The following is a 53,515-nucleotide window of genomic DNA, read 5'->3' on the forward strand; positions in this document are numbered from 1 at the left end:
GCTGCGGCGGCACCATCATCGTGCCGATGACGACGAGCATCAGCGCGTTACGGCCCCGGAAGCGCAGCTTGGCGAAGGCGAACCCGGCGATCGTCGACAGCACGACGATGGTGAGCGCCGAGATCCCGGCCACGATGGTGGTGTTGAGGAAGGCCTCGCCGAGGTTGGCGTCCTTCCAGGCGATCTCCAGGTTGTTCATCAGGTTCGAGCCGAACCAGAACGGCGGTGGCGTCTCGGCCAGCCGCTGGTTGTCGCGGGACGCGGCGATCGCCGTCCACACCAGCGGGAACAGCGACCCGATGGTGAACAGGGCGAGGATCACGTAGGCGACGGGCCCGGCGTGCAGGGTCCCGCCGGCGCGGGCGGCCTTGGGCCGCCGGGGGCGCTTGACCTCCCCGGCCGGGGGCTTGGTCAGTGTCGTCGTCACGGCCGGTCTCCTTAACTACTGGCGCGCAGCCGGCGCGAGATGACGTAGTTGACGATCCCGATCACGATGAGGATCAGGAACATCGTCCAGGCGATGGCGGAGGCGCGGCCCAGGTGCTGGTTGACCCAGCCCTGCTCGTACAGGTACAGGCCGAGCGTCTGGAACTGGTGCTGGGATCCGCCCGACGCGCCCTTGTTCGCGTCGAACAGCAGCGGCTCACCGAACACCTGCGAGGCGCCGATGGTCGACACGACGACGGTGAACAGGATCGTCGGCCGCAGCGACGGCAGCGTCACATGGATGAACTGCTGCCAGCGGTTGGCCCCGTCCAGCGCCGCCGACTCGTAGAGGTCCTGCGGTATCGCCTGCATCGCGGCCAGGTAGATCAGCGCGTTGTAGCCGGTCCAGCGCCAGATGACGATCGTCGAGACGGCGATCTGGGAGGGCCACCTCTCGTTCTGCCAGTCGACGTGGTCGATGCCGACGGCGCCGAGCGCCCAGTTGATCATGCCGTAGTCGCGGCCGAAGAGCAGCACGAAGACCAGCGACGCGGCGGCGATCGAGGTGGCGTACGGAGCGAGCATCACGACCCGGTAGAAGGTCGAGGCGCGCAGCTTGTAGTTGAGGATGTGGGCCAGGCCCATCGCCATCAGCAGCTGCGGAACGGTGGAGATGATGCCGATGGTCAGGGTGTTGCGGGCCGCGTTCCAGAAGAAGTCGTCGTCGAAGATCCGGGTGTAGTTGCGCAGGCCCACCCAGTTCATGTCGGTGGGTGCGGTCAGCTCCACCTGGTGCAGCGAGGCCCACCCCGTGTAGACCAGCGGAAACAGCCCGAAGGCGAGGAACAGCAGGAAGAACGGCGAGACGAAGGCGTACGGGCTCCAGCGCATGTCCCGCTGCCAGCGGCGGGACAGCCGGGCCCGGCGCCGCCGCTCCCGCTCCGAGACCGACGCGCCGGCCGACGGGCGGGCCGGGGCCGCGCCCCCCTCCTTCGTGGGGGGCGCGGCGGCGGTGTCGTGCCCAGTGGTCATACGGGTCACTGGTCCAGGTTGTTGTCGATGGTCTTCACGGCCGTCTCCCAGGCCTCCTTGGCCGACTTGCCCTGGGCGACCAGGATCACGCCGTTGTCGGTCAGACCCTGCTGGATGATCTGGTCCTTCGGACCGATCACCTGGACCGGGGCGCTCTTGGCGGCGTCGGCGAAGATCTCGCCGATCGGGGCGTCACCGGTCATCTCGTTCTTGGCGCTCTTGACCTCGTCCATGTCGTACGCGGCCGGCGTGCTCGGGAAGTTGCCCTGCACCTTGAACAGCTTGGCCTGCTGCTCGGGCGCGGTCAGCCAGGCGGCGAGCTTCGCCGCCGCCTCCGCGTTCTTGCCGGACTTGGGCACGGACAGGAAGGAGCCGCCCCAGTTGCCGGACTTGGGCGCCGCGGCCACGTCCCACTTGCCGGCCGCGTCCGGCTTCGACTTGCCCTTGATGTAGCCGAGCATCCACGGCGGGCAGGACATCGCGGCGAACTTGCTGTTGGCGATGGTCGTGTCCCAGGCCGGCTGGAACTGCGTCTGGTTGCCGACCAGTCCGTCCTCCGCGGCGGCCGCGGTCAGGTCGAACGCGGACTTGACGGCCGGGTTGGTCTTGTAGATGACCTCGCCGGAGGAGTCGTAGAAGCGCTCGGTCTCACTGCTGAGGATCGCCTGGATCAGACCGCCGGGGGAGTCCATGAAGGTGGTGCCGGAGGGCGCCTTCTTCTGGTAGTCGCGGCCGGCGTCGACGAACTTCGCCCAGTCGCCCGCCCACAGCTTGCCCACTTCCTCACGGTCGGTGGGCAGTCCGGCCTTCTCGAACAGGTCCTTGCGGTAGCAGATGGCCATCGGGCCGACGTCGGTGCCGAGACCGATCGTCTGGCCGTCGGCGGTGGCCGCCTGCTTCCACTTCCACTCCAGGTAGTCGCTCTCCTTGCCGTACTTCGACAGGTCGAGCAGCTTGTTGCCCTGGGTCTTGGCCACCTCGGCGATGTTGCCGACCTCGACGGCCTGGATGTCCATCAGGCCGCTGTTGGTGGTGAGGTGGTTGACGAGCGCGGGGTAGTAGTTCTCGTTGCGCTCGGTGACGTTCTCCTTGATGGTGATGTCCGGGTTGAGCTTCATGTACTCGTCGTAGAGACCGGCTTCCTTGAAGCCCATCGTCCCGAACAGGCCGAGGGTGATCGTGGTCTTGCCCTCGCCGCCCGACGAGCCGGAGCCGCCCTCGTCGCCGCCGTCGTCGGCACAGCCGGCCAGCAGCCCGGCGCCCAGCGTCGCGATGGCCGCGAGGACCACCGACTTACGTGCTCGCATTGCGTCCTCCTGTTGCCCTGACGTGCCGACCCCCCGGCCAACTGCATGGTTGGTCCCGTAAGTTGTACTCGCTGCGGCTCGGGCGGGGAACGTGCGGGTTGTGTAGGTGTCAGGTACTGTGGGAGCGCTCCCACCAGTGATGAGTTGAAGAGTCGTCGCTTCCCGCGGGGGTGTCAAGGGAGCGGACAGCGCAAGATGCGTTCAGTTATCGGGCTGTTAACTGGAACCTGAGGGTCCGGTCCGGCGGGCGTGGGCGACGGGTTCCGGCCCGTCCGGGGCGCCCGCGGCGACGGTCACCCCAGCACGCGGGGCTGTTAGATTCCAGGCCAGCGTGATGAACGGCGGCGGAAGGCGGAGCCCATGGCAAGCCACGGAGCGCGGGGCCGGAGCGGTGGCCGGCCCACCCTGGAGGAGGTCGCCGCGCGCGCCGGAGTGGGCCGGGGCACGGTCTCCCGAGTGATCAACGGCTCGCCCCGGGTCAGCGACGCGACCCGCGCGGCGGTCCAGGCGGCGGTCGCCGAACTCGGCTACGTCCCGAACACCGCGGCCCGCGCCCTGGCCGCGAACCGCACCGACGCGATCGCCCTCGTCGTCCCCGAGCCGGAGACCCGGTTCTTCGCCGAACCGTACTTCTCCGACATGCTGCGCGGTGTCGGCGCCGAGCTGTCCGACACCGAGATGCAGCTGCTGCTGATCTTCGCGGGCAGCGACCGGGAACGCCGCCGCCTGGCCCAGTACCTCGCGGCGCACCGGGTGGACGGCGTCCTGCTGGTCTCGGTGCACGCGGACGACCCGCTGCCGGACCTGCTGTCCCAGCTGGAGATCCCGGCGGTGATCAGCGGCCCGCGGTCCGCCGAGGAGACCCTCACGTCGGTGGACTCGGACAACTACGGCGGCGCCCGGTCCGCCGTGGAGCACCTGATCGCCCAGGGCCGCCGGCAGATAGCGCACATCACCGGCCGCCTCGACGTCTACGGCGCCCAGCGGCGCGTCGACGGCTACCGCGACGCGCTGCGCGACGCCGGGCACCCGGCCGACGAACGGTTGATCGAGGCGGGAGACTTCACCGAGGAGGGCGGCCGGCGCGCCATGACCGAGCTGCTCGGCCGCGCCCCCGGCCTCGACGCGGTCTTCGCGGCCTCCGACGTGACCGCGGCCGGCGCCCGCCACGCCCTGCGCCAGGCCGGCCGCCGTATCCCGGAGGACGTGGCCCTGGTCGGCTACGACGACTCGGCGATCGCCCGCCACATGGACCCGCCGCTCACCAGCGTCCGCCAGCCCATAGAGGAGATGGGCCGCCGGATGATCGACCTGCTGCTCACCGAGATCGCCGACCGGCGCCCCGTGGTGTCCCGGGGGCCGCAGCGGCGCCAGATGGTGCTCGCGACCGAGCTGGTGGCGCGCGCCTCGTCGTAGCGGCCGGCTTGCGCCGGGTGAGTCAGGGGGCGCCGCTCGGACGGCCCGGTCGGGACGCGTGCCGCCGGGGCCGCGCATAGGATCCGCGCGTGGCACATACCTTCGAGGAACTTCTGGCGAAACAGCGGGCCGCGGACGAGGCGCACGCGAGGGTCCTGGAGCTTCGGGACTCCTACGGCGCGCCGACCCGGGAGGGTGGCTGGAACGCGCCTCAGCGCGAGACGTACGAGACGGCGTGGCGGGCCTGGCGCGACCTCGACCGCGATCTGGGTCAGACGGTGACCGAGTACGCGAAGGAGAAGGGGACAACGCGCGCGGAGGTCGAGGCCGAGCTGCGGAAGGTCCTGCCGGACCCGGAGTCGCATCGGGACACGACGGAGGGCTGATCCCTCATCAGGGATCAGCCCTCCGTCGGAAAGGGTGAGTGACGGGACTCGAACCCGCGGCATCCTGGACCACAACCAGGTGCTCTACCAGCTGAGCTACACCCACCATGACCGGCGGTTCTACTGTCGTTTCCCCGACCGGCCGAGAAAAAGTGTACAGGGTCCGAAGGGGTGCTCGCGCACGGCTTTCGCGGCGCCCCTCACGCGGGCTTCGTCAGGCGGGCTGAGCAGGCAGGACGTGCTTGGCGGCGATCGTCCTCGCGGTGTCCGAGTCGGGGCCCGGCTGCGGCACGAAGACGGCCTCGCGGTAGTAGCGCAGTTCCGCGATGGACTCGCGGATGTCGGCCAGGGCGCGGTGGTTGCCGTTCTTCTCGGGGCTGTTGAAGTACGCCCGCGGGTACCACCGGCGGGCCAGCTCCTTGATGCTGGAGACGTCGACGATGCGGTAGTGGAGGTAGTCCTCCAGCGTGGGCATGTCGCGCAGCAGGAAGCCGCGGTCGGTGCCGACCGAGTTGCCGCACAGCGGGGCCTTGCCGGGCTCCTTGACGTGCTCACGTACGTAGGTGAGGACCTGGTCCTCGGCGTCCGCGAGGGTCGTGCCGCCCGGGAGCTCCGTGAGCAGGCCGGACGCGGTGTGCATCTGACGGACCACCTCCGGCATCGTCTCCAGCGCCCGGTCCGGCGGGCGGATGACGATGTCCACCCCCTCGCCGAGTACGTTCAGCTCGGAGTCGGTGACGAGGGCGGCCACCTCGATGAGAGCGTCGTCGGACAGCGAGAGACCGGTCATCTCGCAGTCGATCCACACCATGCGATCGTTCATGCGTCCACCCTACGGCCGAGACGCGCGTGTGAGGTCTGCCGTGTAGCCGCCGAGACCGTACCGGGGCCCACAGGGGGCGGTTTGCACCCTGTGGGCCCCGTCACACCGTTGCCGCCGTTACGACCCGCTTCGCTGCCCCGGCAGACTGGCCCGGGCGTACGTCTCCCGGGCGTGGTCCCCCGGCAGGGACGCGGAGCCGCCCGCGCCGGCCGCCGCCGTGCGGCGGGCCTGGATCGGCACCGGGCCCTCCGGGTGCAGCTGGGTGGACGGCGGGCCTGCCTGCTGCGGCGGGCCGGTCATCGGCGCGGACGTGCTCGACGGACCGTCGCTGTCCGAGGGGCGCTCGGACTGCGGGCGGCGTGCTCGGTACGCCGCCCGGTAGGCGGCCGGGGACGAGCCCAGCTGGCGGCGGAAGTGGCCGCGCAGCGCGACCGGCGAGCGGAAGCCGCAGCGGCCCGCCACCTCGTCCACCGAGTAGTCCGACGTCTCCAGCAGGCGCTGCGCCTGGAGCACCCGCTGGGTGATCAGCCACTGCAGGGGCGCGCTGCCCGTCAGTGAACGGAAGCGGCGGTCGAACGTGCGACGGCTCATGTACGCGCGTGCCGCCAGCGTCTCCACGTCGAACTGCTCGTGGAGGTGCTCCAGCGCCCAGGCGACGACCTCGGCCAGCGGGTCGGCGCCGATCTCCTCGGGTAAAGACCGATCGAGGTAGCGCTCCTGCCCGCCCGTCCGGCGCGGTGGGACCACCAGCCGGCGGGCCAGCGCACCGGCCGCCTCGTTGCCGTGGTCCGTCCGCACGATGTGCAGACAGAGATCAATTCCGGCCGCCGTGCCCGCGGACGTCAGCACGTCGCCGTCGTCGACGAACAGCTCACGTGGGTCCACATGGACCGACGGGTAGCGCTTCGCCAGTGTCGGCGCGTACATCCAGTGCGTGGTGGCCGGGCGGCCGTCCAGCAGGCCCGCCGCCGCGAGGACGAACGCCCCCGTGCACAGGCCCACGATCCGGGCGCCCTCCTCGTGCGCCCGCCGCAGGGCGTCGAGCGCCTCCTCCGGCGGTGGCGAGGTGATCGACCGCCAGGCGGGCACGACCACCGTGCCCGCGCGGGAGATCGCTTCCAGGCCATGCGGCGCGGTGAGTTCAAGGCCCCCTGTGGTCCGCAGAGGGCCTTCCTCGCCCGCGCACACCAGTAGTCGGTAACGCGGGACGCCGGCGTCCTGGCGGTCGATCCCGAACACCGACAGCGGTATGGAACTCTCGAAGATGGGGCCGCCGCTGAACAGCAGCACCGCGACGATCTCCTTGCGGCGGCGCCCGGACAGTTTCCGGGCCGCGGTATCCGGCGCGGCAGTGGAGTCGTGGCTCATACTGCTAAGCCCCCCTCGGTGGTCGCGGCTCCTCGGTTGTGTCGCTCCTGCACGTTTCCCCTCGGTCCTGCACGAGTCCCCCGCCGTAGACAGTCAAGATCGAATCTACTGTGTCGCGTTGTGCCGGCGTGGCCAGTTCATCACCCGGCGCATTGTCGACTTGGCAACTTGGCGTGAAGCATTCGATCACGAAGCGTTGCACTAGCGGGCCGCGCAGGGAAGTGCGCCTTGTCGCAGTGGCCAATCCACATAGGGTGCGTGCGCCCCCTGGGACCCTTTCCGTGCAGGTCGAACGGGGGTTGGGGGGTGTCGAGGGGTGCTGATGCACACTCCTCAGAAGTTGGCTGAAAAGATACGGGCGCGTGCGCGGAAACCGGTCAGGCGACCGGTGTATGCCCGCCAGGGCGTCGCCCACCCCTGTGTGCCCCCGAACCGCTGCGCTGATGCCGGCCCCGGTGCGGCGCCCCCTCCGCCGCCCGCAGCCGGGCGGCGCCGCGCTCGGACCCGCGCAGCAGGGCCCTGCAGACCGCCGTGACGGCGGCGAGGCCGACGGCGGTGCCGGTGGCGCCCGCGAGGGAGCTGCCGCACCACAGGAGGACCACCGGTACGAGCAGGCAGCTGAAGACGGCCCACCGCACCAGGTCGGTCACCGCGTCCGGTCCGGACGCGGTCCCGGGGCGCGTCTCGGGGGTCGGGCGGGGTGCGGACATCACTACTCCCTGTGGTGGCGGGCTCACGCGGATCAACGCCCGGCGCACCGGTCGGTCACTGCTATACAGGGTCGCGTCGGCGACGTAGGTGAATCCTGAGCGAACCGCCTGTACGAGGCAGCAACCATTGCGTCACGGGCACCCCCTCGTGCATGCTCCCTGGAACCCGCCGCGGACGTGAGCGGGATCTGGGCGAAGGAGGCGTGCCGCCGTACCCTTGGGGGTATGGGGTTGGGAAGATTATTCCCGGACACAGCTCCGCCGCACAGTGTCGTCCCACCCATAAAGGATCACAACGCCGAGACAGCCATGGCCGGTCACGAATTCTTCGAACCCGCGGACCGCAAGCGGCCGGTCGCCGACCCGACGGCGGCCGATCCCCTGGCGGCGGAAGAGTCACGCCATGCGTGCGATCCCGCTTTCAAGCACGGCGTGGTCGTCGGCTTCGACGGCTCCACCTCCTCCGAGCGTGCCCTCGCGTACGCGATCGGGATGGCGCTGCGCTCCGGCTCAGGACTGATCATCGTCCATGTGGCCAACCGGCTGCCCACCACGGTGTGGGCCGGCTGCGAGCCACCCGTCTTCGTCGACGTGCCGGACCACCGCACCGAGGTGCTCGGCCTGGAGCTGGCCTGCGCCGACTATCTCGCAGAGGTGCCCTGGATCCTCGTCGAGCGTGGCGGGGACATCTGCCACGAACTCGAGGAGGTCGGGCGGGAGTACGAGGCGGACGCCATCGTCGTCGGCTCCACGCACGGCATCGTGGGGCGCATCTTCGGTTCCGTCGCTGGGCGGTTGGCCAAGCGCGCCAGGCGTCCTGTCGTTGTCATTCCGTAACTCCCCGTCGGCCCAGGTGAGATGCCCCGTGGGCAGGGCCGCCCCCCTTTGTGCGCAACCCGAATCTACTCGCGCGTAGATGTGTTTGTGCCCTTGTGAAGGGCATATATCGGTCACCGTACAACTGCACATGCATGAAGGGAGCCCGCCGTGGACAACGTAGTCTCTGCGGGAAGCACCACCACGATCGTCGGCCGACTCGCACTCGGTGTCACGCTGCTGGCCGTCGGCCTCGGTTACACCGGGCTGATCGACGGAGTGACGGCGGCGGACGCCGTGACACTGGCTCACTACGTAGGCGGCGTGGCGCTGTTCGTCGCCGGACTGTTCGCGTTCCGGGAAGGTGACACCGGGACGGGCACCGCGTTCGCCGCGCTCGGCGCGCTCTGGTTCACCTGGGCCGTCTCGCCCGACGTCTCCGACAACGCCGCAGGGCTGTTCCTGCTGCTGTTCGCCCTCGTCGTCCTCACCCTCACGCTCGCCGGTGGCGACACGCTCGGGCAGGCCATGTACGGACTGTTCTTCGTCGCGCTGCTGCTGCTCGCCATCGGGCAGTTCGCGGACAGCGGGGCGCTGGGCAAGGCGGGCGGCTGGTTCGCCGTCGCCTCCGGGGCGGTCGCCTGGTACGCGGCGACCGCGGCGCTGGCGCACTGGCCGACGGCACTTCCGCGACGCGCCGCGGGCCGGGGGGTGACGGCTGCCGGTTAGCGGTGCAGGCCGGGGAGTTGGGCGGCTTCCCGGCACACGAGACGGACCCCCAGTGTTCGGTGGCGACACATGGGGGTCCGTCCTCTTGTCCGGCCTCGGATCAGGGAACTACTCGACCGTCACCGACTTGGCGAGGTTGCGGGGCTTGTCGATGTCCCGGCCGAGGGCAAGTGCCGTGTGGTAGGCGAGGAGTTGAAGCGGGATGCCCATCAGGATCGGGTCGAGCTCGTCCTCGTTCTTCGGGACCACGATCGTCTGGTCGGCCTTCTCCTGCTCGCGGTGGGCGACCGCCAGGATCTTGCCGCTGCGCGCCTTGATCTCCTCCAACGCGGCGCGGTTCTTCTCCAGCAGGTCGTCGTCGGGGACGATCGCCACCGTCGGGAGCGCGGGCTCGATCAGGGCGAGCGGGCCGTGCTTCAGCTCGGAGGCGGGGTAGGCCTCGGCGTGGATGTACGAGACCTCCTTGAGCTTGAGGGAGGCCTCGCGGGCGACCGGGTAGCCGCGGACCCGGCCGATGAAGAGCATCGAGCGGGCGTCGGCGTACCCCTTGGCCAGCTCCTCGATCTCCCCCTCCTGCTCCATCATCTCGGCGATCTGCGCGGGCAGCTTGCGCAGGCCCTCGATGATCCGCTTGCCGTCGCGCACGGAGAGGTCGCGGGTGCGGCCGAGGTGCAGGGCGAGCAGGGCGAAGGCCACGCAGGTATTGGTGAAGCACTTCGTGGAGACCACGCAGACCTCGGGGCCGGCGTGCACGTAGATGCCGCCGTCGGCCTCGCGGGCGATCGCCGAGCCGACGACGTTCACGATGCCCAGCACCCGGGCGCCCTTGCGCTTCAGCTCCTGGACGGCCGCCAGCACGTCGTAGGTCTCACCGGACTGGGAGACGGCGATGTAGAGGGTGTCGGGGTCGACGACCGCGTTGCGGTAGCGGAACTCGGAGGCGGGCTCGGCGTCCGCGGGGATGCGGGCGAGCTCCTCGATCATCTGGGCGCCGATCATGCCGGCGTGGTACGAGGTGCCGCAGCCGAGGATCTTCACGCGGCGGATCCGCCGGGCCTCGCGGGCGTCGAGGTTCAGGCCGCCGAGGTGCACGGTGGAGAAGCGGTCGTCGATCCGGCCGCGCAGGACGCGGTCCACGGCCTCGGCCTGCTCGTGGATCTCCTTGTGCATGTAGGTGTCGTGGCCGCCCATGTCGTAGGAGGCGGCCTCCCACTCCACGGTGGTGGGCTCGGCCGTCGTGCGGGTGCCCTCGGTGGTGTAGGTGCGGAAGTCGTCGGCCTTGAGGGTGGCCATCTCGCCGTCGTCGAGGGTCACTATCTGCCGGGTGTGGGTGACCAGCGCGGCGATGTCCGAGGCGACGAACATCTCCTTCTCGCCGATGCCGAGGACGACGGGGGAGCCGTTGCGGGCGACGACGATGCGGTCCGGGAAGTCGGCGTGCAGGACGGCGATGCCGTAGGTGCCCTCGATGAGCCGGAGGATCTCGCGGACCTTGTCCTCCAGCTTCTCGGCGTGCGAGCGGGCGATCAGGTGGACGAGGACCTCGGTGTCGGTCTCGGAGAGGAACTCGACGCCGTCCGCCTCCAGTTTGCGGCGCAGGTCGGAGGCGTTGTCGATGATGCCGTTGTGGACGACGGCGACCTTGCCCTCGGCGTCCAGGTGCGGGTGGGCGTTGACGTCGGACGGGGCGCCGTGGGTGGCCCAGCGGGTGTGGGCGATGCCGGTGGTGCCCTTGAAGCGCGCCGGGACCTTGGCCTCCAGGTCACGCACCCGGCCCTTGGCCTTGACCATCTTCAGGCCGGCGGCCTTGGGGGAGGTGACGACGATGCCGGCCGAGTCGTAGCCGCGGTACTCCAGGCGCTGGAGGCCTTCCAGGAGCAGGGGGGCGACGTCGCGCTTCCCGATGTATCCGACGATTCCGCACATAGAGATGTATTCCCTCAGCCGTAGACGATGCGGCGCAGCTGCCGGAGGGTGAGCTCCGGCGGTGCCACCGCCCGGTATTTCAGGTCCGCCGCGATCTGTTCGAAGATCGTCGCGTTGACCAGACCCTGGGCCTGGAGCTCGCGGTGGCGGCGACGGACGAACTCCTCGGTCGTCTCGTCGAAGTAGGCGAGCACGTCCTGGATCACGCGCAGCGCCTCACCCCGGTTGAGGGGCGTGGAGCGCGTCAGATGATCAACGAGTTCGTCGTGCACCCGGTAGATCCTGGGGTACCGGCGAAGCTTTCGCAACAATCTTGCCCGATTTCGGGCAGGGCGGCGGTGTCGTGTCCTCGGCCGACCGGCCGGGCAGGGTCACATCCGCTTCAGGATCGCCTGCTTGGCCAGGGCGAACTCCTCGTCGGTCAGCACGCCGGTGCGGTGCAGTTCGCCGAGCTCGCGCAGGCGTCGCAGCAGCGCGTCGTGGTCGTCCTCGCGGATGCCCGCGGCGGGCTCCGGCTCCTGCGCGGCGGCGTTCAGGGCGGCGGCCGGGGCCGGGGCGGCCGGGTGCGGGAGCCGGGCCTGGACGGCAGCGGCGATCAGGGCCATCAGCGGGTCCTTCTTGAAGCCCCACAGCTCGACCGAGTTGGGGTCGTACTTGGGCGGCGCCTTGGTCGGGGCGTTCTTCACCGTGAAGCGCAGGTAGCCGTTCTCCAGGCCGGCCGCCGGGTGCCACTCCACGGCCGCGATGTCGGTGACGGCGAGCGTGCGGGTGCCCGCGGCTGCCTTGGCGTCCTCCGTCTTCCAGTTCCACTCCAGACGGACCTGCTCGCCGTCGAAGCTCGCGGTGCCGTCCCCGGCGGCGGCCGACAACGGCACGGACGGGCCCGGCAGCAGGTACTCGGAGACCGGGTCCGAGGGCACCTGGTCCAGCAGCAGCGCGTGGCGCACCTCGTCCACCAGGTACTCGGCGACGCCGTAGCGGTCGGACTCGACGGTCAGCTGATAGGGGTCGTGGGGTTCGCCGAGCCGGCCGGCGGTGGCGTGCAGCAGCGGGTCGGCGCCGTCCCGCAGTCGCAGCCTCAGCCGCCCCGCCCTGCGGCCCTGCTCGAAGGAGATGCCCGCCAACGCCCCCAGCGGCACGACCAGTTCACCCAGTGCCTTGCGCAGCAGACCGACGTTCTTGTCCCGTCCGGGAGTCAGGCGCAGGGCGTCGCCGTCGAAGACCCACGTGCCGTCCTTCTGGATGATTTCCGCCATGCGAGGGATTGTTTCACCGGTCTCGCGAGAGAGTGGTCCATACCTGTTGGAGCTCCAGGAAGGGACGTTTGTGAGACAGCACCGCAAACTGCACCATCGAGCGCCTCGCCTTCTGGCTTCCCTGCTGCTCGTCACCGCGGTCGGCGCCTCCCTCACCGCGGCGGCGCCGGCGCCCGGTACCGGTGCCGGTTCCGGCGCCCGGGCCGCGCTCGGCGACGTGATACCCGCCCCGGCCTCCGTCGACCCGGGCGGATCGCCGTACCGCATCACCGAGCGCACCCGCATCCGCGTCGACGACTCCCGTGAGGCCCGCGGGGTCGGCGGCTATCTCGCGGACGTGCTGCGCCCCTCGACCGGCTACCGCCTCCCCGTCACCACCCACGGCGACGGAGGCATCCGGCTGCGGCTCGCCAAGGGCCCCTACGGCGACGAGGGCTACCGCCTGGACTCCGGCCGCGGCGGCGTCACCATCACCGCCGCCCGCCCCGCCGGCCTCTTCCACGGCGTCCAGACCCTGCGCCAGCTCCTGCCGGCCGCCGTCGAGCGGGACTCCGTGCAGCCCGGCCCCTGGGTCGTGGCGGGCGGCACCATCAAGGACACCCCGCGCTACGGCTGGCGCGGCGCGATGCTGGACGTGTCCCGGCACTTCTTCGGCGTCGATGAGGTCAAGCGGTACATCGACCAGCTGGCTCTCTACAAGTTCAACAAGCTGCATCTGCACCTCAGCGACGACCAGGGCTGGCGGATCGCCGTCGACTCCTGGCCGCGGCTGGCGACGTACGGCGGCTCGACCGAGGTCGGCGGCGGTCCCGGTGGCTACTACACCAAGGCCGACTACAAGGAGATCGTGCGTTACGCGGGCTCCCGGCACCTGGAGGTCGTCCCCGAGATCGACATGCCCGGCCACACCAACGCGGCCCTCGCCTCGTACGCCGAGCTGAACTGCGACGGCGTGGCGCCCCCGCTCTACACCGGCACCCAGGTCGGCTTCAGCTCGCTGTGCGTGCCGAAGGAGATCACGTACGACTTCGTGGACGACGTGGTGCGGGAGATCGCGGCGCTCACCCCGGGCCGCCATCTCCACATCGGCGGCGACGAGGCGCACTCCACGAGCCACGAGGACTACGTGAAGTTCATGGACCGGGTGCAGCCGGTGGTCGCCAAGTACGGCAAGACGGTCGTCGGCTGGCACCAGCTGACCGGCGCGACCCCGGCCAAGGGCGCCATCGCGCAGTACTGGGGCCTGGACGGCACCGGCGCCGCGGAGAAGGAGCAGGTCGCGGCCGCCGCGCGGAACGGCACGGGGCTCGTCCTGTCCCCGGCCGACCGGGTCTACCTCGACATGAAGTACGACGCCCAGACCCCGCTCGGGCTGTCCTGGGCCGGATACGTCGAGGTGCGGCGGTCCTACGACTGGGACCCGGGCGCCTATCTGCCCGGAGCGCCCGCGTCGGCGGTCAAGGGCGTCGAGGCGCCGCTGTGGTCGGAGACCCTGGAGAACTCCCGCCACATCGAGTACATGGCCTTCCCGAGGCTGCCGGGCGTCGCCGAGCTCGGCTGGTCGCCCCGTGCCACTCACGGCTGGGACGGCTACAAGCAGCGGCTCGCGGCCCAGGCGCCGCGGTGGGAGGCGCTCGGGATCGGGTACTACCGGGCGCCGCAGGTCCCTTGGCCGGCTGAGTAGGTGACGGCGGGCACCCCGCAGGACCGTACTCCGGGGTGCCCGCCTGTCCTTGGGGGTCAGAACCCGGCGATCGGGTTCCTCAGGTCTCCGACCAGCTGGAGCGCGCCCGCCGGGTCGGCCAGGTCCACCATCTGCTTGTTGTTGCGCAGCTGGAGCCGGTTCAGGCAGGACAGCGCGAAACGAGGGGCGAACATGTCGTACTGCCGGAACTTGCCGGCGAGTTCGGGCATCGACTCCTGGTACTCACGGGTGACCTCCGCCACCGTGCGCCAGAAGCCGTCCTCCTCCAGGACCCCCTCGTCGGCGAGGTTCGCGGCGAGGAAGCGGAAGAAGCAGTCGAAGACGTCCGTGAAGATCGACAGGAGTTTCTTGTCCTCGGGGACGTCGACGCGCAGCCGCTCCACCGCCGGCGGCAGCACCGCGTCCGGGTCCATGACGGCGATCTCCTCGGCGATGTCCTTGTAGATCGCGCGCTCGACGGCGCCGTCCTTCAGGACCAGGATGACGTTCTCGCCGTGCGGCATGTACACCAGGTCGTAGGCGTAGAAGCTGTGCAGCAGCGGCGTGAAGTAGGCGCGCAGGTAGCCGCGCAGCCACTCCTGCGGGGTGCGGCCCGACTGCTCGATCAGCGCGGCCGCGAAACCCCGGCCCTCGTGGTCGACGTGCAGCAGCGAGGCCATGGTGGCGAGCGACTCGCCCTGCCGGAGCGAGGCCACCGGGCTCTCCCGCCACAGCGCGGCCAGCATCTTGCGGTACGGCGAGTAGCGGTCCGTCGCCTTCTCGTACTCCAGGTGCCGGTAGCCGACCGCCGCGCGCTCCCGGATGATCGACAGGCCCGTCGACTTCAGTACCGGGTCGCCCTCGATCAGCTGGGCGAGCCAGTCGTTGATCGCCGGGGTGGCCTCCATGTAGGCGGCCGAGAGCCCGCGCATGAAGCCCATGTTGAGGACGGACAGGGCCGTCTTCACGTAGTGCTTCTCGGGCTGGGTGGCGTTGAAGAAGGTACGGATGGACTGCTGTGCCAGGTACTCGTCGTCGCCCTCGCCGAGGCAGACGAGGTGCCGCTGAGCCACCTCGGCGGCGAAGGTGACGGAGAGCTTGTTCCACCACTGCCAGGGGTGGACGGGGATGAGGAGGTAGTCGGCGGGGTCGAGGCCCTGGTCCGTGAGCTGCCGGCCGAACCGCTCGACCGTCTCCGCGCCCAGCTCCTCCCTCAAGAACGACTCGTACTCGATGCCGACGCCGGCCGTGAAGGCGGCGCGCGAGCGGTGCGCGGCCAGCCACACCAGCCGGACCGGGCTCGCGGTCTCGGGGGCGTACGAGAGGTACTCGTGGATCCCGAAGCCGAGCCGGCCGTTGTTGGCGACGAAGCAGGGGTGGCCCTCGGTCATGCCGGTCTCGATGGCCTGGAAACCGCCGGTCACCAGCTCGCCGACCGGGATCTGCGGTTTGGTGAGCTTGTAGCACGTGCCGGAGAGGGTCGAGGAGACCTCCTCCAGGTAGACCGGGAGGATCTCGTCGCTCAGGCCGAGCGCCTGCCGGAACTCGATGAAGAAGTCCAGCGCGGCCGGGGCCGACTCGGCGCCGTCGCGGTGCCGGGCGATGGAGTCGGCGTCGATCTGCCAGTGGTCCAGGGCCCGGACCACTGCCGTGAAGGTGTACCGCGTCAGGCCGTCGTCGCTGCGGACGACATAGCCGCCGTCACCGGTGGACTCCGGCGACAGGAGCCGCTCGTGGGCGAACTCGGCGAGGGCCTTGCGGACCAGGAGGCGGTTGGCCCGCGCCCAGCGGTGGGGGGAAAGGTGCGCCACGGCGTCGGACAGGGTCATACGGCTACTCCTCGGGCGGCCACGAACTGCTCGCGCGTGCAGAAGCTGAGCAGCGCGCGCTTCTCCGGCTTGTCGATCTCTCGTACGGGCACAAAACCGACGGCCTCGTTCAGCGCGTGCACCGCTTCGTTGCTCACATCGGGCTCGACCACGACTCGCCGGGTGCCCGGGTCGGCGAACAGCTCCTCCATCACGGCGGTGATGACGGCCCTCGTGAAGCCGTGCACCGGCCGGTCCGTGGGGGCGACCAGGAAGTGCATGCCGACATCGCCGGGCTCGGGGTCGTACAGGCCGACCAGCTCGACGTGACGGGGGTCGTACCGCTCCATCAGGAAGGCCGGCGCGCCGTCGTGCAGGCCGAGATGGGCGTGGTGGTGCTCGTGCGCCGCTATGCGCATGTACTCGCGCTCGACGTCCTGCAGTTTCGCGTCCTGCATCATCCAGAAGGCCGCCTTGGGGTGGGTGACCCAGCTGTGCAGCAGCTCGGCGTCCTTCAGGGGGTCGAGGGGGCGGACGGTGAACTTGCCGAGGCTCATACGGCGAACTCCTGGAACGCGATGGACTTCTCGACGGGGTAGTACTCGCTGCCGAGCAGCTCGCGGATGATGTACGAGTTCCGGTACGCGCCCATGCCCAGGTCGGGCGAGGTGATGCTGTGGGTGTGGACGCCGGCGTTCTGGAGGAAGATCCCTCTGCCGGTGACGTCGACGGCGTAGTTGCGGGCGACGTCGAAGTTGCCCTGGGAGTCGTAGCGCAGGCGGTCGCGGACCGGCTTCAGGAACTCCGGCTCGGCGTACTTGTAGCCGGTGGCGAGCACCAGGCCCTGCGTGTCGAGCTGGAAGTCCCGCTCCTGTTCCTCCTGGCGGAAGCCCAGCGTGTACGTGCCGTTCTCGTACCGGGCGCCGGTGAGCGCGGAGTTGGTGAGCAGCCGGGTGCGGATCGGCCCGCCGAGGTTCTTCCGGTAGAGCAGGTCGAAGATCTCGTTGATGAGATCGCCGTCGATGCCTTTGAACAGGCCCTTCTGTTCGGTGGTGAGGCGGTAGCGGGTCGCCTCGGGCAGCTCGCGGTAGTAGTCGATGTACTCCGGGGAGGTCATCTCCAGGGTGAGCTTGGTGTACTCCAGCGGGAAGAACCGCGGGGAGCGCGTCACCCAGTTCAGCTGGTAGCCGTGCACGTCGATCTCGCCGAGCAGGTCGTAGTAGATCTCGGCGGCGGACTGGCCGCTGCCGACCAGCGTGATCGACTCCTTGCGCTGGAGCTCCGCCTTGTTCTGGACGTAGCGGGAGTTGTGCAGGAAGTCACCGCCGAGACCCTGGCAGGCGTCCGGGATGTGGGGCGGGGTGCCGGTGCCGAGGACCAGGTGACGGGCGCGGAAGACCTCGCCGGCCGTGGTGCGCACGACGTACAGCTCGTCCTCGTACGTCACCTCGGTGACCGTCGTGCTGAAGCGGACGCTGCTCAGCTGGCTCGCGGCCCAGCGGCAGTAGTCGTCGTACTCGACCCGCAGCGGGTAGAAGTTCTCGCGGATGTAGAACGAGTACAGCCGTCCCCTGTCCTTGAGGTAGTTCAGGAAGGAGTACGGGGAGGTCGGGTCGGCCAGCGTCACCAGGTCCGACATGAACGGCGTCTGGAGGTGGGCGCCGTCCAGGAACATGCCCGCGTGCCACTCGAAGTCCGGCTTGGACTCCAGGAAGACGCCGTCGAGTTCGGCGATGGGCTCGGTCAGGCAGGCGAGGCCGAGGTTGAAGGGGCCGAGCCCGATCCCCACGAAGTCGTAGGTCTTTTTCGTGGTGTCAGGAAGCGCGGTCAAGGGATTCTCCCAGGTACTGCTCGGCGTGGCCGGCGATCAGGTCGAGGACGGCGGCGATGTCGGACGCCTTGGTCTCGGGGTTGAGCAGGGTGAACTTCAGGTAGTGGCGGTTGCCCACCTTGGTGCCCGCGACGACGGCCTCGCCGGAGGCGAACAGGGCTTTGCGGGCGTGCAGGTTGGCGCGGTCGATCTCGGCCGGGTCGGTGACGGCGGCCGGGATGTAGCGGAAGACCAGGGTGGACAGGGAGGGCTCGACCACGACGTCGTAGCGCGGGTCGGCGGCGAGCAGCTTCCAGCCCTCCTGGGCCAGGTCGCACACCTCGTCGAAGAGCTGTCCGATGCCGTCGGCGCCCATCACGCGCAGGGTCACCCAGAGCTTGAGGGCGTCGAAGCGGCGGGTGGTCTGGAGGGACTTGTCCACCTGGTTGGGAATACGTTCCTGCACCATGCGGCGCGGGTTGAGGTACTCCGCGTGGTAGGTGGCGTGGCGCAGGGTGGCGGCGTCCCGGACCAGCAGGGCCGACGAACTCACCGGCTGGAAGAAGGACTTGTGGTAGTCCACGGTGACCGAGTCGGCCCTCTCGATGCCGTCCAGCAGGGCCCGGCGCCTGAGCGAGGTGAGCAGTCCGCAGCCGTAGGCCGCGTCGACGTGCATCCAGGTGCCGTACCGGGAGCACAGCTCGGCGATCTCGGGGAGCGGGTCGATCGAGCCGAAGTCGGTGGTGCCGGCGGTGGCGACGACGGCCATGGGGACGAGGCCGTCCTCCTTGCACCGCTCCAGCTCGTGGGCGAGCGCGACGGTCTGCATCCGCTTGTCGTGGTCGACGGGGATCGCCACGACGGCGTCGGGTCCGAGGCCGAGCAGTTTCGCCGACTTCTTCACGCTGAAGTGGCTGACGTCCGAGGCGAAGATGCGCAGCTTCACCAGGGAGCGCCCCTCTTCCCACCCTGCCGGCCCTGGCTTGGCCTCCTCGCGGGCCAGCAGCAGCGCCTGGAGGTTGGACTGGGTGCCGCCCGAGGTGAACACCCCGTCGGCTGCGGGGCCGAGGCCGATGCGCTCGGTGGTCCAGTCGATGAGCTTGCGCTCGATCAGGGTGCCGCCTGCCGACTGGTCCCAGGTGTCGAGGGAGGAGTTGACGGCGGAGAGGATCGCCTCGCCGAGCACCGCCGGTATGACGACCGGGCAGTTGAGGTGGGCGAGGTAGCGGGGGTGGTGGAAGTAGATCGCGTCGCGGAGGTAGACGTCCTCCAGCTCGTCCAGCACCGCGGTGGTGTCGTGCAGCGGCTGGTCGAGGTCGATCTGCTCGATGCGGGGGGAGAGGGTGTCGACGGTGACGCCGGTGAACGGACGGTCGGTGGTGGCGAGTTTCGCCGCCACCCGCTCTACTCCATCGGTCACGGAGCGGCGGTACTGCTCCGCGGTCGTGTCATTGAGCAGGTGCGAGCGCATGTGGGGGTCCTCCGGTGGGGACGGTCCGTGACGGGACGGGTGAAGGCCGCATTAACTTAGGTTAGCCTAACCTAAGTATTCTTGGTCAACCGCAGCGCCGTGCCGTGACTGCCGTCACTGTGAACGACCTTCCTGCGGCGGGCAGTTACTCGCCCCGCTCGCGCAACTGCTCCTCGCTGAGCCCCTGTCGCCAGTAGCCGACGAAGGTGACCCGGCGGCGGTCGATGCCGCGCTCGCCCACGAAGTGCCTGCGCAACCGCTTCACGCAGGAGGACTCGCCCGCGATCCAGACGTACGGGTGCTCGGCGGGCGGCAGTTGGGCGTCGCGCAGAGGGCCGAGGGCCATGGGGGAGCTCTCGGCGGCCTCCGCGTCCTGGACCAGCCAGGTGATGTCGGCGTCCGCCGCGGTCGCCAGGTCCTGGATGGTCCCGGCGTCGTGCACCTCCAGCCAGACGCGCACGCGCAGGCCGGCCGGCAGCGACTCCAGGATGGCCGAGACGGCCGGCAGGGCGGTCTCGTCGCCCCAGACGACCACCAGGTCGGTGTCCTGCGGCGGGCGGAACCGGATCGCCCGGTTGTCCGCGATCGCCGGTCCGAGCAGCAGCACCCGGTCCCCGGCGGCGGACCGGGAGGCCCAATGGGAGGCGGGTCCGGCCGGGGCGTGCAGGACGAAGTCGACGTCGATCTCGTCGGGATTCCGGCGCAGTGCCCGCAGCGTGTAGGACCGCATCACGGCCCGTACGCCGTCCGGGAGTTCACGCCACCCTTGCCACCAGCCGTCACCGAGTTCGACGGGAACCCGCGGCTCGCGCTGGCCGGGGTGCGGCAGGAACAGCGACAGGGACTGGTCACGCCCGTCGGAGAAGAAGTGCCGCAGGTCCTCCCCGGCGAAGGTGACCCGCACCAGAGACGGCCCCAGCCGCCTCGTCCGTACGACCTGCAGGGAGAAGAAACGGAACGGGGCGGCTACGGCCGTCGTCATGGGGTGGCTCCTGATGCGGACTCAGGGAAAGGGCGCGGGTGTCAGCTGACCTTCTTGGCCTTCTCGATGGCCTCGGCCAGATCGACCAGCAGCGGCGTGCACTTCGCGTACGACAGGATCGGCTCGGGCGAACGCGCGATGACCTGGCCCGCCTTCACCGCGGGCAGCTTCTTCCAGGTGCCCTCGGCGATGTCGGCCGGCTGGATCGTCGAGGAACGGTCGTCCATCATGATGATGTCGGCCGGGTACTTGTCGACATTCTCCCAGCTCAGCGACTCGAACCAGCCGCCACCCTCGGACTTGGCCTTCTCCGGCGGCTCGACGAAGTTCACGCCGAGCGCCTTGAAGTACTCCAGGTCGATGGAGAGGTTGGTGCCGGAGACGTAGAAGATCTCCTGGCTCGCGGAGCCGGCCAGCACCTTGATCTCGGGCCGGGACTTGGCGGCCTTGCGCAGCCGCTCGGCGGCCGCCTCGAACTCCTGCTTGGCCTTCACGGCCCCGTCGGCCTTCATGTCCGCGCCGAGCGACTCCGCGAGCTCCCACATGCGCTGCAGCGGCGCGGTCAGCTGACGGTCGTAGACGGAGATGGCGGCGCTCGGCGCGAGCTTGGCGATCTTGTCCTTGGACGCCTCGGGGACGTACCACAGGGTGCCCGCGCTGTCGAAGGTGGTGGAGATCAGCACGTCCGGCTGGAAGGCGGCGTACTGCTCGACGTTGAACTGGTCCCAGACGTTGCCGAAGACGGTCAGCTTGCTGACGTCCATGTCGCCGGCCTGGACGTCGGCCTTGCCGTCCTTCGTCCTGGTCGGGCCGAAGACGCCCTTGACCTCGATGCCGTAGTCGTACAGGGCGGCGGCGACGCCCACGAAGGCGGCGATGTTCGCCGGGGCCTGGTCCAGCTTCACCGTCTCGCCGCGGTCGTCCTTGAACGACCAGGGGCCGGAGGCCTTGGCGGAGGTCTTCGCGTCCGGGCCGCCGCTGTTCGTGTCTTCGTCGCCGCAGGCGGCGAGCACGACACCGAGGCCGAGGGCACCGCCGGCGGCGAGGATGCCGCGACGGGTGAGGTGGGTGGCACGGGCGTTGGACATGGGAATGGCTGCTTTCGAACAGGGCGGAGGGCCCGCCGGACAATTCGAAGGTAGGTTAGCCTAACCTCAGAACTTGTCCAGGGGTGGGCCCTCCGGGGGCGCCGCCGTCCGTCGGCCGGGCGGGCGGTGGCTCAGCCCACGAGCCCCAACTCGCGGGCGATCAGCATCCGTTGCACCTCGCTGGTGCCCTCGCCGATCTCCAGGATCTTCGAGTCCCGCCACATCCGGGCCACCGGGTACTCGTTCATGAAGCCGTACCCGCCGTGGATCTGGGTGGCGTCACGGGCGTTGTCCACCGCGATGGTGGAGGAGTACAGCTTCGCCAGGGCCGCCTCCTTCTTGAAGGGCTCGCCCGCCACCAGCCGGGAGGCGGCGTCCCGCCACGCCAGGCGGGCCGTGTGGGCCTTCATCTCCATGTCGGCGACCTTGAACTGGATGGCCTGGTTCGCGCCGATCGGCCGGCCGAAGGCGTGACGTTCCTTCGCGTACTTCACCGACTCGTCCACACAGCCCTGCGCCAGGCCGGTGGCGAGCGCCGCGATGGCGACCCGGCCCTCGTCGAGGATGCGCAGGAACTGGGCGTACCCGCGGCCCTCCTGGCCCAGCAGGTTCGCCGCCGGGACCCGGACGTCGTCGAAGGACAGCTCCCGGGTGTCGGAGGCGTTCCAGCCGACCTTGGAGTACTGGGGTGCCACCGTGAAGCCCGGCGTGCCGGACGGGACGATGATCGAAGAGATCTGCGGCCTGCCGTCCGGCTTGCGGCCCGTCACGGCCGTCACCGTCACCAGGCTGGTGATGTCCGTGCCCGAGTTGGTGATGAAGCACTTGGTGCCGTTGATCACCCACTCGCCGGTCTCCGCGTCGCGCCGGGCCGTCGTGCGGGTCGCGCCCGCGTCCGAACCGCCGTCGGGCTCGGTCAGGCCGAAGGCGCCGAGGATCTCGCCGGAGCACAGCCGGGGCAGCCATTCACGCTTCTGCTCCTCGGTGCCGAACAGATGGATCGGCATGGCACCCAGCGAGACGCCCGCCTCCAGGGTGATGGCCACCGAGGAGTCGACGCGGGCCAGTTCCTCCAGGGCGATGCCCAGGGCGAGGTAGTCACCGCCCATGCCGCCGTACTCCTCCGGGAACGGCAGCCCGAACAGGCCCATCCTGCCCATCTCGCGGACGATCTCGTACGGGAACTCGTGCCGCTCGTAGTAGTCGCCGATCTTGGGGGCGACGACCTCGTGCGCGAACTCCTCCACCGTGCGGCGGAGTTCCTCCAGCTCGGGACTGAGGCGGTGGTCCATGATGCGTCACTGCTCCTGGTGGGAGAGGGCTCTTACGGTGCGGGACGGGCTGGGTCGGCCCAGTCGGCCGGCCATCCACACGCTGGTGGCGGTGAGACGGCCGAGATCGACGCCGGTGTCGATGCCGAGGCCGTGCAGCATCCACACGAGGTCCTCGGTGGCGAGGTTGCCGGTGGCGCTCTTGGCGTACGGGCAGCCGCCGAGACCGCCCGCCGAGGCGTCGACCGTCGTGACGCCGTGCTGGAGCGCGGCGAGGGTGTTGGCCAGTGCCTGGCCGTAGGTGTCGTGGAAGTGCACGCCGAGGGCGGGGGTCGGAATCCGGTCGGCGTTCAGCGCGGAGAGGAGGTCGCCGACGTGGCCCGGGGTCGCCACGCCGATCGTGTCGCCCAGGCTCAGCTCGTCGCAGCCCATGTCCAGCAGCGCCTTGCAGACCCGCACGACCTGCTGCACCGGCACCGGACCTTCCCAGGGGTCGCCGAAGCACATCGACAGATAGCCGCGGACACGGAGCCCCTCGGCCTTCGCGCGGGAGACCACCGGGTCGAACATGGCCAGCGCCTCGTCGACCGTGCGGTTGAGGTTGGCCTTCGCGAAGGACTCGGTGGCGCTGGCGAAGACGGCGACGCGGGTGGCGCCCAGGGCCAGCGCCCGGTCCAGCCCCCGGTCGTTGGGGACGAGCACCGGCAGGGCCACCGGCACGTCCCGCACGAGCGGGAACAACTCCTCCGCGTCCGCCAGTTGGGGCACCCACTTGGGGTGGACGAAGCTGGTGGCCTCGATCGTCGTCAGACCCGCCTCGGCCAGCCGGCGGATGAACTCCGCCTTGACCTCCGTCGGGACCTGCGTCTTCTCGTTCTGCAGGCCGTCGCGGGGGCCGACCTCGTGGATCCGGATCCGAACGGGCAGGCCCGGGGCCGGTACGACCATGGGGAGGGCGGGGTCGGGGGTGCTCATGCCGGTTCCTCCTCGGTCGGCGTGATGACGGCGAGGACCTGGTCCATGGCGACGGTCGTCCCCGGGGCCACGTCCAGCTCGGCGACCGTCCCGGCGTGCGGGGCGGAGATGACGTGCTCCATCTTCATCGCCTCCACCACCAGCAGGCTCTGACCGGCCTCGACCGCGTCACCCACCGCGACCTTCACCACCGTCACTGTGCCCGGCATGGGCGCGGTCAGCGAGTCGGCACCGGTATGGGCGGTGCGGGAGAGGGACGCCTCGACCGGGTCGTGGTCGCGCACCTGCCAGGCGTCGCCGTCGCGGCCGAGCCAGGTGCCGTCGGGCAGGGCGGCGAAGGTGTGGGCGACGCCGCCCTGCCGGAGCGTGAACGGGGACCCGGGTCCGGCGGGGGCCGGGCCCGCGGACACCGGGACCGGGGTCCCGGCGCCGTCGAGCAGCAGCTCGAACCCGCCGTCCGCCGCGCCGCGCAGGCGTACGGTCACCGGGTCGTGCCCCGGCACCCGCAGGTGGTGCGCCGTCCAGGCCCGCTCGCCGCCCAGGCGCCAGCCCTGTGGGACGGAGAACGGATCGACCCAGCCGGCGCCGGGCGCGGGGGACAGCGCGCCGTGGCGCAGCAGCGCCGCCGCCGCGTAGACGTCGTCCGGGACCTCGTCCGTCACGAGGCCCGCCACCTCCCGCTCGACCAGCCCGGTGTCCAGGTCGCCCTCGGCGACCGCCGGATGGGCGAGCAGCCGCCGCAGGAACCCGACGTTCGTCGGCACGCCCAGGACGACCGTCCCGGCGAGGGCGGCCCGAAGCTTGCGCAGGGCGGTGGCGCGGTCGGGGCCGTAGGCGATGACCTTCGACAGCATCGGGTCGTACAGGCTGCCGACCTCCGTGCCCTCGCTGAGGCCTGAGTCGGTGCGGACGCCGTCGCCCTGCGGCTCGTGCAGGGCGAGGACCGTGCCGCCGGAGGGCAAGAAGCCCCGGGTCGGGTCCTCGGCGCAGACGCGGGCCTCGACCGCGTGGCCGGTGAGGGTGATGTCGTCCTGCGTGAAGGCGAGGCGCTCGCCCGCCGCGATCCGCAGCTGCCACTCCACCAGGTCGAGCCCGGTGATCAGCTCGGTGACGGGGTGCTCCACCTGGAGGCGGGTGTTCATCTCCATGAAGCAGTACGCGTCCGGGTCGCCGCCGGGGACGATGAACTCGACCGTGCCCGCCCCGACGTACCCGCAGGAGCGGGCCGCCTGCACCGCCGCCTCGCCCATCGCCGCGCGGGTGGCCTCGTCCAGGAGCACGCTCGGCGCCTCCTCGACGACCTTCTGGTGGCGCCGCTGGAGGGAGCACTCGCGCTCGCCGAGGTGGACGACGCCCCCGTGGCCGTCGGCCAGGACCTGGATCTCGATGTGGCGGGGCCGGTCGATCCACCGCTCCACGAGGAGGGTGTCGTCGCCGAAGGAGGCGGCGGCCTCGCGCCGGGCGGCGGCGATCTCGTCGTCGAGCAGGCCGAGGTCCCGCACCAGGCGCATGCCCTTGCCGCCGCCGCCCGCGGACGGCTTGAGCAGCACGGGGGCGCCCAGCTCCCGCGCGGCCCGCGCGAGTTCGGGGTCGCGGCCGCCGGGGACGACCGGGACGCCGGCCGCCGCGACGGTCTCCTTGGCGCGGATCTTGTCGCCCATCAGGGCGATGGCGTCGGCCGACGGCCCGATGAAGACCAGTCCGGCGTCGGCGCAGGCGCGCGCGAAGGCGGCGTTCTCGGCGAGGAAGCCGTACCCCGGGTGGACGGCCTGGGCCTTCGCCGTGGCCGCCGCCTCCAGGATGCGCTCCACGGACAGGTAGCTCTCGACGGCCGGCGCCGGCCCGATCCGTACCGCCGTGTCGGCCTCGCGCACGTGCCGGGCGTCGGCGTCGGCGTCGGAGAAGACGGCGACCGAGCGCACGCCCAGCGAGCGGAGCGTACGGATGACCCGGACCGCGATCTCGCCGCGGTTGGCCACAAGAACGGTGTCGAACATCGGTCCCCTCACATCCGGAAGACGCCGAACTGGGGGTCACCCAGAGGCGCGTTGGCGCACGCGGTCAGGGCCAGGCCGACCACCTGACGGGTCTCCAAGGGGTCGATCACCCCGTCGTCCCAGAGGCGGGCCGTCGCGTAGTAGGCATTGCCCTGGCGGTCGTACTGCTCGCGGATCGGCGCCTTGAAGGCCTCTTCGTCCTCGGTCGGCCAGGCCTCGCCGCGGCCCTCCAGCTGGTCCCGCTTGACGGTGGCGAGGACCGAGGCGGCCTGTTCGCCGCCCATGACGGAGATCTTGGCGTTGGGCCACATCCACAGGAAGCGGGGCGAGTACGCCCGGCCGCACATCGAGTAGTTGCCCGCGCCGTACGATCCGCCGACCACGACCGTCAGTTTCGGGACCCGTGTGGTGGCGACGGCGGTGACCATCTTCGCCCCGTGCTTGGCGATGCCGCCGGCCTCGTAGTCCTTGCCGACCATGAAGCCCGAGATGTTCTGCAGGAACAGCAGAGGGATGCCGCGCTGGTCGCACAGCTCGATGAAGTGGGCGCCCTTCTGGGCGGACTCCGAGAAGAGGATGCCGTTGTTGGCGACGATGCCGACCGGGTGGCCGTGGATCCGGGCGAAGCCGGTGACGAGGGTCTGCCCGAACTCGGCCTTGAACTCGGCGAACCGGGAACCGTCGACCACGCGCGCGATGACCTCGCGGACGTCGTAGGGGGTGCGGGAGTCGACGGGCACGGCTCCGTACAGCCCGTACGGGTCGGCCTTGGGCTCGACCACCGGCTTCACCTCCCAGGGCAGCGGCCCGCGCGCGGGGAGGGTGGCGACGATGTTCCGCACGATCCGCAGGGCGTGGGCGTCGTCCTCCGCGAGGTGGTCGGTGACGCCGGAGACGCGGGAGTGCACCTCGCCGCCGCCGAGCTCCTCGGCGGTGACGACCTCGCCGGTGGCGGCCTTCACCAGCGGAGGGCCACCGAGGAAGATCGTGCCCTGGTTCCGGACGATGACGGCCTCGTCGCTCATCGCCGGGACGTATGCCCCGCCGGCGGTGCAGGAGCCGAGGACGGCGGCGATCTGGGGGATCCGGGCGGCGGACATCCGGGCCTGGTTGTAGAAGATCCGGCCGAAGTGCTCGCGGTCCGGGAAGACCTCGTCCTGCATGGGCAGGAAGGCGCCGCCGGAGTCCACGAGGTAGAGGCAGGGCAGCCGGTTCTCCAGGGCCACTTCCTGCGCGCGCAGATGCTTCTTCACCGTCATCGGGTAGTACGTCCCGCCCTTGACGGTGGCGTCGTTGGCGACGACGACGCACTCCCGGCCGCCGACCCGCCCGATGCCGGCGACGACGCCGGCGGCCGGGGCCTGGCCGTCGTACATCCCGTCGGCGGCGAGCGGGGCCAGCTCCAGGAAGGGCGAGCCGGGGTCGAGAAGGGTGTCGACCCGGTCGCGCGGCAGCAGCTTGCCGCGCGCGGTGTGCCGGGCGCGTGCCTTCTCGCCCCCGCCGAGCCGAGCGGCGGCGAGCTTGCCGCGCAGCTCCTCCACGAGTGCGAGGTGCGCTGCCTCGTTGACCCGCCAGGCCGCCGACGCGGGATCCGCCGCGCCGTGCAGCTCCGGTGCCTGGTCCATCCTTGCGGTCCCCTCACCTTGTTAATGAGCGTTAACGCATTTCCTTCAGGTTAACGACCGCTAACCTCCCTGTCTAGAATTGGTTCCATGGCCACGCGAACCGACGCCCCGACCCGCCGCGAACAGATCCTCAAGGAGGCCGCGCGGCTCTTCGCCGAGCGGGGCTTCCACGGCGTGGGGGTGGACGAGATAGGCGCCGCGGTGGGCATCAGCGGCCCCGGTCTCTACCGCCACTTCCCGGGCAAGGACGCGATGCTCGCCGAACTGCTGGTGGGGATCAGCGGTCAGCTCCTGACCGGCGGGAAGCGCCGGGTGGCGGAGGCGGACGGGGACCCCGAGGCGCTCCTCGACTCGCTCATCGAGGGGCACATCGACTTCGCGCTCGACGACCGCCCGCTCATCACGCTGCACGACCGTGAGCTGGACCGGCTGCGCGACAGCGACCGCAAGATGGTGCGCCAGCTCCAGCGCCAGTACGTCGAGCTGTGGGTGGAGGTGGTCCGCGAGGTCTACCCGGAACTGCCCGAGCCGACGGCCCGCTCCGCCGTCCACTCGGTCTTCGGCCTGCTGAACTCGACCCCGCACCTGGGCCGCCCGGGCTCGCTCCCGGGACGCGAGGCCACGGCGGAGCTGCTGCACCGGATGGCCAGGGGGGCGTTCGCGTCGGCGTAGGCGCTCCGCCGGGAGTGCCCCCGAGGGTGTTGCCGGACTGCTGGAGGCAGGGTGCGGGTCGTCTGTGTCGTCGCCGTCCTGGCCGTCGCGAACCTGGTCAACAACCGGTTCGCGCGCGGCCCCCTCGCGTACGTCCTGACGTGCGTCGTCGCGACGGCCGTCCTGCTGCTGATCGCCCGCCGGGACGGGCTGACCCGGGCCGATCTGGGGATCGACGCGGCGGGGCTGCGCCGGGGGGCGCGGTGGGCGCCCTTCCTGGCCGGCGCGGTCCTCGCCGGCTACCTGCTCCTGCTCGCCGTCCCGGCCGGCCGGGAGGTGTTCCAGGACGCCCGCGCCGCCGGCCTGACCGGCGGGCAACTGCTGGGGAGCGTCCTCGTGCGCGTGCCTGTCGGCACCGTGCTGCTGGAGGAGACCGCCTTCCGCGGAGTGCTGTGGGCCATGGTCCGGCGCCGGTGGGGCACGGCGTGGGCGACTGCCGCCTCCTCGCTCCTGTTCGGCCTGTGGCATGTGCTGCCCTCCCGTGGCCTCAACCGCTCCAACGCCGCCGTGGGGGCCGCGTTCGGCGGGGGCCCGGCGGACGTGGCGGTGACGGTGGCGGTGGCCGTCGCCGTCACGGCCGCCGCCGGTGTGGTGCTGTGCGAGCTGCGCCGCCGGTCCGGCAGCCTGCTCGCGCCCGCGGCCCTGCACTGGGCGGTCAACGGCTTCGGCTACGCGCTGGCCTGGGCCGCGCCCCGGTGGTGGCCCGCCGGCTGAGCCGCGGGCGTGACGAGCGTTACGCACCGCCCGGTCTTGTCGGCGGTTCGTACTCGCCGGTACGGTTGAGTGAGCAAGCGCTTAGACATGTGACGGTGGAGGTGGCGGCGTGCGCCGTACGGTGTTCAACGAGGATCACGAGGCGTTCCGGGAGACCCTGCGCGCCTTCATCGAGGCCGAGGTGGTGCCCGTCTACGACGAGTGGTTCGCCGCCGGCCAGGCGCCGCGCGAGTTCTACCACAAGCTGGGTGAGCTGGGCATCTTCGGCATCAACGTGCCCGAGGAGTTCGGCGGCGCGGGCATGGACAGCCACAAGTTCGAGGCCGTCCTGTACGAGGAGACCGCCCGCGCGGGCGTCCAGTTCGGCGGTTCCGGCGTGCACGTGCTGCTCGCCCTGCCCTACATCAAGATGCTGGCCACGGACGAGCAGAAGAAGCGCTACCTGCCGAAGTTCGTCACCGGCGAGGAGATGTGGGCCATCGCGATGACCGAGCCGGGCACCGGCTCCGACCTCGCGGGCATGAAGACCACCGCCAAGCTCTCCGAGGACGGCACCCACTACGTCCTCAACGGCGCCAAGACCTTCATCACCGGCGGTGTGCACGCCGACAAGGTCATCGTCTGCGCCCGGACCTCCGCCCCGACCGCCGAGGACCGCCGCTTCGGCATCTCCCTCTTCGCCGTCGACACCAAGTCCGAGGGCTACTCGGTCGGCCGCAAGCTGGACAAGCTGGGTCTGCGCACCTCCGACACGGCAGAGCTGGCCTTCGTCGACGTCAAGGTCCCCGTCGAGGACCTGCTCGGCGAGGAGAACAAGGGCTTCTCCTACCTCGGCCACAACCTCGCGTCCGAGCGCTGGGGCATCGCCTTCGGCGCCTACGCGCAGGCCAAGGCCGCCGTCCGGTTCGCCAAGCAGTACGTGCAGGACCGCACGGTCTTCGGCAAGCCCGTCGCCCACTTCCAGAACACCAAGTTCGAGCTGGCCGCCTGCCAGGCCGAGGTGGACGCCGCCGAGGCCGTGGCCGACCGCGCCACGGAGGCCCTGGACGCCGGTGAGCTGACCCCCGCCGAGGCCGCCTCCGCCAAGCTGTTCTGCACCGAGGTCGCGCACCGCGTGATCGACCGCTGCCTCCAGCTGCACGGCGGCTACGGATACATGAACGAATACCCGATCGCCCGCCTGTACGCGGACAACCGCGTGAACCGCATCTACGGCGGGACCAGCGAGATCATGAAGTCGATCATCGCGAAGGACATGGGCCTGTAAGGTTCCCGCAATTACCGGCCAGTAGAAAAGGTGCCATGAACCAGGCACTACAGGGTCTCCTCGATCTGCTCGACCTGGAGCAGATCGAGGAGAACATCTTCCGCGGCCAGTCCCGGTCCGCCGTCGTCCCGCGCGTCTTCGGCGGACAGGTCGCGGCCCAGGCGCTCGTCGCCGCCGGGCGTACGGTCCCCGAAGACCGGCACCCGCACTCCCTGCACGCGTACTTCCTGCGCACCGGCGACCCGGGCGCGCCGATCGTCTACACCGTCGACCGGATGAACGACGGCCGCTCCTTCACCGCCCGCCGGGTCGTGGCGGTCCAGCACGGGCAGCCGATCTTCGCGCTCTCCGCGTCCTTCCAGAAGCACGAGGAAGGCTTCGACCACCAGAACTCGATGCCGTCCGCACCCGACCCCGAGACGCTCCCCACCTCCGAGGAGCGGCTGCGCGGGTACGGTCACATCCCCCCGCAGGTCGTCGAGAAGTTCCTGGAGGCGCGTGCCGCCGTCGACCTGCGCTACGTCGACGAGCCGCCGTACGGCAGGTTCGGCGAGCCGCGCGAGCCGCACTCGCAGGTGTGGTTCCGCACCAACGGCAAGCTCGCCGACGACCCGCTGCTGCACGTCGTACTGGCGACGTACGTCTCCGACATGACGCTCCTCGACTCCGTGCTGCTCGCGCACGGCCGCGGCGGCTGGGCCGTCGGTGACGTCGTCGGGGCCTCGCTGGACCACGCGATGTGGTTCCACCGTCCGTTCCGCGCCGACGAGTGGCTCCTGTACGACCAGGAGTCCCCGTCGGCGTACGGCGGCCGTGGCCTCGGCCAGGCCCGCATCTACACGCAGGACGGCCGCCTCGCCGTGACGGTGATCCAGGAAGGCGTCGTCCGGATCCCGCGTACTAGCTGAGCCCCGCCTCCGACAACAGGTACGCCGTCATCGGGTCGTAGTGGCGCGGGCTGACCACGTGGTCGTCGAGGGGGACCGTCACCTGGACGGTTCCCTCGGCCTCCGCGATGAACAGGGCCGGGTCGTTGCAGTCGGCGTAGCCGACCGAGTCCACGCCGTGCCGGCCCGCGTAACCCGCCCAGCCGTGGTCGGCGACGACCAGGTCCGGCAGCGGGCGGCCCTCACGCTCCATGGCGGTGAGGATGGCCTTCATGGGTTCGCCCGAGTGGGTGTGCCACAGGGTGGCGCCGTGCTCCAGCACCGCCACGTCCGCGAACTGCATGACGTAACCCTCGTCCGTCTGCAGCCCGTCCGGGATCACCACGATCTCGCAGCCCGCCGCGCGCAGCGCGGCCGCCGTGGCGCGGTGCACGTCGAGCAGGCCGCCGGGGTGGCCGGTCGCGAAGAGCACCCGCTGCCTGCTGTCCGCCGCCTTGCGCAGCCGGGCCGCGAGGCGCTCCAGGGCGGCGACCGTCAGTTCGGGGTCGATGGTGTCCTGGCCGTGCCGGTACTCGGCGTCGTCGTTCACGCCGACCCGCTCCGCCATCACCGCGAGCACGTCCTGCTCGTCGGTCCAGCGGTCGCCGAGCTCCAGGCCGAGCCAGAAGTTGCGGACGCCGTTCGACAGTTGGCGGTAGTGGGAGAGGTTGTTCTCTCGCGGGGTGGCGACGTCGCCCGCGATACGGGTCTTCACAAGGTGCTCGACGAGCTCGGCGCGGCTGGGTGTCCCGGATATCGGCATGGCTCTTATTGTGCGGTACGAGCCCGGGCCCGTCCCCGGCGTCCCGCACGCTGGGACGTGGGTCACTCACCCGGGGTCACAGCTGCCGCAGCGCGAACCACAGCTCCATCCGCACGTCCGGATCGTCCAGGTCCGCCTCCAGCAGCGCGGCACACCGGGTGATCCGCTGCCGGACGGTGTTGCGGTGCACCGACAGGGCGACGGCGGTGCGGTCCCAACTGCCGTGCAGGGACAGCCAGGTGCGCAGGGTGTCGGTGAGGGCGGTGTTGCCCGCCACGGGGCCCAGCACCGCGCGGGCGTACGCCTCCGCCTCGCCGCCCGGCACCAGGTCCACCAGCGCGGGCCGGCCGCCGTGCCGTACCAGCGCCGTGCGGGTGGCCCGGGCGCGGGCCAGCGCACGGGCCGCCTGGGTGTCCGCGGCCGGCCACTCCCGCGGGCCGGCGGAGGCGCTGACGCCCAGGGTCCAGCCGGGTTGCGGGGCCGGTTCGCGATCGGCGGGCAGCAGGACGCGTACGACGTCCTTGGCGAGGTCCACCAGCGGCGAGCCCAGCGTCGCGCCGAGCGCCGAGGCGGCGACCGGGTCGGGGGCGTGCGCGTCCGGCCGCGCGTGCACGACCAGCCACCGCTCGGCCCCGAGCAGCGGAGCCACCGCCTCCGGCCCGGCCCCCAGCAGCAGCCGCACCAGCGCGGAGGAGCGCGCGGCGCCCGCGCCGCTGTGGTGCTCGCCGGTCAGGAGGGAGAGCAGCACGGAGGCGACGGAGGCGATCGCGTGATCGGCGGGTTCACGCTGCGGGGCGGCGATCCCGAGCACGAACCCCTGCCCGGCCCCGAGGGCGTAGGCGGAGAGATGCGTACCACCGACGGCGTCGGCGGCGGACGAGGGAGAGGGGCGGGAGGGGGGTGTCGGTGGTGGGGCGGTGCGCGGAGGGCTGGTGGTGGCGGGTGCGGTGGGGCGTGCGGGCGGCGTGGCCGGTGGGGTCGTGCGCGGAGAGCTGGTGGCCGGTGGAGTGGTGTGGGTGGCGCTGGTGGTCGGTGGGGTCGTGGGTGGCGTGCCCGTCCGCGGGGGCCCGGGGTGGGTGGCGGCGGTTGGCGGTGGGGTGCCCCGCGGGGTGGCAGGCGGCGTGTGAGTGGTCCGGCTCTCGGCGGGTGGTGGGCGGTCGGGGCCCGGGCGTACCACCGCCGTCAGTTCCTCCAAGGCCCGTCGTGCCTCGTCCGACGGGGGTCTGCCCGCGGTGGCGATCCGGGCGCCGTCGGGGCCGTACAGCACCGCCCATCCGTTCACCCGCTGGGACAGCTGGCGCAGCACCGACGGCACCGGGTCCGGGCGGGCGGCGGCCGCGGCGAGGCTCTGCTGGGCCTCCGTCACCCGGCGCAGCTCGGTGAGCCGGGCCCGGGCGATCAGCTGCCAGACGGCGCGGGCGACGCCGGAGAAGGTGGTCCGGGGCGGGACCTCCAGCAGCGGCAGGCCGTACGCCTCACAGGCCTCGACCAGCGCGCGCGGCACCGTGTCGTGCACCGGGGCCACCCCGAAGCCGAGGGCGGCGCCGCCGGCCGCGACGATCCGCGAGACGTAGTCGTCGAAGTACGTGCCCGACCCCGCCGCCTCCGGAATGTGCACCCCGGCCGTGAGCAGCAACTCGCCACCCAGCAGATACGGGTACGGATCGGACATCTCCGAGGTGTGCGCCCCGTGCAGCACGATCCCGGGACCGGCCGGCCCGGCGATCTGGCGCAGCGCGAGGTCCTCCCTGGCCAGCAGGGCCGAGAGGGGAACCGCGGGAGTGGGAGGGAGGGCCGGTGTCTCGGACATGCTGTGTACGTTTCCTCCAGCCTGCTCCGCACGAATGGATGAAACGTACACTTCGCAGTCGCTTTCCGGCCACCTAAGGTCGGTCCAGACCGGCAGCCGCGGGTACGGGCGGATGTCCCCGCGCCGTCACACCGGACAACTCCCATCTGCACGACACGCCACCGAGAGTGCGCGAAGGAGGGCCCCATGGCCGTCGACTACATCGTGATCGTCGTCTATCTGGCCGGGATGCTGGCCATGGGCTGGTGGGGCATGCGCCGCGCCAAGTCGAAGAGCGAGTTCCTGGTGGCCGGCCGCCGCCTGGGTCCGGCGATGTACTCCGGCACCATGGCCGCGATCGTCCTCGGCGGTGCCTCCACCATCGGCGGCGTGGGCCTCGGTTACCAGTACGGCCTCTCCGGCGCCTGGATGGTCTTCACGATCGGCCTCGGCCTGCTGGCCCTGTCGATCTTCTTCTCCGCCCGTATAGCCCGCCTTAAGGTCTACACCGTCTCCGAGATGCTCGATCTGCGCTACGGCGGCCGGGCGGGCGTGATCTCGGGCGTGGTCATGTGGGCGTACACCCTCATGCTCGCGGTGACGTCGACCATCGCGTACGCCACGATCTTCGACGTCCTCTTCGACATGAACCGCACCCTCGCGATCGTCCTCGGCGGCTCGATCGTCGTCGCCTACTCGACCCTGGGCGGCATGTGGTCGATCACGCTGACCGACATGGTGCAGTTCGTGGTCAAGACGATCGGCGTGCTGCTGCTCCTGCTGCCGATCGCGGTCGTCAAGGCCGGCGGCTTCAGCGAGATGAAGGCCCAGCTGCCCACGGAGTACTTCGATCCCCTGGGCATCGGCGGCGAGACGATCTTCACCTACGTCCTGATCTACACCTTCGGCATGCTGATCGGTCAGGACATCTGGCAGCGCGTCTTCACGGCCCGCAACGACAGGACGGCGAAGTGGGGCGGCACGGTCGCCGGCTCCTACTGCCTGGTCTACGCGCTCGCGGGCGCCGTCATCGGCACCGCGGCCAAGGTGCTCTACCCGAACCTGGCCAGCGCGGACGACGCCTTCGCGACGATCGTCAAGGACGAACTCCCCGTCGGTGTGCGGGGCCTGGTGCTCGCCGCCGCCCTCGCGGCCGTGATGTCCACGTCCTCCGGCGCCCTGATCGCCTGCGCCACCGTCGCCAACAACGACATCTGGTCGCGGCTGCGGGGCCTGGTGCGCCCGTCCGGGCAGGAGCACGACGAGGTCAAGGGCAACCGCGTCTTCATCCTCCTCATGGGCGTCGCCGTGATCCTCACGGCGATCGCGCTCAACGACGTCGTACAGGCGCTGACCGTGGCGTACAACCTGCTCGTCGGCGGTCTGCTCGTCCCGATCCTCGGCGGACTGCTGTGGAAGCGCGGCACCGTCCAGGGCGCGCTCGCGGGCGTCGGGGTCGGCGGCATCTCCGTGATCGTCCTGATGGCCGGCTACGGCATCCTCGCCAACGAGCCCATCTACTACGGCCTGCCGGCCTCCCTCGCCGCGTACGTGATCGTCTCGCTGGCCACCCCGGCCACGGACGCCGCCGTACTCGCCGCCTGGCGCGAGCGGCTCGCCGGGCGGGCGCCCGAACCCCGGTCGGAGCCGGCCCCGGCCCACCAGTAAAGTCGTACGACAAGTAGTGCAAGCAGCGCATGTGACATATGTGGTGCATACGCGATGAAGCGTGAGAGAGAAGGCAATTGCCGATGAGCAGCAACGAGACGCCGACACCCCGCGGCCCCGTCGACTCGTCCCGCGTCCCGCGGTACGCCGGCCCCGCGACCTTCGCCCGGCTGCCCCGCCTCGACGAGGTCGGCACCGCCGACGTCGCCGTCGTGGGCGTGCCGTTCGACTCGGGCGTCTCGTACCGGCCGGGCGCCCGCTTCGGCGGCAACGCGATCCGCGAGGCGTCCCGGCTGCTGCGGCCGTACAACCCGGCGCAGGACGCCTCCCCGTTCGCCCTCGCCCAGGTCGCGGACGGCGGCGACATCGCCGTGAACCCGTTCAACATCAACGAGGCCGTGGAGACCGTCGAGGCGGCGGCCGACGACCTGCTCGGCACCGGCGCCCGCCTGATGACGCTGGGCGGCGACCACACGATCGCCCTGCCGCTGCTGCGCTCGGTGGCCAAGAAGCACGGCCCGGTGGCGCTGCTGCACTTCGACGCCCACCTCGACACGTGGGACACGTACTTCGGCGCCGAGTACACGCACGGCACGCCGTTCCGCCGCGCGGTGGAGGAGGGCGTCCTCGACACCTCGGCGCTCTCCCATGTCGGTACGCGCGGCCCGCTGTACGGCAAGCAGGACCTGACCGACGACGAGAAGATGGGCTTCGGCATCGTCACCTCCGCGGACGTCTACCGCCGGGGCGCCGACGAGGTCGCCGACCAGCTGCGCCAGCGCATCGGCGACCGTCCGCTGTACATCTCCATCGACATCGACTGCCTCGACCCGGCGCACGCGCCCGGCACGGGCACCCCCGAGGCCGGTGGCATGACCTCCCGCGAGCTGCTGGAGATCCTGCGCGGTCTGGCATCGTGCAACCTGGTGTCCGCCGACGTCGTCGAGGTGGCCCCCGCGTACGACCACGCGGAGATCACGTCGGTGGCGGCCTCCCACACGGCGTACGAACTGACCACGATCATGTCCCGCCAGATTGCCGAGGCGCGCGCGAAGTGACTCACGACCACGACCTGGTACTCCGTCCGACGGCCGCGCAGATCACGGCGGCCCTGAACCCGCCGCCCGGCCGCAACGGCGGAGACCTGGTCGTGGAGACACTGGCCGGGCTCGGCGCGACGACGGTCTTCGGCCTGCCCGGTCAGCACGCGCTCGGCATGTTCGACGCGCTGCGCCGCTCGGACCTGCGGTACGTCGGCCTGCGGGTGGAGAACAACGCCGGTTTCGCGGCGGACGCGTACGGCCGGATCACCGGCGAGGCGGCGCCGCTGCTGCTGTCGACGGGCCCGGGGGCACTGACCTCCCTCGCCGCGCTTCAGGAGGCGGCGGCGGCCTCGGCGCCCGTACTGGCCATCAGCAGCCAGATCCCGACGGCCGGCCTGGGCGGCGGGCGGCACGGCTACCTCCACGAACTGCCCGACCAGGCAGCCTCGTTCCGGGGCGTGGTGAAGTCGGTCCACACCGTACGCACCCCGTCCCAGATCCCCTCCGCCGTCGCCGCGGCCTGGAAGTCGGCCCTGACCGCCCCGCACGGACCGGTGTGGGTGGAGATCCCGCAGGACGTGCTGCTGGCCGAGACGTCGATACCGGTCGTGACGGGCGGTGACGCCTTCCCCGAGGAACTGCCGCCGCGCCCCGAACTCACCGCTGTGGCCGCCGACCTGCTCTCGAACGCGGCCCGCCCGGCGATCATCGCGGGCGGCGGAGTGGTCCGGGCCGACGCCTCGAAGAAGCTCCGTCAGCTGGCGGAGGCGCTCCAGGCACCGGTCGTCACGACCCCCGGCGGCAAGGGCGCCTTCCCCTGGACGCACCCGCTGTCGCTCCAGTCCTGGATCGAGGACCGGCACACCACGGACTTCCTGGAGGACGCGGACGTACTCCTCGTCGTCGGCTCGGGCCTCGGCGAACTCTCCTCCAACTACCACACGTTCAAGCCGCGTGGCCGGGTGATCCAGATCGAGGCCGACCTCGGCAAGCTGGAGTCCAACCACCCGGCGCTGGGCATCCACGCGGATGCGCGACTGGCGTTGCAGGCGCTGCTGGAGACGGTGACGGAGCGGGCGGATCCGGCGGCGCCGGAGCGCGTACGTGCGGTCCTCGCGAAGGTCGCCGAGCGGATCGCCGCCCAGGACCTCACCCTGGAACAGGACGTGCTGGCGTGCGTCCGCCGGGCGCTGCCCGCCGACTCCCCGTCCTTCTGGGACATGACGATCCTGGCCTACTGGGCCTGGTCGGCCTTCGACCCCAAGGGCTCCAACACCATGCACTCCGCCCAGGGCGCCGGCGGCCTCGGCTACGGCTTCCCGGCGGCGCTGGGCGCGGCCGCCGCCGACCCGACCCGGCCGGTGCTGGCGGTGTCGGGGGACGGCGGCGCGCTGTACTCGATCGCCGAGCTGGCGACGGCCCGGCAGTACGACCTGAACGTCACCTGGCTGATCGTCGACGACGGCGGTTACGGCATCCTGCGCGAGTACATGACCGATGCCTTCGGCCAGGCCACGGCGACGGAACTGACCCGCCCGGACTACGTGGCACTGGCGGAGTCCTTCGGGGTCCCGGGGATCCGCACGACACCGGCGACCTTGGAGGGCGACCTCACGAAGGCACTGACGTCACCGGGCCCGTCGGTGGTGGTGCTGCCGGCGGTGCTGCGGATGTTCGCGCCGACACACCTCGGCTAGCGCCGGATCAGCAGGCGCCCGGGCCGACCCCGTCGATGCGGCCGCCGAAGTCGCCGAGGTAGCGGGAGCGCCAGTCGCCGTTGAAGACGTTGCGCTTCTCGACCGGACTCCAGTTGATGAAGCAGGCGCGGGTGCTCGCGACGGCCGAGCCGACGTGGTCGTGCAGGCGGGGCGGCATGTCCCGATAGCCGCTGCGCGCCGTCCACTCCCAGTAGTCGCCGCTGAAGCCCTCACCGCTCCAGAAGCACACCGACCCATCCGGGCAGGCGGGCGGCGCGGCGGCCTCGGCGGCGGTCGCGCCGTGGGACGGCAGGACGAGGGCGGTCAGGGCGAGCGCGGCGGCGACGGACCAGGAACGAAGCTTCATGTCACTCCTCGGACGGCGGTGGTGCGCCCCGGCCGGTCTGCCCGGGCGTCACGTCATCGTCCCGAGGCGGTACGGCGGCATGCCCGGCCGCCCGGGCCGCACACCACCACATGGAGGGAATCGGAGGCACCGCACGGGGAGCGCGTGACCACCGGATCACCTCCACCCGCGCCGGGCGAGCCGTGGCCCCGCGCAATACGTTCCCGTGGACACATGTCCACGGGAACGTATGTACAACCTTCGATCGGGCATGCGGGTCAGAACCGGCATGACTACCCGCAGACCCCGGCGTACCAGACCGCTCGCCGCAGCTCTCGGTTCCGGACTTCTCATATCGGTCGTCGCCGCCGCGTCCCCCGCCGTGGCCGCGCCCGCGCCCGCCGTCAGCTGCACGTCCGCCAAGGCGGGTCTCGCCGCCAAGCTGAAGAAGGACATCACCGCCGCCCTGGCGAACCGCAAGGGCACCGTCGCGGTCGGCCTCTACGACCGCACCACCAGGACGACCTGCACCCTGCGGTCGACCAGCGCCTACGACTCGGCCAGCGTCGTCAAGGTCACCGTGCTGGCGGCGCTGCTGTGGGACGCGAAGAAGCACGGCCGCTATCTCACCGCCCGCGAGACCTCCCTCGCCACGGCCATGATCACCAAGTCGGACAACGCGGCGACCAGCACGCTCTGGAAGCAGCTGGGCCTGACGAAGATCAAGGGCTTCCTGACCGCCGCCGGCATGACGCAGACCAAGCCCGGCGCGAACGGCTACTGGGGTCTGACCCGGATCACCGTCAACGACGAGCAGAAGCTGCTCAAGCTCGTCACCGCCAAGAACACGGTGCTCAGCGACAACTCCCGCGCCTACATCCTGAAGCTGATGGGCCAGGTGGTCTCCTCCCAGCGCTGGGGCACGCCCTACGGGGTGCCGTCCGGGGTCTCCGTCGCCGTCAAGAACGGCTGGCTGCAGCGGGCCACGTACGGCTGGCGGGTGCACAGCGTCGGCGCCTTCAAGGGCCGCGGCCACGACTACATGATCACCGTGCTCACCCACGGCAACAGCACCATGAACTACGGCGTCGCCACCATCCAGGGCGTGGCCAAGGTCATCCACAGGGACCTCGCGGCGTCCTGAGTTCTCCTGGACCTCCCCGGACACGTCCCCGGAATTGTTGCGGCGGGATGAAATCGGCGCCCGTCCGCGTTGGTGCCTTCCGGTAGATCAGGACGATCGGAGGGCACCCGCGTGGGACCGCAACGGGGATGGGCACGACGGCTGTGGGGCTACGCCTGGCGCTATCCGAAGGACGTGGTCCTGGCCCTCGGCTCGTCCCTGGCCGGCATGGCCGTCATGGCCCTCGTCCCCCTGATCACCAAGGTGATCATCGACGACGTGGTCGGCGAGAGGACCCGCGCCATGGCGCCCTGGGCGGTCCTGCTCATCGGCGCCGCCCTCCTCGTCTACGTCCTGACCTACATCCGCCGCTACTACGGCGGCCGGGTCGCCCTCGACGTCCAGCACGACCTGCGGACGGACATGTACGGGACGATCACCCGGCTCGACGGCCGGCGGCAGGACGAGCTGTCCACCGGCCAGGTCGTCGGCCGGGCCACCAGCGACCTCCAGCTGATCCAGGGCCTGCTCTTCATGCTCCCGATGACCATCGGGAACCTCCTGCTCTTCCTGATCTCCCTGGTGATCATGGTGTGGCTGTCACCGCCGCTCACCCTGGTCGCGCTGGCCGTCGCCCCCGCCCTCTGGTTCGTCGCCAGACGCAGCCGCACCAAGCTCCACCCGGCGACCTGGTACGCCCAGGCCCAGGCCGCCGCCGTCGCGGGCGTCGTCGACGGCGCCGTGACCGGCGTACGCGTGGTGAAAGGTTTCGGGCAGGAGGAACAGGAGACCGGCAAGCTCAGGGAGGTCGGCAGGAAGCTCTACGCCGGGCGCCTGCGCACCATCCGGCTGAACTCCAGGTACACCCCCGCCCTCCAGGCCGTACCCGCCCTCGGCCAGGTCGCGATGCTCGCCGTCGGTGGCTGGCTGGCCGTGCGCGGCCACATCACGCTGGGCACGTTCGTCGCCTTCTCCACCTACCTCGCCCAGCTCGTCGGCCCGGTCCGCATGCTCGCCGTGGTCCTCACCGTCGCCCAGCAGGCCCGCGCCGGTACCGAGCGCGTCCTGGAGCTGATCGACACCGAACCGTCACTGCGGGACGGCACCCACGACCTCCCCGCCGACGCGCCCGCCACCGTCGAGTTCGACGACGTCTCCTTCGGCTACGACACCGGCAAGCCGGTGCTCGACGGTCTCAGCTTCGAGATCCGCCCCGGCGAGACCCTCGCGGTCGTCGGCTCCTCCGGCTCCGGGAAGTCGACCGTCTCCCTCCTCCTGCCGCGCTTCTACGACGTCAGCCGCGGCGCCGTCCTCGTCGGCGGCCATGACGTCCGCGAACTCACCCTCGACTCGCTCAGGGCCGCCATCGGGCTGGTCCCCGAGGACTCGTTCCTCTTCTCGGACACGGTCCGCAACAACATCGCCTACGGTCATCCGGACGCCACCGACGCCGAGATCGAGGCCGCCGCCCGCGCCTCCCAGGCGGACCGTTTCATCCGGGAACTCCCGCACGGCTACGACACCACGGTCGGCGAGCACGGCCTCACCCTCTCCGGCGGCCAGCGCCAGCGCATCGCCCTCGCCCGCGCCCTGCTCACCGACCCGCGGCTGCTCGTCCTCGACGACGCCACCTCCGCCGTGGACGCCCGCGTCGAGCACGAGATCCACGAGGCGCTGGGGCACGTCATGGAGGGTCGCACGACCCTGCTGATCGCCCACCGGCGCTCCACGCTCAACCTCGCCGACCGCATCGCCGTCCTGGACGCCGGCCGGCTCGCCGACATCGGCACCCACGACGAGCTACAGAAACGCTCGGCCCTCTACCGCCGCCTGCTCACCGACCCCGACGAACTCGGCGGTGTCTCCCCGGGCCACGCCCCGCCGGCCGTGCCCCAGGAGGACACCTCCGTCCGCGACGAACTGGACGCCGAGTTCGACGCCGAACGCGGGGTCACGCCCCACCTGTGGACCGGCGACCGCGAACCCAAGGACGCCGCCCTGGCCGGCACCCCGGCCACCCCGGAGCTGCTCGCGCAGGTCGACGCCCTGCCCCCGGCCACCGACACCCCCGGCGTCGACGAGGCCCGCGCCGTGCGGCCCGAGCGGTCTTACGGGCTGAAGCGGTTGCTGCGGGGCTTCGGCGCGCCACTGCTGGTCAGCCTCGGCCTCGTCGCCGTCGACGCCGGCATGGGCCTGCTGCTGCCTGTGCTGATCCGGCACGGCATCGACAGCGGTGTCACGAAGGTCGCGCTCGGTGCCGTCTGGGCGGCCTCGCTGCTCGCCCTGGTCGCCGTGCTCGCCCAGTGGATGGCGCAGATCGGCGAGACCCGGATGACCGGCCGCACCGGCGAACGCGTGCTCTACTCGCTGCGGTTGAAGATCTTCGCCCAGCTCCAGCGGCTCGGACTCGACTACTACGAGCGGGAGCTGACGGGCCGGATCATGACCCGGATGACCACCGACGTGGACGCGCTGTCGACGTTCCTGCAGACGGGCCTGGTCACCGCCTTCGTCTCCGTGGTCACCTTCTTCGGGATCATGGTCGCCCTGTTGGTCATCGACGTCCAGCTCGCGCTCGTCGTCTTCGCCACGCTGCCGCCGCTGATCATCGCCACGTACTTCTTCCGCAAGGCGAGCGTGAAGGCCTACGAACTCGCCCGGGAGCGGGTGTCGACGGTCAACGCCGACCTCCAGGAGACGGTCTCCGGGCTGCGGATCGTGCAGGCGTTCCGGCGCGAGGGGGACGGCGGGCGGCGGTTCGCCGAGCGCAGCGACAGCTACCGGCAGGCCCGCATACGCGGTCAGTGGCTGATCTCCGTCTACTTCCCCTTCGTGCAGCTCCTGTCGTCGGCCGCCGCGGCGGCCGTGCTCTGGGCGGGTGCCGGACGGGTGGAGGCGGCCACGCTCACCACGGGCGCGCTGGTGGCCTACCTGCTCTACATCGACCTCTTCTTCGCCCCCGTCCAGCAGCTCTCCCAGGTCTTCGACGGCTACCAGCAGGCGTCCGTCTCGCTCGGCCGGATCCAGCAACTGCTGCGGGAGCCGACGTCGACGAAGTCCGCCGACGAACCCCGCAAAGTCCTCTCCCTGCGGGGCGACATCGCCTTCGAGGACGTGCACTTCTCCTACGGCGACGAGGAGGAGGCCCTCAGCGGCATCGACCTCACCGTCCCCGCCGGGCAGACCGTCGCGTTCGTCGGCGAGACCGGCGCGGGCAAGTCGACGCTGGTGAAGCTGGTGGCGCGGTTCTACGACCCGACCGGTGGCCGGGTCACCGTCGACGGCGCCGATCTGCGCGACCTCGACATCACCGCGTACCGCCACCGCCTGGGTGTCGTACCGCAGGAGGCGTACCTCTTCCCCGGCACCGTCCGTGACGCCATCGCCTACGGCCGCCCGGCCGCCACCGACGCCGAGGTGGAGGCGGCGGCCCGCGCGGTCGGCGCGCACGAGATGATCGCGACACTGGAGGGCGGCTACCTCCACGAGGTCGCCGAACGCGGCCGCAACCTCTCCGCCGGGCAACGCCAGCTGATCGCGCTGGCCCGCGCCGAACTCGTCGACCCGGACGTCCTGCTCCTCGACGAGGCGACGGCCGCGCTGGACCTCGCGACCGAGGCACAGGTCAACCAGGCGACGGACCGGCTGGCCGGCCGCCGCACGACGCTCGTGGTCGCCCACCGCCTGACCACCGCCGCCCGCGCGGACCGGGTCGTGGTGATGGACCACGGCCGCGTGGTGGAGGACGGCACCCACGAGGAACTGCTCCGACGCGGCGGAACGTACGCCGCGCTGTGGCGGACCTTCGTCGGCGAGGAGGAGCCCGCGGTGGCCTGACGCCGGCGGGTGTGCGGAGCCCGAGGGCACCGTAGGCGTCCGAGGTCCGCGCAACCATCGGGCGTACGTCGCGCGTCCGTACATCCGTACGTCGATCCGAGGGGCGCGGAGGCTACGACTGTGGACACGGGTGCGATACGACGTCGGATGGCGCTCGGCGTGGCCCTGCTGACCGCGTCCGGACTGCTGGCGCTCGCCGCACCGGCGGACGCGCGGGCGGCGGCGTCCACCTGCGCCGGACGCAAGGTCAGGACGCTGCCGTTCGCCACCGGCGCCGTGCACGTCTACAAGCGTGGCGGGTACGTCTGCGCCGTCACGCTCCCCAAGGACCCCGGCCCCAAGCGGTCGATGTCGGTCAGCGTGCAGGCGCGCGGCAACCGCCCGGTCGTCGACAAGGGCCGGTACGCCCACCGCGCCGGCCCGGTGACCGTGCACGCCGGGCAGCGCTGCGTGTGGGTGAAGGGCGCGGCGGGCCGCGGGTCGGTCAGCTCCGGCTGGATACTGTGCTGACCTGCTGATACGCCAACCACCCTGGTGCACAGGTGTGTTGCTCCGATAGCTTCCGGCGCACATCTGTTCTTACAGGGAGGGTGCATGCGCAAGGCGCTAAGATGGCTGCTCGCGCTCACCGTGCTCATAGGCACGCTGAGCACGGCGGGGGCGGCCACCGCGGCCCAGCCGGAGGCCACCGATATCAAGGACCGGTTGCTCTCCATACCCGGCATGAGCCTGATCGAGGAGAAGCCGTACCCGGGCTACCGCTTCTTCGTCCTCAACTACGCACAGCCGGTCGACCACCGCAAGCCCTCCAGGGGCACGTTCCAGCAGCGGATCACCGTGCTGCACAAGGACACCTCACGGCCGACGGTCTTCTACACCGGCGGCTACAACGTCTCCGCCACCCCGAGCCGCCGCGAGCCGACCCAGATCGTGGACGGCAACCAGGTCTCCATGGAGTACCGCTTCTTCACGCCGTCCCGGCCCAGCCCGGCCGACTGGACCAAGCTGGACATCTGGCAGGCGGCCAGCGACCAGCACCGCATCTTCACGGCGCTGAAGCGGATCTACTCCAAGAACTGGATCTCCACGGGCGGTTCGAAGGGCGGCATGACCGCCACGTACTACGAGCGCTTCTACCCCCGTGACATGGACGGCGTCGTCGCCTACGTCGCGCCCAACGACGTCGTGAACGACGAGGACAAGGCGTACGACCGCTTCTTCGCCGGCGTCGGTACCAAGGAGTGCCGTGACCGGCTGAACGGCGTGCAGCGCGAGGCCCTGGTGCGCCGGGAGCCGCTGGAGCAGCGGTACAAGGCGTACGCGGCCGAGAACGGCTACACCTTCGACACCGTGGGCAGCCTCGACAAGGCGTACGAGGCGACCGTCCTCGACTACGTCTGGGGCTTCTGGCAGTACAGCCTGCTGTCCGACTGCGGCACCGTCCCGGCGGACGCGAAGAACGCGACCGACGAGGAGATCTGGAACTCCATCGACACGATCGCCGGGTTCTCCTTCTACACCGACCAGGGCCTGGAGCCGTACACGCCGTACTACTACCAGGCGGGCACGCAGCTCGGCGCGCCGACGATCGTCTTCCCGCACATCGAGAAGAAGTACGTCCGGTACGGCTATCTGCCGCCCCGGTACTTCGTCCCGCGCTCGATCCCGATGAAGTTCCGGGACGGCGCCATGAAGGACGTCGACAGCTGGGTCCGCCACAACGCGCGGCACATGCTCTTCGTCTACGGCGAGAACGACCCCTGGGGCGCCGAGCGGTTCCGCCTCGGCAACGGCGCGCGTGACTCCTACGTCTTCACCGCCCCCGGCGCCAACCACGGCGCCAACGTGGCCGGTCTGCAGGAGAAGCAGAAGGCGCTGGCCACGGCCAGGATCCTGAAGTGGGCCGGAGTGGCGTCCACCGCGGTCGAGGCCGACCCGGCGGTGGCCAAGCCGCTGGCCAAGTACGACGCCCGGCTCGACAAGCGGGGCGCGGAACGGACGCTGCGTCCGTAACGCCGGTGCTGTGCCCGCCCGTCGCACTACATCGGACGGGCACAGCCCACCGGGCGGGCGCCGCCCAGCTGGACGTACAGGGCGGTGGCCGCCGGGCAGCCGGAGCGCGCGGCGACGGCCTCCGTCACCTGGAACTCCGGCTTCTCGCGGCCCCCGCCGTCGCACGCCGTCTCGCGCACCTTCCCGCCCCCGGCGTCGTAGACACAGTCCCCGACGATCGTGCGCGGCCCCCCGCCGCCGCCCGGGTCGCCGGGATGCGGCGGCTGGAGCGCGCGCATACAGGCGTAGCCCCCGGGGACGGCGCCGTCGCCGTCCTCGTCGTGGGAGAGCCGCTGCTCACTGATGTGCAGCACGAAGTCGGTGGTCCCGGGGCAGGGCGGACCGTCACCCGCCCGGCCGTCGTGGCGCGCCACGACCCGCGCGGCGGCGCGCTCGCCGGCACAGGGGACCTCGGTGAAGCTGGTCGTACCGAACGAACTGCACTCGTCGACGGCGAGGAACACCGCCCCGAACCCGGAGGCGGCGGCCGGCGCCGTCGCACCACCTGGGCTCGGGCCGTGCTCCGCCGCCGGGCCCTGACAGCCCAGCAGCAGGCCCGCGAGCACAATGCCCGCACACCGTCCTCGCCGCGTGGTCCGCCGCATGGTCATTCCCCCCACCCCGTCCAGCGTGACCCGCGGCAGCGGGCACACGCCAGACACACGGCGCGCTTTGCGCCTGTTTGGGGGTGGTACGCCGGGTGCGTGGCGTACCGCACCCTACGTCCGGTCGACGCCTAGTACGACAGCCCGTGCCCGACCGGATACAGCACGCGCCCCGGATCGTCCGCCCGCTGCACCGGCACCGGCAGTTTGCCGCGCGGCCGTACCTTTCCGGCGATGACCCGTGCCGCCGCCCGCAGCTCCACGTCCGTCCAGGAGTAGGACGCCAGGTAACCGCGGACGCCCGGCAGATGGGCCACGTCGTACGGGTTGCGGACGGCCACCGCGACCACCGGCTTCCCGGTCGCCAGCAAACGCTCGACCAGCGTCCTCTGTGAGCTGGTCGCCGTGACGTTGTACGTCCCCACGACCACCGCGTCCACGTCCCGCGCCGCCGCCACGGCCTGCTCGACGACCGCCGCGGAGGGTGCCGTGCCGGTGGACAACGCCGTCGCGGAGAAGCCGAGTTCGCTCAGCGCGGTCGCGAGGACGCCGGTGGGCGGGCCGGTCGTGCCGGACGGCGAGGCCGGGTCGGCGCCGACGACGAGCAGTCGGGGGTGCTCGCGCCGGGACAGCGGCAGCAGGTCGCCCTCGTTGACTAGCAGGGTCGTCGTCCGCTCGGCGATCCGGTCGGCCTCCGCGAGGTGGGCCCGGGTGCCGACCGCGCGGTCGACACCCCGCGCGCTGACGTACGGCGCCTCGAACAGGCCGAGTTTCGCCTTCAGCCGCAGCACCCGCAGGATCGATTCGTCGAGGCGTTCCTCGGTGAGCTCGCCGTCCTGCACGGCCTTCAGGACCGCGTTCCAGGCGACGTCCAGCTTGGGCGGGTTGAGGAGCTGGTCCACGCCCGCCTTCAGCGCCAGCACCGGCACCCGGTCGTCGCCGTACTTCGTGCGGACGCCCTCCATGCCGAGCGAGTCGGTGACCACGACACCGTCGTAGCCCAGTTCCTCCCGCAGGATGCCGGTGAGGATCGGGCGGGAGAGGGTGGCCGGGTCGCCGGAGGAGTCGAGCGCCGGGACCATGATGTGGGCGGTCATGATCGAGTCGATGCCGGCCTCGATCGCCGCCCGGAACGGGGGCGCGTCGATCGTCCCCCACTCCTCGCGGGTGTGCTCGATGACCGGGAAGCCGTAGTGGCTGTCCACCGCGGTGTCGCCATGGCCGGGGAAGTGCTTGGCGGTCGCGGCGACGTCCGCGCGCTGGTACCCGGTTACCTCCGCCGCGACCAGGTCGGCGACCGCGCCCGGGTCGGCGCCGAAGGAGCGCACGCCGATGACCGGGTTGGCCGGGTTGACGTTGACGTCGGCGACGGGGGAGTAGTCCTGCCTGATGCCCATCGCGCGCAGTTCCTCGCCGGCGATCCGGCCGAGGGTGCGGGCGTCGGCGCGCGAACGGCCGGCGCCGAGGGCCATCGCGCCCGGGAAGAGCGTCGCGGGCCTGCCCACGCGGGCCACTATCCCGTGCTCCTGGTCCGTGGAGACGAGCACGGGCAGTCCGCGGGGGAGATCGAGGGAGGCCTTCTGGATGCCGTTCGACAGGTCCGCGATCTGGTGCGGGGTACGGGTGTTGTGGGCCCAGGTGAAGTAGATGATGCCGCCGAGGCGGTACTTGGCGAGCAGTTCGGCGGCCGTGCGGACGCCGAGTTCGCTGAGGTTGGCGTCGATGTCGGCCTGGTCGGGGGCGGTGGCGGAGTGGCCGTAGACACGGGAGACGAAGAGCTGGCCGACCTTCTCCTCCAGGCTCATCCGGGAGATGAGCTGTCGAAGGCGCCGGTCCTCGCCGGCGTGCGCAGTGCTCTGCCCGACCGTCAGGGCGGCGGTGACGCCGGCGGTGGCGGCGAGAACCGTTCGTCTGGAGGGTGCGGCAGCGGTGTTTTTTGCGCTTGGCGTGCTGGTGTGGTGCACGTGCGCTCCTTCCGGAGGAGATCGCTGAAGGAAACTTCCAAAGAGCCACCAATATCCGGGAAGTTTCTGCCGGTCAAGGGGACGCACAGCCCTGCCCACCGAGGGGCCGCCATCGGCGCATGGAGGGGGGCGCGCCGATGACGGCCGGCCGCCGACCCGGTTGCGCCGGAGAGGGTGGTCGCACCACGGGACCCATCCGGCGGCCGTGCGCGTTGGACGGACGACGCGTGGGACGGGTTCCCCCTGCGGGAGGCCGGCCTGAGGCGGACCCCGGGCCCCGGCGCGCGCAGGCTCGGAGCTCCGCCGATCCGCGGCCGGCGGCTCATGTGCGCGGGGTGAAAAGGGAGTTACCGGCCGCCGTTCGAACACGTCACGACCAGGGCGTCCCGTCTCTGGCCAGGCCGGCGCGCCGAGGCCGTTGGCCCCGGGGCCTACCGGTCCGACACCCCCGGCCAGTGGGCCTGCAACGTCCGCACCGTCTCCGCGATCGCCGGTCGGCGGGCCGCGCCCTCGCGCCAGAGGGCGTAGAGGTGGCGGACCGGGAGGGGGTCCAGGGGGACCTCCGCCACGCCCCGCGGGAGCGGGCCCCGTCCCAGGCGGGGGATGAGGGCCACGCCCAGGCCCGCCGCGACCAGGGCCACCAGCGTCGGGTTCTCCTCCGCCGTGTGAACGATGTCCGGCTCGTGACCGACCGAGCGCAGGGTGCGGAGCAGCCAGTCGTGGCAGACCCGGCCGGGCGGCTGGCAGACCCAGCGCTCGTTGCCCAACTCCTCCCGCCGCACGGCCTTTCGGGTCGCGAAGGGGTGGTCCTCAGGGACCAGCAGGTCGCACAGGTCGTCGCCGATCGCCGCCTGTTCCACGCCCGCCGGGGCGGGCAGCGGCGCGATGTCCCAGTCGTGGGCGACCGCGAGGTCGATCGCGCCCTTGGCGACCAGGTCGACCGAGAGATGCGGGTCGACCTCGGTGAGCCGGGCGTCCAGGGCCGGATGGCGCTTCGCGAGATCGGCGAGGACCGGCGGCAGCAGCCCTCGCGCCGCCGACGGGAACGCCGCCACGGTCAGGCGACCGGCCGGCAGCCCGCGCCGCTCCTCCAGGTCCGTCTCCGCCCGCTCCACGATCGCCAGCAACTCCGCCGCAGTCGCGACGAGTTGGTGTGCCTCGTCGGTCAGGCGCACCCCCCGCCCCTCCCGTTCGAGCAGTACCGTCCGCGTCTCCCGCTCCAGCTTGGCGATCTGCTGGGACACGGCCGACGGGGTGTAGCCGAGCGCGACGGCGGCCGCTCCGACCGTGCCGTGCACGGAGACGGCGTGCAGGGCCCGCAGCCGCTGGAGGTCGAGCATGACCAACCCCTCCATCGATTAGCTTTGCTTCATCCAATCATGCAGCAAGCATCGCTGGTGCTACATCGTCGGCCCGGGTGATCCTCGCCGTATGCGACCCGCTCACGTCTTCCTCGCCGTCCTCGTCGCCGCCGTCTGGGGCGTCAACTTCACCGTCATCGAGATCGGCCTCGACCACTTCCCGCCCCTCCTCTTCTCCGCCCTGCGCTTCCTTGTGGCGGCGGTCCCCGCCGTCTTCCTCGTGGGCCGCCCGAAGGTGGCCTGGAAGTGGATCGTGGCGGTGGGACTGGTCCTGGGGGTGGCGAAGTTCGGGCTGCTGTTCGTGGGGATGGACGCCGGGATGCCGGCCGGTCTGTCGTCGCTGGTGCTCCAGGTGCAGGCGGTGTTCACCGCTCTGATCGCCTTCCTGGTCCTGGGCGAACGGCCCACCGCGCTCAGAGGGTTGGGCATGCTCGTCGCGCTGGCGGGCATCGGCGTCGCCGCCGTCGACGAGGGCACCTCCGGCCCTCTGACCGCCTTCGCCCTCGTCATCGCGGCCGCCGCCTGCTGGGGCGCCTCCAACGTCCTCACCCGCAAGGCCGCCGCCCCGGACGCCCTCAACTTCATGGTGTGGGTGAGCACCGTCCCCGTCCTGCCCCTCCTCGCCCTGTCCCTCCTCCTGGAGGGACCCACGCGGGACTACGACGCCCTGCGCGCGCGCGACTGGCAGGGCGCCGGCACCGTCGTCTACGTCGCCTGGATCACCACGGTGTTCGGCTTCGGCGCCTGGGGCTGGCTGCTGCGCCGTCATCCGGCCTCCACCGTCGCGCCCTTCTCGCTGCTGGTGCCGGCCTTCGGGATGACGTCGGCGGCGGTGTTCCTCGGTGAGTCGATGACGCCACTGCGTTGGTGCGCGGCGGCGCTGCTGGTGAGCGGAGTGGCCCTCACGTCGGTTACGCCCCGGCGATCTTCGGCGGTCCATCCCGTGGACGACGCGGCGCGCCGGGTGGACGTGGGCCGATCATGAGGGCATGCCCGTAGTCGACATCCCCGGTTCCAAGTCCCTCACCGCCCGCGCCCCGTTCCTCGCGGCGGCGGCCGACGGCGTCACCACCCTGCGCCGGCCGCTCCGGTCGGACGACACCGAGGGCTTCGCCGAAGGCCTCACCCGGCTCGGCCACCGGGTGGGCCGCACTCCGGACATCTGGCAGATCGACGGCCGCCCGCAGGGCCCTTCGGCCACCGAGGCCGACATCTTCTGCCGCGACGGCGCGACCACGGCCCGCTTCCTGCCCGCGCCGGCCGCCACCGGCCACGGCACATAGCGTGCGCGGAGAACCTGCGGAGGCCGGGGATCGAGGTCGCCACCGGCCCGGACTGGATCGAGATCCGGCCGGGCCGGCCGGAGCCCGCCGACATCAAGACCGACGGCGACCACCGCATCGTGATGTCCTTCGCGGTGACCGGCCTGCGGGTGCCGGGGATCACGTACGACGACCCGGACTGCGTACGGAAGACCTTCCCCGGCTTCCACGAGGCGTTCGCCGCGCTGCGCGACCGCCTGCCCGGCTGACCGCGTCGTGGGCCAACCGGCGGCGGCGCCGGGCGGTTCAGGCCGAGTCGTTGAGCAGGCGTGCCAGGTGGTCGCGGCCCGCGTCCAGCAGGCCGGGCAGCGGGGCCGCGTCCTCGTGCCAGCGTTTCTCGTACTCCCAGCACAGCCAGCCGTCCCAGCCCTGCCGGGAGAGCAGCTCCACGGTCTCGGCGATCGGGAGCACTCCGGCGCCCAGCGGGAGCGGGGCCGTGTCCTCGACCGAGGCGATGTCCTTGACCTGGACGTAGCCGAGGTGCGGGGAGAGGGCCGCGTACGTCTCCGAGGGCTGCTCGCCGCCCAGCCAGGTGTGCATCATGTCCCACAGGGCGCCGACCTGACGGTGGCCGACCAGGCCCAGAATCCGCATCGCGTCGGCGCCCGTGCGGTGCGAGTCATGGGTTTCGAGAAGGATGCGCACCCCCACGTCGCCCGCGTACTCGGCCGCCGTGCCCAGGCGGCGCGCGGCGATCGCGTCGGCCTCCTCGGGACTCTGCTCCGCCGTACCGCCGGGGAAGACCCGGACGTACGGTGCGCCCAGGTCACGGGCCAGGTCGAGGAGGGCGCGCAGCTCGGCGACGACGGGCTCGTCGTCACCCGGCGCGGCCACGCGCGTGTACCCCGCGACCCCGAGCAGCGTGATGCCGGACGCCTTGAACTCGGCGGCGGTATCCGTCCGTTCGGCGGCCCCGATGCCGGGATGCACCGGCTCCTCGGGGTGTGCGCGCAGCTCCACACCGTGGTAGCCGTGCTCGGTCGCGAGTCGGAGGACGTCCGGCACGGGGAGGCCGGGGACACCGAGGGTGGAGAACGCCAGCTTCATGCTTCCAGCTTCTTACACCTGGGCCCTTCCCGTCACTCCGGTGTCGCCGACCCGTGGCGCGCGGGCCGCCGTCACTCCCTTGGCGCGCGCAGGTCCAGGCGCCAGTCCTGGCCGACCAGGTCCTTGCCGAACGAGCGGTGCGGCTTCTCGGCGACCAGCACGAAACCGTGCCGCTGGTAGACGCGGCGGGCGGCGGTCAGTACGTCGTTGGTCCACAGGACCAGGTCGCGGTAGCCCACCCCGCGCGCGAAGCCGACGACCGACCGCACCAGCCGGTCGCCGATGCCGAGACCGCGCGCGTCCGGCTCGACCAGGAGCAGCCGCAGCCGGGCGGTGGCCGGCGCCTCGTCCCGTACGCACATCACGCACCCCACCGGACGCCCGTCCAGCTCGGCGATCCACACCCGCTCCAGGTGCGGATCGTGGTCCTCCGCGAAGTCCGCGACGATCCGGGCGACCAGCCCCTCGTAGTCGGTGTTCCAGCCGTGCTCGGCGGCGTACAGTGCGGCGTTGCGCTGCACGATCCAGCCCAGGTCACCGGGGCCGGGCTCGCGCAGCACCACGTCCTCGGGGCGCGGTGTCCGGCCGGTGCCCAGGATGGCGCGCACCGTCCCCAGCGCCTCGGCGAGCCGCCCCCGCTCCTCGGGCGGCACACCGGCCAGCAGCGCCCCGACCGTCTGCCGTGCCCGCTCGTCGAGCAGGTCCGCGGCCTCCCGGCCGCGCGCGGTGAGGGTGATGCGCCGACGGCGCGGATCCCGCTCCGAGGGCGCCCGCTCGATCAGCCCGTCCTGCTCGAACCTGTTCAGGATCCGGCTCAGATAACCGGCGTCCAGGTGGAGTTGGGTGCGCAGGTCGGCGGCGTCCGTGCGCGTCGAGTGCGCGAGCTCGTACAGGACGCGGGACTCGGTGAGGGTGTACGGGGCGTACAGGTGGCGGCCGTAGTCGAGGGCGCCGATGAGATGGGTGTAGAAGCGGTTGAAGGAGCGGATGTCCTGGACGGTCATGATCGGCCCCGGTCCGGGAGGGGCGGCCCGGTCGGCCGACCCGGATGGTTGACTCGGTCAGAGATGTCGCCGGGTCGAGCCTAGGCCTCCTCCTCTGTCCCGTCCATGCCCCGACGGCTACTGCCCGGCGGCCCGCCGGTAGACGCACACCTGGGCGCCCGCGTCCGAGGCGGTCGTCGAGACCAGCTCGAACGTGGTCTTCGTACCGTCGTCCGGGAAGATCGACTTTCCGCCGCCGAGCATCACCGGCATGACGATCAGCCGCAGCTCGTCCACCAGGCCCTCGCCCAGCAGCGTACGGGCGAGCGTCGGGCTGCCCATGACCAGCAGGTTCCCGCCCTCGGACGCGCTGAGCCCGCGCAGCTCGGCGACGGCCCCGGCGGCCGGGACGAGGACGGTGTTGTCCCATGCCTTGGTGTCGGCGTCACCGAGGGTGCCGCTGACGACGTACTTGCGGACGGAGTTCATCCGGTCGGCGAACGGGTCCCCCGCCCGCTCCGGCCACGCCCCGGCCATGGTCTGCCAGGTCCGTCGCCCGAACAGCAGGGCGTCGGCCCCCTCCAGCGCCGCGTCGAAGGCCCCACCGACGATCTCCGGGTCGAAGAAGGGGTGCGTCCACCCGCCGTGGGCGAACCCGCCGTCGGTGTCCTCCTGGGGGCCGCCGGGCGCCTGGACGACGCCGTCGAGGCTGATGAACTCACTGATGACGATGGGCATGGGTGGCTCCTGCTGTCCGGGTCGGTCGGGGACGGAAGTGCACTGAAGACCGCGGACCGGCCCGGAACTCATCGCCCGTGGGGCGATCAGTTCGGTTCACTCGACGACGGGCGGCCGCCCCTGCGTCCACACGGGCCGCACCGCCATCCGGCTGAACCGCCAGCCGTCCGGCGTACGCCGCACCTCGGCGTCGAATCGCCCCCCGACGGTGAACAGGGTCCCGTCCTCGTGGACATGGGTCATATGGGCGTTCCAGGAGACGTCGGCCCGGTCGCCCTCGGCGTCGACGAGGATCCCGGACGCCATGTGCTGCGTCCGCAGGAACCGCTCGACCGCCTCCGCCGCGAGCCGCCCGACCGCCGCCAGGCCCTCGGCGGCGCCGACGGGTGTCTCCATCCGTACGTCCTCGGTGGCTAGGGCGCCCATCGTGCCCGGGGCGAACTCGCGGGCGTCGAGGGTCCGGAAGAGGCGGTGGACGAGGACGGGGACGAGGGTGTGGACGTCCTGGGACGCGTGGTGATCGCTCATGCGAGGAGCGTCGTACGTCAACCGCGCTTGAGCCGCTACTGAGCCCGATCCTGCACTACACGGGCGTGACGTACGACGGGGACGGGCGGGTGCTGGACGTCGCCGTCATCCACTACCGGGGCGAC

The 53,515-nt window shown here is 71.3% G+C and carries 45 protein-coding genes, 1 tRNA gene and 3 pseudogenes; 19 read left to right on the forward strand and 30 right to left on the reverse strand.

Annotated features, from left to right (window positions below):
- The 3 genes and pseudogenes from AB0O67_RS14295 to AB0O67_RS14305 form a co-directional block, all read right to left on the reverse strand.
- Positions 1-427 (reverse strand): annotated as a pseudogene (locus AB0O67_RS14295) (carbohydrate ABC transporter permease); the annotation flags it as partial.
- A gap of 11 nt (positions 428-438) precedes the next feature.
- Positions 439-1,458, reverse strand: coding sequence for a sugar ABC transporter permease (locus AB0O67_RS14300; RefSeq protein ID WP_365449692.1), 1,020 nt, complete (start codon positions 1,456-1,458; stop codon positions 439-441).
- 5 nt (positions 1,459-1,463) lie between these two features.
- Positions 1,464-2,765 (reverse strand): extracellular solute-binding protein, encoded by a 1,302-nt coding sequence (locus AB0O67_RS14305; RefSeq protein WP_365449694.1) that lies wholly within the window; start codon positions 2,763-2,765, stop codon positions 1,464-1,466.
- A gap of 360 nt (positions 2,766-3,125) precedes the next feature.
- Between AB0O67_RS14305 and AB0O67_RS14310 the strand changes: the two genes are divergently transcribed.
- Positions 3,126-4,181, forward strand: a complete 1,056-nt coding sequence (locus AB0O67_RS14310) for a LacI family DNA-binding transcriptional regulator (protein ID WP_365449696.1) — start codon at positions 3,126-3,128, stop codon at positions 4,179-4,181.
- Positions 4,182-4,270: 89 nt separating this feature from the next.
- The gene (locus tag AB0O67_RS14315) at positions 4,271-4,567 is read left to right on the forward strand and encodes a hypothetical protein (RefSeq protein WP_365449698.1); all 297 of its coding nucleotides are present in this window, start codon (positions 4,271-4,273) and stop codon (positions 4,565-4,567) included.
- 33 nt (positions 4,568-4,600) lie between these two features.
- Here the strand turns inward: AB0O67_RS14315 and AB0O67_RS14320 are convergent.
- The 4 genes from AB0O67_RS14320 to AB0O67_RS14335 all read right to left on the reverse strand — a co-directional run bounded on the left by AB0O67_RS14320 (position 4,601) and on the right by AB0O67_RS14335 (position 7,468).
- Positions 4,601-4,673, reverse strand: a tRNA-His gene (locus AB0O67_RS14320).
- Positions 4,674-4,781: 108 nt separating this feature from the next.
- The gene (gene orn / locus AB0O67_RS14325) at positions 4,782-5,390 is read right to left on the reverse strand and encodes an oligoribonuclease (protein ID WP_365449700.1); all 609 of its coding nucleotides are present in this window, start codon (positions 5,388-5,390) and stop codon (positions 4,782-4,784) included.
- Positions 5,391-5,507: 117 nt separating this feature from the next.
- On the reverse strand, positions 5,508-6,758 hold the full coding sequence (locus AB0O67_RS14330; RefSeq protein ID WP_365449702.1) for a helix-turn-helix domain-containing protein: 1,251 nt from the start codon (positions 6,756-6,758) through the stop codon (positions 5,508-5,510).
- A gap of 377 nt (positions 6,759-7,135) precedes the next feature.
- Positions 7,136-7,468 (reverse strand): hypothetical protein, encoded by a 333-nt coding sequence (locus AB0O67_RS14335; protein WP_365449704.1) that lies wholly within the window; start codon positions 7,466-7,468, stop codon positions 7,136-7,138.
- Between the two features lie 309 nt (positions 7,469-7,777).
- Between AB0O67_RS14335 and AB0O67_RS14340 the strand changes: the two genes are divergently transcribed.
- Positions 7,778-8,305 carry a universal stress protein gene (locus AB0O67_RS14340; protein WP_365449706.1) on the forward strand — a complete coding sequence of 176 codons (528 nt, stop codon included), beginning with the start codon at positions 7,778-7,780 and terminating at the stop codon, positions 8,303-8,305.
- 150 nt (positions 8,306-8,455) lie between these two features.
- Positions 8,456-9,013 (forward strand): GPR1/FUN34/YaaH family transporter, encoded by a 558-nt coding sequence (locus tag AB0O67_RS14345; RefSeq protein WP_365449708.1) that lies wholly within the window; start codon positions 8,456-8,458, stop codon positions 9,011-9,013.
- Positions 9,014-9,121: 108 nt separating this feature from the next.
- Here AB0O67_RS14345 and glmS read toward each other — a convergent pair whose 3' ends face one another.
- The 3 genes from glmS to AB0O67_RS14360 all read right to left on the reverse strand — a co-directional run bounded on the left by glmS (position 9,122) and on the right by AB0O67_RS14360 (position 12,195).
- A complete protein-coding gene (glmS, locus tag AB0O67_RS14350; RefSeq protein WP_365449710.1) occupies positions 9,122-10,939 on the reverse strand; it encodes a glutamine--fructose-6-phosphate transaminase (isomerizing) in 1,818 nt (605 codons plus the stop codon).
- Positions 10,940-10,953: 14 nt separating this feature from the next.
- On the reverse strand, positions 10,954-11,211 hold the full coding sequence (locus tag AB0O67_RS14355) for a hypothetical protein (protein WP_141313127.1): 258 nt from the start codon (positions 11,209-11,211) through the stop codon (positions 10,954-10,956).
- A gap of 99 nt (positions 11,212-11,310) precedes the next feature.
- Positions 11,311-12,195 carry a DUF4429 domain-containing protein gene (locus AB0O67_RS14360; protein ID WP_365449712.1) on the reverse strand — a complete coding sequence of 295 codons (885 nt, stop codon included), beginning with the start codon at positions 12,193-12,195 and terminating at the stop codon, positions 11,311-11,313.
- A gap of 70 nt (positions 12,196-12,265) precedes the next feature.
- On the opposite strand from AB0O67_RS14360, the gene AB0O67_RS14365 reads away from it, so the two are divergent.
- The gene (locus AB0O67_RS14365) at positions 12,266-13,879 is read left to right on the forward strand and encodes a beta-N-acetylhexosaminidase (RefSeq protein ID WP_365449714.1); all 1,614 of its coding nucleotides are present in this window, start codon (positions 12,266-12,268) and stop codon (positions 13,877-13,879) included.
- A gap of 56 nt (positions 13,880-13,935) precedes the next feature.
- On the opposite strand, the gene AB0O67_RS14370 is transcribed toward AB0O67_RS14365, so the two are convergent.
- From AB0O67_RS14370 to AB0O67_RS14415, 10 genes are all read right to left on the reverse strand, one after another.
- Positions 13,936-15,708 (reverse strand): IucA/IucC family siderophore biosynthesis protein, encoded by a 1,773-nt coding sequence (locus tag AB0O67_RS14370; protein WP_365449716.1) that lies wholly within the window; start codon positions 15,706-15,708, stop codon positions 13,936-13,938.
- Positions 15,705-16,244, reverse strand: a complete 540-nt coding sequence (locus AB0O67_RS14375) for a GNAT family N-acetyltransferase (protein ID WP_365449718.1) — start codon at positions 16,242-16,244, stop codon at positions 15,705-15,707. The genes AB0O67_RS14370 and AB0O67_RS14375 overlap by 4 nt, the downstream gene beginning before the upstream one ends.
- Positions 16,241-17,518, reverse strand: a complete 1,278-nt coding sequence (locus AB0O67_RS14380) for a SidA/IucD/PvdA family monooxygenase (RefSeq protein ID WP_365449720.1) — start codon at positions 17,516-17,518, stop codon at positions 16,241-16,243. Before AB0O67_RS14380 ends, AB0O67_RS14375 begins: the two co-directional genes overlap by 4 nt.
- Entirely contained in the window at positions 17,502-18,968 is a 1,467-nt protein-coding gene (gene desA, locus AB0O67_RS14385; RefSeq protein ID WP_365449722.1) for a lysine decarboxylase DesA, read from the reverse strand. The genes AB0O67_RS14380 and desA overlap by 17 nt, the downstream gene beginning before the upstream one ends.
- Positions 18,969-19,113: 145 nt before the next feature.
- Positions 19,114-19,950: a siderophore-interacting protein gene (locus AB0O67_RS14390; protein WP_365449724.1), complete on the reverse strand. Its 837-nt coding sequence runs from the start codon at positions 19,948-19,950 to the stop codon at positions 19,114-19,116.
- A 41-nt stretch (positions 19,951-19,991) separates the two neighbouring features.
- Entirely contained in the window at positions 19,992-21,038 is a 1,047-nt protein-coding gene (locus AB0O67_RS14395) for an ABC transporter substrate-binding protein (protein WP_365449726.1), read from the reverse strand.
- Between the two features lie 131 nt (positions 21,039-21,169).
- The gene (locus AB0O67_RS14400) at positions 21,170-22,330 is read right to left on the reverse strand and encodes an acyl-CoA dehydrogenase family protein (RefSeq protein WP_365449728.1); all 1,161 of its coding nucleotides are present in this window, start codon (positions 22,328-22,330) and stop codon (positions 21,170-21,172) included.
- A 6-nt stretch (positions 22,331-22,336) separates the two neighbouring features.
- On the reverse strand, positions 22,337-23,284 hold the full coding sequence (locus AB0O67_RS14405) for a hydroxymethylglutaryl-CoA lyase (protein ID WP_365449730.1): 948 nt from the start codon (positions 23,282-23,284) through the stop codon (positions 22,337-22,339).
- Entirely contained in the window at positions 23,281-25,281 is a 2,001-nt protein-coding gene (locus tag AB0O67_RS14410) for a biotin carboxylase N-terminal domain-containing protein (protein WP_365449732.1), read from the reverse strand. Before AB0O67_RS14410 ends, AB0O67_RS14405 begins: the two co-directional genes overlap by 4 nt.
- Positions 25,282-25,289: 8 nt before the next feature.
- Positions 25,290-26,906, reverse strand: a complete 1,617-nt coding sequence (locus tag AB0O67_RS14415; protein WP_365449734.1) for a carboxyl transferase domain-containing protein — start codon at positions 26,904-26,906, stop codon at positions 25,290-25,292.
- Between the two features lie 87 nt (positions 26,907-26,993).
- On the opposite strand from AB0O67_RS14415, the gene AB0O67_RS14420 reads away from it, so the two are divergent.
- The 4 genes from AB0O67_RS14420 to tesB all read left to right on the forward strand — a co-directional run bounded on the left by AB0O67_RS14420 (position 26,994) and on the right by tesB (position 30,506).
- On the forward strand, positions 26,994-27,578 hold the full coding sequence (locus AB0O67_RS14420; protein WP_365449736.1) for a TetR/AcrR family transcriptional regulator: 585 nt from the start codon (positions 26,994-26,996) through the stop codon (positions 27,576-27,578).
- A gap of 51 nt (positions 27,579-27,629) precedes the next feature.
- Positions 27,630-28,331 carry a CPBP family intramembrane glutamic endopeptidase gene (locus tag AB0O67_RS14425; RefSeq protein ID WP_365449738.1) on the forward strand — a complete coding sequence of 234 codons (702 nt, stop codon included), beginning with the start codon at positions 27,630-27,632 and terminating at the stop codon, positions 28,329-28,331.
- A gap of 109 nt (positions 28,332-28,440) precedes the next feature.
- The gene (locus AB0O67_RS14430) at positions 28,441-29,598 is read left to right on the forward strand and encodes an acyl-CoA dehydrogenase family protein (protein WP_365449740.1); all 1,158 of its coding nucleotides are present in this window, start codon (positions 28,441-28,443) and stop codon (positions 29,596-29,598) included.
- Between the two features lie 35 nt (positions 29,599-29,633).
- Positions 29,634-30,506 (forward strand): acyl-CoA thioesterase II, encoded by an 873-nt coding sequence (tesB, locus tag AB0O67_RS14435; RefSeq protein ID WP_365449742.1) that lies wholly within the window; start codon positions 29,634-29,636, stop codon positions 30,504-30,506.
- Here the strand turns inward: tesB and AB0O67_RS14440 are convergent.
- Both AB0O67_RS14440 and AB0O67_RS14445 read right to left on the reverse strand, forming a co-directional pair.
- Positions 30,499-31,287, reverse strand: coding sequence for a phosphatase (locus tag AB0O67_RS14440; RefSeq protein ID WP_365449744.1), 789 nt, complete (start codon positions 31,285-31,287; stop codon positions 30,499-30,501). The two genes, tesB and AB0O67_RS14440, sit on opposite strands and share 8 nt — an antisense overlap.
- Positions 31,288-31,363: 76 nt before the next feature.
- Complete coding sequence (locus AB0O67_RS14445; protein WP_365449746.1) at positions 31,364-33,097, reverse strand: helix-turn-helix domain-containing protein; 1,734 nt, start codon at positions 33,095-33,097, stop codon at positions 31,364-31,366.
- A gap of 186 nt (positions 33,098-33,283) precedes the next feature.
- On the opposite strand from AB0O67_RS14445, the gene AB0O67_RS14450 reads away from it, so the two are divergent.
- The 3 genes from AB0O67_RS14450 to AB0O67_RS14460 all read left to right on the forward strand — a co-directional run bounded on the left by AB0O67_RS14450 (position 33,284) and on the right by AB0O67_RS14460 (position 37,484).
- Positions 33,284-34,744: a sodium:solute symporter gene (locus tag AB0O67_RS14450; protein WP_365449748.1), complete on the forward strand. Its 1,461-nt coding sequence runs from the start codon at positions 33,284-33,286 to the stop codon at positions 34,742-34,744.
- 83 nt (positions 34,745-34,827) lie between these two features.
- Positions 34,828-35,802 carry an agmatinase gene (speB, locus tag AB0O67_RS14455; RefSeq protein WP_365449750.1) on the forward strand — a complete coding sequence of 325 codons (975 nt, stop codon included), beginning with the start codon at positions 34,828-34,830 and terminating at the stop codon, positions 35,800-35,802.
- Entirely contained in the window at positions 35,799-37,484 is a 1,686-nt protein-coding gene (locus AB0O67_RS14460) for a thiamine pyrophosphate-binding protein (RefSeq protein WP_365449752.1), read from the forward strand. Before speB ends, AB0O67_RS14460 begins: the two co-directional genes overlap by 4 nt.
- Positions 37,485-37,491: 7 nt before the next feature.
- Here AB0O67_RS14460 and AB0O67_RS14465 read toward each other — a convergent pair whose 3' ends face one another.
- The gene (locus tag AB0O67_RS14465) at positions 37,492-37,851 is read right to left on the reverse strand and encodes a peptidase inhibitor family I36 protein (protein WP_365449754.1); all 360 of its coding nucleotides are present in this window, start codon (positions 37,849-37,851) and stop codon (positions 37,492-37,494) included.
- Positions 37,852-38,119: 268 nt separating this feature from the next.
- Here AB0O67_RS14465 and AB0O67_RS14470 point away from each other — a divergent pair, with 268 nt between their 5' ends.
- From AB0O67_RS14470 to AB0O67_RS14485, 4 genes are all read left to right on the forward strand, one after another.
- Positions 38,120-38,974: a serine hydrolase gene (locus tag AB0O67_RS14470; protein ID WP_365449755.1), complete on the forward strand. Its 855-nt coding sequence runs from the start codon at positions 38,120-38,122 to the stop codon at positions 38,972-38,974.
- Between the two features lie 111 nt (positions 38,975-39,085).
- Positions 39,086-42,790 (forward strand): ABC transporter ATP-binding protein, encoded by a 3,705-nt coding sequence (locus AB0O67_RS14475; protein ID WP_365449757.1) that lies wholly within the window; start codon positions 39,086-39,088, stop codon positions 42,788-42,790.
- Positions 42,791-42,937: 147 nt separating this feature from the next.
- Entirely contained in the window at positions 42,938-43,300 is a 363-nt protein-coding gene (locus AB0O67_RS14480; protein ID WP_365449759.1) for a hypothetical protein, read from the forward strand.
- Positions 43,301-43,384: 84 nt separating this feature from the next.
- Positions 43,385-44,803, forward strand: a complete 1,419-nt coding sequence (locus tag AB0O67_RS14485; protein ID WP_365449760.1) for a S28 family serine protease — start codon at positions 43,385-43,387, stop codon at positions 44,801-44,803.
- Between the two features lie 26 nt (positions 44,804-44,829).
- On the opposite strand, the gene AB0O67_RS14490 is transcribed toward AB0O67_RS14485, so the two are convergent.
- The 3 genes from AB0O67_RS14490 to AB0O67_RS14500 form a co-directional block, all read right to left on the reverse strand.
- Positions 44,830-45,453, reverse strand: a complete 624-nt coding sequence (locus AB0O67_RS14490; RefSeq protein ID WP_365449762.1) for a hypothetical protein — start codon at positions 45,451-45,453, stop codon at positions 44,830-44,832.
- A gap of 125 nt (positions 45,454-45,578) precedes the next feature.
- A complete protein-coding gene (locus AB0O67_RS14495; RefSeq protein WP_365449764.1) occupies positions 45,579-47,411 on the reverse strand; it encodes a glycoside hydrolase family 3 protein in 1,833 nt (610 codons plus the stop codon).
- 431 nt (positions 47,412-47,842) lie between these two features.
- Entirely contained in the window at positions 47,843-48,751 is a 909-nt protein-coding gene (locus tag AB0O67_RS14500) for a LysR family transcriptional regulator (RefSeq protein ID WP_365449766.1), read from the reverse strand.
- Positions 48,752-48,842: 91 nt separating this feature from the next.
- Here AB0O67_RS14500 and AB0O67_RS14505 point away from each other — a divergent pair, with 91 nt between their 5' ends.
- Together AB0O67_RS14505 and AB0O67_RS14510 are read left to right on the forward strand one after the other, a co-directional pair.
- Complete coding sequence (locus AB0O67_RS14505) at positions 48,843-49,757, forward strand: EamA family transporter (RefSeq protein WP_365449768.1); 915 nt, start codon at positions 48,843-48,845, stop codon at positions 49,755-49,757.
- Between the two features lie 4 nt (positions 49,758-49,761).
- Positions 49,762-50,303 (forward strand): annotated as a pseudogene (locus AB0O67_RS14510) (hypothetical protein).
- Between the two features lie 37 nt (positions 50,304-50,340).
- Here the strand turns inward: AB0O67_RS14510 and AB0O67_RS14515 are convergent.
- From AB0O67_RS14515 to AB0O67_RS14530, 4 genes are all read right to left on the reverse strand, one after another.
- Positions 50,341-51,141 (reverse strand): sugar phosphate isomerase/epimerase family protein, encoded by an 801-nt coding sequence (locus tag AB0O67_RS14515; protein WP_365449770.1) that lies wholly within the window; start codon positions 51,139-51,141, stop codon positions 50,341-50,343.
- A 71-nt stretch (positions 51,142-51,212) separates the two neighbouring features.
- A complete protein-coding gene (locus tag AB0O67_RS14520; protein ID WP_365449772.1) occupies positions 51,213-52,145 on the reverse strand; it encodes a bifunctional helix-turn-helix transcriptional regulator/GNAT family N-acetyltransferase in 933 nt (310 codons plus the stop codon).
- A gap of 117 nt (positions 52,146-52,262) precedes the next feature.
- A complete protein-coding gene (locus AB0O67_RS14525) occupies positions 52,263-52,862 on the reverse strand; it encodes a dihydrofolate reductase family protein (RefSeq protein ID WP_365449774.1) in 600 nt (199 codons plus the stop codon).
- 96 nt (positions 52,863-52,958) lie between these two features.
- Positions 52,959-53,390: a nuclear transport factor 2 family protein gene (locus tag AB0O67_RS14530; RefSeq protein ID WP_365449776.1), complete on the reverse strand. Its 432-nt coding sequence runs from the start codon at positions 53,388-53,390 to the stop codon at positions 52,959-52,961.
- A gap of 14 nt (positions 53,391-53,404) precedes the next feature.
- On the opposite strand from AB0O67_RS14530, the pseudogene AB0O67_RS14535 reads away from it, so the two are divergent.
- Positions 53,405-53,515, forward strand: a pseudogene (locus tag AB0O67_RS14535) (GntR family transcriptional regulator); the annotation flags it as partial.

It is taken from the genome of Streptomyces sp. NPDC086077 (assembly GCF_040686175.1).
Taxonomy (GTDB): domain Bacteria; phylum Actinomycetota; class Actinomycetes; order Streptomycetales; family Streptomycetaceae; genus Streptomyces.

Coding starts and splice junctions, on each gene's coding strand:
- AB0O67_RS14525 (WP_365449774.1), bottom strand. CDS start 52,862: ATGCCCATCGTCATCAGTGAGTTCATCAGCCTCGACGGCGTCGTCCAG.
- AB0O67_RS14410 (WP_365449732.1), bottom strand. CDS start 25,281: ATGTTCGACACCGTTCTTGTGGCCAACCGCGGCGAGATCGCGGTCCGG.
- AB0O67_RS14445 (WP_365449746.1), bottom strand. CDS start 33,097: ATGTCCGAGACACCGGCCCTCCCTCCCACTCCCGCGGTTCCCCTCTCG.
- AB0O67_RS14360 (WP_365449712.1), bottom strand. CDS start 12,195: ATGGCGGAAATCATCCAGAAGGACGGCACGTGGGTCTTCGACGGCGAC.
- AB0O67_RS14520 (WP_365449772.1), bottom strand. CDS start 52,145: ATGACCGTCCAGGACATCCGCTCCTTCAACCGCTTCTACACCCATCTC.
- desA (WP_365449722.1), bottom strand. CDS start 18,968: ATGCGCTCGCACCTGCTCAATGACACGACCGCGGAGCAGTACCGCCGC.
- AB0O67_RS14485 (WP_365449760.1), top strand. CDS start 43,385: ATGCGCAAGGCGCTAAGATGGCTGCTCGCGCTCACCGTGCTCATAGGC.
- tesB (WP_365449742.1), top strand. CDS start 29,634: ATGAACCAGGCACTACAGGGTCTCCTCGATCTGCTCGACCTGGAGCAG.
- AB0O67_RS14390 (WP_365449724.1), bottom strand. CDS start 19,950: ATGACGACGGCCGTAGCCGCCCCGTTCCGTTTCTTCTCCCTGCAGGTC.
- AB0O67_RS14415 (WP_365449734.1), bottom strand. CDS start 26,906: ATGGACCAGGCACCGGAGCTGCACGGCGCGGCGGATCCCGCGTCGGCG.
- AB0O67_RS14395 (WP_365449726.1), bottom strand. CDS start 21,038: ATGTCCAACGCCCGTGCCACCCACCTCACCCGTCGCGGCATCCTCGCC.
- AB0O67_RS14450 (WP_365449748.1), top strand. CDS start 33,284: ATGGCCGTCGACTACATCGTGATCGTCGTCTATCTGGCCGGGATGCTG.
- AB0O67_RS14370 (WP_365449716.1), bottom strand. CDS start 15,708: ATGACCCTGTCCGACGCCGTGGCGCACCTTTCCCCCCACCGCTGGGCG.
- AB0O67_RS14300 (WP_365449692.1), bottom strand. CDS start 1,458: ATGACCACTGGGCACGACACCGCCGCCGCGCCCCCCACGAAGGAGGGG.
- AB0O67_RS14440 (WP_365449744.1), bottom strand. CDS start 31,287: ATGCCGATATCCGGGACACCCAGCCGCGCCGAGCTCGTCGAGCACCTT.
- AB0O67_RS14340 (WP_365449706.1), top strand. CDS start 7,778: ATGGCCGGTCACGAATTCTTCGAACCCGCGGACCGCAAGCGGCCGGTC.
- orn (WP_365449700.1), bottom strand. CDS start 5,390: ATGAACGATCGCATGGTGTGGATCGACTGCGAGATGACCGGTCTCTCG.
- AB0O67_RS14405 (WP_365449730.1), bottom strand. CDS start 23,284: ATGAGCACCCCCGACCCCGCCCTCCCCATGGTCGTACCGGCCCCGGGC.
- AB0O67_RS14500 (WP_365449766.1), bottom strand. CDS start 48,751: ATGCTCGACCTCCAGCGGCTGCGGGCCCTGCACGCCGTCTCCGTGCAC.
- AB0O67_RS14470 (WP_365449755.1), top strand. CDS start 38,120: ATGACTACCCGCAGACCCCGGCGTACCAGACCGCTCGCCGCAGCTCTC.
- AB0O67_RS14505 (WP_365449768.1), top strand. CDS start 48,843: ATGCGACCCGCTCACGTCTTCCTCGCCGTCCTCGTCGCCGCCGTCTGG.
- AB0O67_RS14480 (WP_365449759.1), top strand. CDS start 42,938: ATGGCGCTCGGCGTGGCCCTGCTGACCGCGTCCGGACTGCTGGCGCTC.
- AB0O67_RS14465 (WP_365449754.1), bottom strand. CDS start 37,851: ATGAAGCTTCGTTCCTGGTCCGTCGCCGCCGCGCTCGCCCTGACCGCC.
- AB0O67_RS14375 (WP_365449718.1), bottom strand. CDS start 16,244: ATGAGCCTCGGCAAGTTCACCGTCCGCCCCCTCGACCCCCTGAAGGAC.
- AB0O67_RS14420 (WP_365449736.1), top strand. CDS start 26,994: ATGGCCACGCGAACCGACGCCCCGACCCGCCGCGAACAGATCCTCAAG.
- AB0O67_RS14330 (WP_365449702.1), bottom strand. CDS start 6,758: ATGAGCCACGACTCCACTGCCGCGCCGGATACCGCGGCCCGGAAACTG.
- AB0O67_RS14515 (WP_365449770.1), bottom strand. CDS start 51,141: ATGAAGCTGGCGTTCTCCACCCTCGGTGTCCCCGGCCTCCCCGTGCCG.
- AB0O67_RS14490 (WP_365449762.1), bottom strand. CDS start 45,453: ATGACCATGCGGCGGACCACGCGGCGAGGACGGTGTGCGGGCATTGTG.
- AB0O67_RS14305 (WP_365449694.1), bottom strand. CDS start 2,765: ATGCGAGCACGTAAGTCGGTGGTCCTCGCGGCCATCGCGACGCTGGGC.
- AB0O67_RS14400 (WP_365449728.1), bottom strand. CDS start 22,330: ATGGACCACCGCCTCAGTCCCGAGCTGGAGGAACTCCGCCGCACGGTG.
- AB0O67_RS14310 (WP_365449696.1), top strand. CDS start 3,126: ATGGCAAGCCACGGAGCGCGGGGCCGGAGCGGTGGCCGGCCCACCCTG.
- AB0O67_RS14530 (WP_365449776.1), bottom strand. CDS start 53,390: ATGAGCGATCACCACGCGTCCCAGGACGTCCACACCCTCGTCCCCGTC.
- glmS (WP_365449710.1), bottom strand. CDS start 10,939: ATGTGCGGAATCGTCGGATACATCGGGAAGCGCGACGTCGCCCCCCTG.
- AB0O67_RS14335 (WP_365449704.1), bottom strand. CDS start 7,468: ATGTCCGCACCCCGCCCGACCCCCGAGACGCGCCCCGGGACCGCGTCC.
- speB (WP_365449750.1), top strand. CDS start 34,828: ATGAGCAGCAACGAGACGCCGACACCCCGCGGCCCCGTCGACTCGTCC.